The organism is Streptomyces sp. NPDC041970 (assembly GCF_055588985.1).
The window spans coordinates 1-43,904 of sequence record NZ_JBVJCD010000049.1 but is presented as its reverse complement, the minus strand read 5'-3'; the positions used below and the strand labels follow the sequence as shown (position 1 = coordinate 43,904).

Annotated in this window: 32 protein-coding genes, 1 tRNA gene, 1 pseudogene and 1 riboswitch; of the genes and pseudogenes, 25 read left to right on the top strand and 9 right to left on the bottom strand. The window is 72.5% G+C overall.

The features are described 5' to 3' along the window. Positions 1–639: 639 nt before the first annotated feature. The 4 genes from ACZ6EJ_RS21675 to ACZ6EJ_RS21660 all read left to right on the top strand — a co-directional run bounded on the left by ACZ6EJ_RS21675 (position 640) and on the right by ACZ6EJ_RS21660 (position 9,226). Positions 640–1,428 (top strand): ABC transporter ATP-binding protein, encoded by a 789-nt coding sequence (locus tag ACZ6EJ_RS21675; protein WP_469269253.1) that lies wholly within the window; start codon positions 640–642, stop codon positions 1,426–1,428. Further along, a complete protein-coding gene (locus ACZ6EJ_RS21670; protein ID WP_469269251.1) occupies positions 1,425–4,010 on the top strand; it encodes an ABC transporter permease in 2,586 nt (861 codons plus the stop codon). The genes ACZ6EJ_RS21675 and ACZ6EJ_RS21670 overlap by 4 nt, the downstream gene beginning before the upstream one ends. Before the next feature lie 618 nt (positions 4,011–4,628). After that, positions 4,629–8,162 carry a transcription-repair coupling factor gene (gene mfd, locus ACZ6EJ_RS21665; protein ID WP_469269249.1) on the top strand — a complete coding sequence of 1,178 codons (3,534 nt, stop codon included), beginning with the start codon at positions 4,629–4,631 and terminating at the stop codon, positions 8,160–8,162. Positions 8,163–8,455: 293 nt separating this feature from the next. Beyond that, positions 8,456–9,226, top strand: coding sequence for an HNH endonuclease family protein (locus tag ACZ6EJ_RS21660; protein WP_469269247.1), 771 nt, complete (start codon positions 8,456–8,458; stop codon positions 9,224–9,226). A 67-nt stretch (positions 9,227–9,293) separates the two neighbouring features. Here the strand turns inward: ACZ6EJ_RS21660 and ACZ6EJ_RS21655 are convergent, their stop codons facing one another. After that, positions 9,294–9,953 carry a hypothetical protein gene (locus ACZ6EJ_RS21655; protein WP_469269245.1) on the bottom strand — a complete coding sequence of 220 codons (660 nt, stop codon included), beginning with the start codon at positions 9,951–9,953 and terminating at the stop codon, positions 9,294–9,296. A 211-nt stretch (positions 9,954–10,164) separates the two neighbouring features. On the opposite strand from ACZ6EJ_RS21655, the gene ACZ6EJ_RS21650 reads away from it, so the two are divergent. The 15 genes from ACZ6EJ_RS21650 (at position 10,165) to ACZ6EJ_RS21580 (ending at position 27,291) form a co-directional block, all read left to right on the top strand. Next, positions 10,165–10,911 carry an N-acetyltransferase gene (locus tag ACZ6EJ_RS21650; protein WP_469269244.1) on the top strand — a complete coding sequence of 249 codons (747 nt, stop codon included), beginning with the start codon at positions 10,165–10,167 and terminating at the stop codon, positions 10,909–10,911. 443 nt (positions 10,912–11,354) lie between these two features. Beyond that, a complete protein-coding gene (locus ACZ6EJ_RS21645; RefSeq protein ID WP_469269243.1) occupies positions 11,355–11,894 on the top strand; it encodes a hypothetical protein in 540 nt (179 codons plus the stop codon). Next, positions 11,891–13,528 (top strand): serine/threonine-protein kinase, encoded by a 1,638-nt coding sequence (locus ACZ6EJ_RS21640; RefSeq protein ID WP_469269241.1) that lies wholly within the window; start codon positions 11,891–11,893, stop codon positions 13,526–13,528. Before ACZ6EJ_RS21645 ends, ACZ6EJ_RS21640 begins: the two co-directional genes overlap by 4 nt. A 139-nt stretch (positions 13,529–13,667) precedes the next feature. Further along, on the top strand, positions 13,668–14,324 hold the full coding sequence (locus ACZ6EJ_RS21635) for a SurA N-terminal domain-containing protein (protein WP_469269239.1): 657 nt from the start codon (positions 13,668–13,670) through the stop codon (positions 14,322–14,324). Between the two features lie 64 nt (positions 14,325–14,388). Then, positions 14,389–15,375: a nucleoside triphosphate pyrophosphohydrolase gene (locus tag ACZ6EJ_RS21630; RefSeq protein WP_469269237.1), complete on the top strand. Its 987-nt coding sequence runs from the start codon at positions 14,389–14,391 to the stop codon at positions 15,373–15,375. Between the two features lie 268 nt (positions 15,376–15,643). Beyond that, positions 15,644–17,227, top strand: a complete 1,584-nt coding sequence (locus ACZ6EJ_RS21625; RefSeq protein WP_469269235.1) for a cytochrome P450 family protein — start codon at positions 15,644–15,646, stop codon at positions 17,225–17,227. 174 nt (positions 17,228–17,401) lie between these two features. Next, complete coding sequence (locus ACZ6EJ_RS21620) at positions 17,402–18,469, top strand: transglycosylase family protein (RefSeq protein ID WP_469269234.1); 1,068 nt, start codon at positions 17,402–17,404, stop codon at positions 18,467–18,469. A 578-nt stretch (positions 18,470–19,047) separates the two neighbouring features. Further along, a riboswitch (cyclic di-AMP (ydaO/yuaA leader) is annotated at positions 19,048–19,229 on the top strand. Positions 19,230–19,234: 5 nt separating this feature from the next. Then, positions 19,235–19,954: a transglycosylase family protein gene (locus ACZ6EJ_RS21615; RefSeq protein ID WP_469269232.1), complete on the top strand. Its 720-nt coding sequence runs from the start codon at positions 19,235–19,237 to the stop codon at positions 19,952–19,954. Positions 19,955–20,260: 306 nt separating this feature from the next. Next, entirely contained in the window at positions 20,261–21,541 is a 1,281-nt protein-coding gene (gene eno, locus ACZ6EJ_RS21610; protein WP_469269230.1) for a phosphopyruvate hydratase, read from the top strand. A gap of 104 nt (positions 21,542–21,645) precedes the next feature. Next, positions 21,646–22,116 carry an FtsB family cell division protein gene (locus ACZ6EJ_RS21605; RefSeq protein ID WP_469269228.1) on the top strand — a complete coding sequence of 157 codons (471 nt, stop codon included), beginning with the start codon at positions 21,646–21,648 and terminating at the stop codon, positions 22,114–22,116. A gap of 71 nt (positions 22,117–22,187) precedes the next feature. Next, positions 22,188–22,778 carry a DUF501 domain-containing protein gene (locus ACZ6EJ_RS21600; protein WP_469269227.1) on the top strand — a complete coding sequence of 197 codons (591 nt, stop codon included), beginning with the start codon at positions 22,188–22,190 and terminating at the stop codon, positions 22,776–22,778. Beyond that, positions 22,775–23,719, top strand: a complete 945-nt coding sequence (locus ACZ6EJ_RS21595; RefSeq protein WP_469269225.1) for a Ppx/GppA phosphatase family protein — start codon at positions 22,775–22,777, stop codon at positions 23,717–23,719. The genes ACZ6EJ_RS21600 and ACZ6EJ_RS21595 overlap by 4 nt, the downstream gene beginning before the upstream one ends. Before the next feature lie 82 nt (positions 23,720–23,801). Beyond that, positions 23,802–24,008, top strand: coding sequence for a hypothetical protein (locus ACZ6EJ_RS21590; protein ID WP_469269223.1), 207 nt, complete (start codon positions 23,802–23,804; stop codon positions 24,006–24,008). A 319-nt stretch (positions 24,009–24,327) separates the two neighbouring features. Continuing rightward, positions 24,328–25,713, top strand: coding sequence for an NAD(P)/FAD-dependent oxidoreductase (locus ACZ6EJ_RS21585; RefSeq protein ID WP_469269221.1), 1,386 nt, complete (start codon positions 24,328–24,330; stop codon positions 25,711–25,713). A 285-nt stretch (positions 25,714–25,998) separates the two neighbouring features. Then, positions 25,999–27,291, top strand: coding sequence for a class I SAM-dependent methyltransferase (locus tag ACZ6EJ_RS21580; RefSeq protein WP_469269219.1), 1,293 nt, complete (start codon positions 25,999–26,001; stop codon positions 27,289–27,291). A gap of 109 nt (positions 27,292–27,400) precedes the next feature. Here ACZ6EJ_RS21580 and ACZ6EJ_RS21575 read toward each other — a convergent pair whose 3' ends face one another. Together ACZ6EJ_RS21575 and ACZ6EJ_RS21570 are read right to left on the bottom strand one after the other, a co-directional pair. Beyond that, positions 27,401–29,932, bottom strand: coding sequence for an ABC transporter permease (locus ACZ6EJ_RS21575; protein WP_469269218.1), 2,532 nt, complete (start codon positions 29,930–29,932; stop codon positions 27,401–27,403). A 68-nt stretch (positions 29,933–30,000) separates the two neighbouring features. After that, entirely contained in the window at positions 30,001–30,774 is a 774-nt protein-coding gene (locus tag ACZ6EJ_RS21570) for an ABC transporter ATP-binding protein (protein ID WP_469269216.1), read from the bottom strand. A gap of 559 nt (positions 30,775–31,333) precedes the next feature. Here ACZ6EJ_RS21570 and ACZ6EJ_RS21565 point away from each other — a divergent pair. After that, positions 31,334–31,416 (top strand) — tRNA-Leu (locus tag ACZ6EJ_RS21565). Positions 31,417–31,821: 405 nt separating this feature from the next. Here ACZ6EJ_RS21565 and ACZ6EJ_RS21560 read toward each other — a convergent pair. From ACZ6EJ_RS21560 to ACZ6EJ_RS21550, 3 genes are all read right to left on the bottom strand, one after another. Beyond that, positions 31,822–32,277 carry a hypothetical protein gene (locus ACZ6EJ_RS21560; RefSeq protein ID WP_469269215.1) on the bottom strand — a complete coding sequence of 152 codons (456 nt, stop codon included), beginning with the start codon at positions 32,275–32,277 and terminating at the stop codon, positions 31,822–31,824. Between the two features lie 136 nt (positions 32,278–32,413). Next, on the bottom strand, positions 32,414–33,709 hold the full coding sequence (locus ACZ6EJ_RS21555) for a DUF7224 domain-containing protein (protein ID WP_469269213.1): 1,296 nt from the start codon (positions 33,707–33,709) through the stop codon (positions 32,414–32,416). Further along, positions 33,706–34,482: an ATP-binding cassette domain-containing protein gene (locus tag ACZ6EJ_RS21550; RefSeq protein WP_469269211.1), complete on the bottom strand. Its 777-nt coding sequence runs from the start codon at positions 34,480–34,482 to the stop codon at positions 33,706–33,708. The genes ACZ6EJ_RS21555 and ACZ6EJ_RS21550 overlap by 4 nt, the downstream gene beginning before the upstream one ends. Positions 34,483–34,992: 510 nt before the next feature. On the opposite strand from ACZ6EJ_RS21550, the pseudogene ACZ6EJ_RS21545 reads away from it, so the two are divergent. The 4 genes and pseudogenes from ACZ6EJ_RS21545 to ACZ6EJ_RS21530 form a co-directional block, all read left to right on the top strand. After that, a pseudogene (locus tag ACZ6EJ_RS21545) lies at positions 34,993–35,119 on the top strand (IS110 family transposase); the annotation flags it as partial. Between the two features lie 270 nt (positions 35,120–35,389). After that, the gene (locus ACZ6EJ_RS21540; RefSeq protein ID WP_469269210.1) at positions 35,390–36,628 is read left to right on the top strand and encodes a hypothetical protein; all 1,239 of its coding nucleotides are present in this window, start codon (positions 35,390–35,392) and stop codon (positions 36,626–36,628) included. Positions 36,629–36,800: 172 nt separating this feature from the next. Further along, positions 36,801–37,688, top strand: coding sequence for a Bax inhibitor-1/YccA family protein (locus tag ACZ6EJ_RS21535; RefSeq protein WP_469269208.1), 888 nt, complete (start codon positions 36,801–36,803; stop codon positions 37,686–37,688). 146 nt (positions 37,689–37,834) lie between these two features. Beyond that, positions 37,835–38,152: a hypothetical protein gene (locus tag ACZ6EJ_RS21530; protein ID WP_469269206.1), complete on the top strand. Its 318-nt coding sequence runs from the start codon at positions 37,835–37,837 to the stop codon at positions 38,150–38,152. Positions 38,153–38,182: 30 nt separating this feature from the next. Here the strand turns inward: ACZ6EJ_RS21530 and ACZ6EJ_RS21525 are convergent, their stop codons facing one another. From ACZ6EJ_RS21525 to ACZ6EJ_RS21515, 3 genes are all read right to left on the bottom strand, one after another. Continuing rightward, a complete protein-coding gene (locus ACZ6EJ_RS21525) occupies positions 38,183–39,040 on the bottom strand; it encodes a hypothetical protein (RefSeq protein WP_469269204.1) in 858 nt (285 codons plus the stop codon). 352 nt (positions 39,041–39,392) lie between these two features. Further along, positions 39,393–40,613, bottom strand: a complete 1,221-nt coding sequence (locus ACZ6EJ_RS21520; protein WP_469269202.1) for an acetyl-CoA C-acetyltransferase — start codon at positions 40,611–40,613, stop codon at positions 39,393–39,395. A 359-nt stretch (positions 40,614–40,972) separates the two neighbouring features. After that, positions 40,973–41,965 carry an SGNH/GDSL hydrolase family protein gene (locus ACZ6EJ_RS21515; protein WP_469269254.1) on the bottom strand — a complete coding sequence of 331 codons (993 nt, stop codon included), beginning with the start codon at positions 41,963–41,965 and terminating at the stop codon, positions 40,973–40,975. Between the two features lie 173 nt (positions 41,966–42,138). On the opposite strand from ACZ6EJ_RS21515, the gene ACZ6EJ_RS21510 reads away from it, so the two are divergent. Continuing rightward, positions 42,139–43,545: a cystathionine beta-synthase gene (locus ACZ6EJ_RS21510; RefSeq protein ID WP_469269201.1), complete on the top strand. Its 1,407-nt coding sequence runs from the start codon at positions 42,139–42,141 to the stop codon at positions 43,543–43,545. Positions 43,546–43,904: the final 359 nt, after the last annotated feature.

The following is a 43,904-nucleotide window of genomic DNA, read 5'->3' as shown; positions in this document are numbered from 1 at the left end:
GGGGGGGGGGGGTGGGGGTGTGGGGGGGGGGGTGGGTGGGGTGGGGGTTGGGGGGGGGGGGGGGGGCCCCCCCCCCCCCCCCCCCCACCGCCTATGCCCCCCGTATGCCCGCCTGCCTCCCCGCCTTCCGTGTCGCTCGCGCGGTCCGTGCTCTCTGTGCCGCCCACCGGTTTCCTTCCCCGTGCACCTATCTCCGGGGGCACTCTCTCACCCGGAACGACCGGCGGGGGAGGGCGCCGAGGAGGTGCGCGGGGCCCGGAGGGGTTCGCCGACAGGGTGTGCGGCGCGTGGAACTGAGGGCGTGTCAGCGGAGAGGGGGTGCGTTGCCCGCCCCTGGCCTGAGCGCCGCCTGTCCGCCGGCCCCGACGCCCCTGACGCGTGGCGGTCCACGGGGCCGCCATCCCCTAGGGGCCACCCCCTCATGGCGACCGGGGCCCGTTCCTCCCGGCGGACGAGGTGGTCGACAGGGGTGCTTCCTTAACCTGTTCCTACGTCGCACTCGCGGCGCGCAGCGGGGGAGGGTGGGGATAACCCCACCCCAAGAGGGTGCCAGGCACCATCGCGCTGGAACGCCTCCTGAAACCAGACTTGGGCTGTAACCGGTGACGTCCAGTCATTGACCGACATAGGAGATATACCGTGACAACGGCTGTAACCATTCCCAGGCACGGGGGCACTGGAGGGCGTACGGCCGTCGCGGCGCGAGCGCGGCAGGTCGTGAAGGCGTACGGCACCGGTGAGACGCGGGTCGTCGCGCTCGACCGGGTGGACGTGGACATCGCCCGCGGGCAGTTCACCGCCATCATGGGCCCGTCCGGCTCCGGCAAGTCGACCCTGATGCACTGCCTGGCCGGGCTCGACACGGTGACCTCGGGCGAGATCTATCTCGACGAGACCGAGATAACGAAGCTCAAGGACAAGAAGCTCACCCAACTCCGGCGCGACCGCATCGGGTTCATCTTCCAGGCGTTCAACCTGCTTCCGACGCTCAACGCGATCGAGAACATCACGCTGCCGATGGACATCGCGGGCCGCAGGCCCGACGCCGCCTGGCTCCAGCAGGTCGTGGAGACCGTGGGGCTGGCCGAGCGGCTCAAGCACCGCCCCACGGAGCTCTCCGGCGGTCAGCAGCAGCGCGTCGCGGTCGCCCGGGCGCTCGCGGCCCGCCCGGAGATCATCTTCGGCGACGAGCCGACGGGGAACCTCGACTCCCGTGCCGGCGCGGAAGTCCTGTCCTTCCTCCGCAAGTCGGTCGACGAGCTGGGCCAGACCATCGTCATGGTCACCCACGATCCGGTCGCCGCCTCCTACGCGGACCGGGTGCTGTATCTCGCGGACGGCTCCATCGTCGACGAGATGTACGAGCCGACCGCCGAGCAGGTCCTCGACCGCATGAAGCACTTCGACGCGCGTGGGCGGACGTCATGACCGTGTGGAAGACCTCGATGCGCAACTTCCTGGCGCACAAGGGCCGGATGGCCCTCTCCGCCGTGGCGGTCCTGCTGTCCGTGGCGTTCGTCTGCGGCACGCTCGTGTTCACCGACACGATGAACACCACCTTCGACAAGCTCTTCGCCGTGTCGTCGCCCGACGTCACGGTCAGCCCGAAGGGGGCCGAGGAGAGCGACGAGCAGCCCGCCGACGGCAAGCCCGCCTCGCTGCCCGCCTCTCTTGTCCAGCAGGTCGCGCGGGCCGACGGGGTGAAGAGGGCGGAGGGAGCCGTCATCTCCCTCGCGGTCACCGTCGTCGACGCCGACAACAAGAACATGGGCTCCGAGACCGGAGCCCCGACCATCGCGAGCAACTGGACCGCGAACGACCTGCGGTCGATGGAGATCACCGCCGGTCACGCCCCCCGCGGCCCCACCGAGATGATGGTCGACGCCGACACCGCGGAGAAGCACGGCCTCGCCCTCGGCGACGAGCTGCGCACCATCGCCGCCACCGGTGACGTCAAGGCGAAGATCAGCGGCATCGCGTCCTTCACGGTCACCAATCCGGGCGCGGCCGTGGTCTACCTCGACACCGCCACCGCCCAGAAGACCCTCCTCGGCGCGCCCGACGTCTTCACCCAGGTCCTGGTGGCCGCCGAGGACGGCGTCAGCGACACCCGGCTCAAGCAGAACGTGGCCGCGGCCCTCGACGGCGCCGCCGCGTACAAGCTCCAGACCCAGCAGGAGGCCGCCGACGCCAACAAGGACTCCATGGGCTCCTTCCTGGACGTCATGAAGTACGCGATGCTCGGTTTCGCCGGGATCGCCTTCCTCGTCGGCATCTTCCTCATCGTCAACACCTTCTCCATGCTGGTCGCCCAGCGGACCCGCGAGATCGGCCTGATGCGGGCCATCGGCTCCAGCCGCAAGCAGGTCAACCGGTCCGTGCTGGTGGAAGCGGTCCTCCTCGGCATCGTCGGCTCCGTGCTCGGCGTCGCCGCGGGCGTCGGAATCGCGGTCGGGCTCATGAAGCTCATGGGCGCCGTGGGCATGGAGCTGTCCACCGAGGACCTCACCGTCGCCTGGACCACCCCCGTGCTCGGTCTCGCGCTCGGCGTCGTCGTCACCGTCCTCGCCGCGTACGTCCCGGCGCGCCGGGCCGGCAAGATCTCCCCGATGGCGGCGCTCCGCGACGCCGGGACCCCTGCCGACGGGCGGTCGGGCCGGGTCAGGGCGGGCATCGGCCTGGTCCTCACCGCGGCCGGCGCCGCGGCCTTGTGGGCGACGACGCAGGCCGACAAGGCGACCGAGGGCTCGACGTTCCTGGGCCTGGGCGTGCTGCTGACCCTGATCGGCTTCATCGTGATCGGCCCGCTGCTGGCCGGAGTGGTGGTGCGGGCGCTCAGCGTCGTCGTCCTGCGGCTGTTCGGCCCGGTCGGTCGGCTGGCCGAGCGCAACGCCCTGCGCAACCCCCGGCGCACGGGGGCGACCGGTGCGGCCCTGATGATCGGGCTCGCTCTCGTGGCCTGCCTGTCCGTCGTCGGGTCGTCCATGGTCGCCTCGGCCACCGAGGAGCTGGACAGGTCGGTCGGCGCTGACTACATCGTCCAGGACGGTTCCACCGGGCGGCCGATCGTGCCGCAGGCCGCCGAGGCCGTGCACGCCGCCCCCGGTATGGAGCACGTGACCGACTACGCCTTCTTCAAGGCGAAGATCACCGCCCCGGACGGCACGACGGAGGACGACGGCCTCGTCGGCGCCGACCCGACGTACCAGCAGGACGTCCGCCGTACGGTCGTCTCCGGCGACCTCGCCCAGGCGTACGGCAAGGACGCCATGTCCGTCGGCGACGCGTACGCCGAGCAGCACGGGATCAAGGTCGGGGACACCCTGACCGTCGCCTTCTCGGGGGGGAAGACCGCGAAGCTGGCGGTCGCGGCCATCACCTCCGACGACACCAACATCGACCGCGGCGCGATGTACGTCAACCTGTCCACGGCCGCCTCCTACGTCCCCGCCGAGCGGATGCCGCAGAACGTGGTGATGTTCGCCAAGGCCGAGGAGGGCAAGGAGACGGAGGCGTACGAGGCGCTCAAGAGCGCCCTGGCCGCGTACCCGGTCTACCAGGTGCAGAACCAGGCCGACTTCAAGGAGAACCTGAAGGACCAGGTCGGCCAGTTGCTGAACATCGTGTACGGGCTGCTCGCCCTGGCGATCATCGTCGCGGTGCTCGGTGTGGTGAACACCCTCGCCCTGTCGGTGGTCGAGCGGACCCGAGAGATCGGCCTGATGCGCGCCATCGGGCTCTCCCGTCGCCAGTTGCGCCGGATGATACGCCTGGAGTCCGTGGTCATCGCCCTGTTCGGCGCGCTGCTCGGGCTGGGCCTGGGGATGGGCTGGGGCACCGCCGCCCAGAAGCTCCTCGCTCTGGAGGGGCTGGAGGTCCTGGAGATCCCGTGGCCGACGATCCTGACGGTCTTCGCCTGCTCCGCGCTCGTCGGTCTGTTCGCCGCTCTCGTCCCGGCCTTCCGGGCGGGCCGGATGAACGTCCTGAACGCCATCGCGACGGACGGGTGAGGAAGGACGGCAACGGGTGAGGTGAGGGGGCCGCGCGACGACGGCGACGGCCCCCCATCACCCCCCTGGGACGACCGCGCCAGACCTCGGGTGTTCTTCCTGCCCCCGAGGCCTGACGCGCTCCCGCGACGCTTCACCGGGAGCCGGAAAACCCAGGCGGCCCCGGCCTGCCCCCGGCCGCCGATCATCCGCCTCGCTTCCGTCCTCGACCGCCGGCCGCACATCCCGCTCCAGCCCGGCCCCCTCGGGTCACACGCCCCGCCGCCCTTCAGGATGGGGGGCGCGGCGCACGCGGCGCCCGCAGCGCTCGGACGCTTACGGCACCCACCGCCCTGGGACGCTCACAGCGTCGGCCCGGAGGCGGCCGGGGCGGTGACAGCCGCCCCCGCGACCACCGCCACGGCGACGGCCCGTCCCGAGGGTGGCCCGGCACCGCCACGGCGACGGCCCGTCCCGGAGGCGGCCCGGCACCGCCCCTCGGCGGCCGGTCGCGGGGGCGGCTGTCACCGCCGGGTCGTACTCTGGAACCCCCGGCCCGTCCCACGTGTCGGGCCCTTCGCGTTGCCCCCTGGCAGCAGCCGGCTGCCAGCAACCCCTGATCACCCGGACGGAAGCCCCATGAGCCTGCACGGTCTGCTGGATGTCGTCGTTACGGACCCCGCCCTCTCCGAGGCGGTGAAGGCAGCCGGGGACGGCCACCGGAGCCACGTCGACCTGGTGGGCCCGCCCGGTGCGCGCCCGTTCGCCGTGGCCGCCCTGGCCCGGCAGACCGGCCGGACCGTGCTGGCCGTCACCGCCACCGGCCGGGAGGCCGAGGACCTGGCGGCCGCGCTGCGCACGTTGCTGCCTCCGGACACCGTGGCGGAGTTCCCGTCCTGGGAGACCCTGCCGCACGAGCGCCTCTCGCCCCGCTCGGACACCGTGGGCCGCCGCCTCGCCGTGCTGCGCCGCCTCGCCCACCCGCGCGAGGACGACCCGGAGACGGGCCCCGTCTCGGTGGTGGTCGCGCCGATCCGCTCCGTGCTCCAGCCGCAGGTCAAGGGGCTGGGCGAGCTCCAGCCGGTGGCCCTGAGCAGTGGGGGGAGCGCGGATCTGGGCGAGGTGGTGGAGGCGCTGGCGGCCGCCGCGTACACACGGGTCGAGCTGGTCGAGAAGCGCGGCGAGTTCGCCGTGCGCGGGGGGATTCTGGACGTCTTCCCGCCGACCGAGGAGCACCCCCTGCGGGTCGAGTTCTGGGGCGACGAGGTCGAGGAGATCCGCTACTTCAAGATCGCGGACCAGCGGTCCCTGGAGGTGGCCGCCCACGGGCTGTGGGCCCCGCCCTGCCGTGAGCTGCTGCTGACCGACGAGGTCCGCGAGCGGGCCGCCGCCCTCGCCGAGGCCCACCCTGAGCTGGGCGAACTGCTCGGCAAGATCGCGGAGGGCATCGCGGTCGAGGGCATGGAGTCGCTGGCCCCGGTCCTGGTCGACGAGATGGAGCTGCTGCTCGACGTCCTGCCGGAGAACGCGATGACCCTGGTCTGCGACCCGGAGCGGGTCCGTACGCGCGCCGCCGACCTGGTCGCCACCAGCCAGGAGTTCCTCCAGGCGTCGTGGGCGGCGAGCGCGGGCGGCGGCGAGGCCCCGATCGACGTGGGCGCGGCCTCGCTGCGGGGCATCGCGGACGTCCGGGAGCACGCCCGCGAGCTGGGCATGATGTGGTGGTCGCTCTCCCCGTTCGCGGCCGACGCCGCCGACGCGGACGGCGACACCCTCCAGCTCTCCATGCACGCCCCGGAGGCGTACCGGGGCGACACCGCCCGCGCGCTCGCGGACACCAAGGGCTGGCTGGCCGACGGCTGGCGCACGGTGTACGTCACCGAGGGCCAGGGCCTCGCCTCCCGCACGGTGGAGGTGCTGAGCGGCGAGGGCGTCCCGGCCCGCCTGGACCCGGACCTGGGCGAGATCTCGCCCTCCCTGGTCCACGTCTCCTGCGGGGCCATCGACCAGGGCTTCGTCGACCCGGCGCTGAAGCTCGCGGTGCTCACCGAGACCGACCTGACCGGCCAGCGCACCGCCACCAAGGACCTGGGCCGGATGCCGGCCCGCCGCCGGAAGACGATCGACCCGCTGACCCTGGAGGCCGGCGACTACATCGTCCACGAGCAGCACGGCGTCGGCCGGTACGTGGAGATGGTGCAGCGCACGGTCCAGGGCGCGACCCGCGAGTACCTGCTCGTCGAGTACGCCCCCGCCAAGCGCGGCCAGCCCGGCGACCGGCTGTACATCCCGACCGACCAGTTGGAGCAGGTCACCAAGTACGTCGGCGGCGAGGCGCCCACCCTGCACCGGCTCGGCGGCGCGGACTGGACGAAGACGAAGCAGCGGGCGAAGAAGGCGGTCAAGGAGATCGCCGCGGACCTGATCAAGCTGTACTCGGCCCGGATGGCGGCCCCCGGCCACGCCTTCGGCGCGGACACGCCCTGGCAGCGGGAGCTGGAGGACGCGTTCCCGTACGCGGAGACCCCCGACCAGTTGTCCACGATCGCCGAGGTCAAGGAGGACATGGAGAAGACGGTCCCGATGGACCGGCTCATCTGCGGCGACGTCGGCTACGGCAAGACGGAGATCGCGGTTCGCGCCGCGTTCAAGGCGGTGCAGGACGGCAAGCAGGTGGCCGTCCTCGTCCCGACCACCCTCCTCGTCCAGCAGCACTACGGCACCTTCACCGAGCGGTACTCCCAGTTCCCCGTCAACGTAAGGGCGCTGAGCCGCTTCCAGTCGGAGTCGGAGTCGAAGGCGACGCTCGAAGGGCTGAGGGACGGTTCGGTCGACCTGGTCATCGGCACGCACCGGCTGTTCTCGGCCGAGACGAAGTTCAAGGACCTGGGCCTGGTCATCGTGGACGAGGAGCAGCGCTTCGGCGTCGAGCACAAGGAGCAGTTGAAGAAGCTCCGCGCCAACGTGGACGTGCTGACGATGTCCGCGACGCCCATCCCCCGTACGTTGGAGATGGCGGTGACCGGCATCCGCGAGATGTCCACGATCACCACTCCGCCGGAGGAGCGCCACCCGGTCCTCACGTTCGTCGGGCCGTACGAGGAGAAGCAGATCGGCGCGGCCATCCGGCGCGAACTGCTCCGCGAGGGCCAGGTCTTCTACATCCACAACCGGGTCGAGTCCATCGACCGGGCCACCGCCCGCCTGCGCGAGATCGTCCCCGAGGCGCGGATCGCCACGGCGCACGGGCAGATGTCCGAACAGGCCCTGGAGCAGGTGGTGGTGGACTTCTGGGAGAAGAAGTTCGATGTCCTGGTCTCCACGACGATCGTCGAGTCCGGCATCGACATCTCCAACGCCAACACGCTGATCGTGGAGCGCGGCGACAACTTCGGCCTCTCCCAACTGCACCAGTTGCGCGGCCGGGTGGGGCGCGGCCGCGACCGGGGGTACGCCTACTTCCTGTATCCCCCCGAGAAGCCGCTCACCGAGACGGCCCACGAGCGCCTGGCGACCATCGCCCAGCACACCGAGATGGGCGCGGGCATGTACGTGGCGATGAAGGACCTGGAGATCCGCGGCGCGGGCAACCTCCTGGGCGGCGAGCAGTCCGGCCACATCGCGGGCGTCGGCTTCGACCTGTACGTCCGCATGGTCGGGGAGGCGGTCGCCGACTACCGGGCCCAGATGGAGGGCGGCGCGGAGGAGGAGCCGCCGTTGGAGGTCAAGATCGAGCTGCCGGTCGACGCCCACGTCCCGCACGACTACGCCCCCGGCGAGCGGCTGCGCCTCCAGGCGTACCGGGCGATCGCCTCGGCCGCGTCGGAGGACGACATCCGCGCGGTCCGCGAGGAGCTGACCGACCGCTACGGCCCCCTGCCCGAGCCGGTCGAGAACCTCCTCCTGGTGGCCGGGCTGCGGATGCTGGCCCGCGCCTGCGGCGTCGGCGAGATCGTGCTCCAGGGCTCCAACATCCGCTTCGCCCCGGTGGAGTTGCGCGAGTCCCAGGAGCTCCGCCTCAAGCGCCTGCACCCCAAGTCGGTCATCAAGCCGACCGCCCACCAGATCCTGGTCCCGCGCCCGACGGCGGGCAGGATCGGCGGCAAGCCGGTCATCGGCCGCGAGCTGCTGGCGTGGACGGGCGAGTTCCTGACGACGATCCTGGGCTCGTGATGTGAGCCCCGCCGCGGCGGCCCCGCCCGGTCCTCCGGCGGGGCCGCCGGGGCGGCGAGGGACGCCGGGGCCGCGACGGCACGGCCGTACCGCTGAGGGCGCGGAGCTGAGGCGGGAGGGGGCGGCCGCCCTCCCCTTCCGGGAGGGCGGCCACCGCCAGTGGGTCGGGGCCGATCCGCAGGACGGCGTCATGTCCGGGCGACCGGTGGCCCGGCGGTCATGGAAGCGGTTCGGCGGGGAAGACGCCCATAGGATTCCCGGCGTCCGGCTCTCTCCCGTCAGGATGGCTCCCTGTGATACCTCCCCGTGCGTACCGAGCGGCCCTGCCCGCGTTGAGCGTCTGCGTCGTGCTGGCCCTGGCCGGGTGCCGACCCGGCGAAGTCCCCGCGGACGGGGGCGGGTCGAGCGGTGTGCGGGGCGGCGGCGGGGGGTTCGGGGCGAGCCCGCTGGACAACCCCGACGGTACGAAGCCGGGGCTGGCGCCCCTCACCTCCGACGCGGACCGGGCAGCCGCCCGGCGCGTCATCGAGAAGGTGGCGACGAAGGGGCGCGGCCCGAAGACCGGCTACGAGCGGCGGAAGTTCGGTTACGCCTGGAAGGACGGGGTCGACGGGATCCCGCTCGCCCGGAACGGCTGCGACACGCGCAACGACCTGCTGGCCCGCGACGGTGAGGACGTCGAGCACCGGTCGGGTTCGAACTGCGTGGTCGTCGCGATGACGCTCAAGGACCCGTACACCGGTGGGACGATCTCCTGGCGCAAGAAGCGGGCGACCGAGGTGCAGATCGACCATGTGATGCCGCTGTCCTACGACTGGCAGATGGGCGCTTCCCGCTGGAACGAGGCGAAGCGGGAGCAGATCGCCAACGACCCGCTCAACCTCCTGCCGGTGGACGGCCCGGCCAACAACGCCAAGCGGGACTCGGGCCCCGCCTCCTGGCTGCCGCCGTACAAGCCCGTCCGCTGCTCGTACGCGGTGCGGTTCGCCCAGGTCTCGCTGAAGTACGAGCTGCCCGTCACCGCCGCGGACAAGCGGGCCATGCTCGCGCAGTGCGGCGGCTGACCGGGGGAGCGGGCCCGTCCGGCGGAGCCGCGAGCGCGGCCCCGCCGGAGCGTTCGCGGGCGTACGGCTAGACCTTGCCGCCGCAGATGACGTTGAACGGCCGGCCGAGTGCCATGGTCAACTGCATCGGCTCGGTGGTCGCCGCCGGGCACTGGTCCTTCGTGTCGACGAGGCCGAGCACCTTGAAGGCGTCCGACCCGGCCGAGGCGCAGGCGATCTCCTTGGCGGTCGACGTCACGCAGTCGCCGTCGACCAACTGCCCGCCGCCGGCGCCCGCGTCACCGGGGTGGTCCCCGGACAGGTTGCGGCCGCACACGGTGTTGGTGGGGATGCCGCCGCCCTTCGCGTCGTCGCCCGAGCCGAAGACCCGCGACACCTGGATGATCAGGTCGGTGCCGGCCGGGCACTGGATGGCGTTGGGCAGGATGCTCGCGCTCTTGACCTCCAGGGCCTTGAACGTCGCCCCGGACTCGTCGCAGTCGAAGGCGCGGTAGCCGTCCGGCGCGTTGTCGGGGTCGGGCCCGCCGCAGTCGCCGATCTCCCACGAACCGCCCTTGCCGTCCGAGGCGGACGTGGGCGACGAGGAGGCGGAGGAGGACGCGTCGTCATCTCCGAAGACCTTGGACGCCCCGTAGCTGAGGCCGAGGAGCAGCGCGATCACCAGCAGGCTCTGCAGACATCCCGCACCTCTCCGGGGGCGGGGCGGCGTGGTGCCTTGCGGGTTCATCAAGGGACTCCTCAAGCCGTGTTCGTTCTCGGACACGGGTGGGGACGCGGCATGAACACCTCATGGTTCCGGCCGCTGGGCACCGGTTCCGGCCGCGGCCGGCCGCTGTCCGGGCGGTGGCCGACCGGCCCGCCCACGGGCCCCCGTGCCCCGGCCCGACGGCGGGGATAATCGCTGTTCGGGGCGGTGCGGGCTCCCTAGGGTGAGCCGCATGGACCTCAAGATCACCACGCTCGCCGAGCGCCCCGACCTCGCGGACGCCCTCGACGGGATGCCGGACACCTGGCCGGAGTTCGTCCTGGAGGACATCGTCGGCTGGGCCAACTTCGCCCGTATCGCGGTCGAGTTCCCGCGGTACGTGCTGGTCGCCACCGACGCGGAGGGCACGGTGGTCGCCCGTGCCTACAGCGTCCCGTTCGCGCTGGACGCTCCCGGACGCGGGAGTCTGCCGGCCGGGGGCTGGGACCGGATGCTGCTCTGGGCCTTCTCGGACCTGCGGCGCGGGCGGGCGCCGGACACCGTGGGCGCGATCGAGATCACGGTGGCCACCGGTCACCAGGGCAAGGGCCTGTCCGGTCGGATGCTCGCCGCGCTGCGCGACAACGCGCGGCGGCTCGGCTTCCGGGAGGTCGTCGCCCCGGTGCGGCCGAGCGGCAAGCACCTGCGGGCCGAACTGCCGATGGAGGAGTACGCCCGGCTCACCCGCCCCGAGGACGGGCTGCCCGAGGACCCCTGGCTGCGGGTCCACGTCCGGGCCGGCGGGGTCGTCGACTCGGTCGCCCCGGTGTCGATGACCGTGAGCGGCACGCTCGCGCAGTGGCGGGAGTGGACCGGGCTGCCGTTCGACACCGACGGCCCGGTGCACGTGCCGGGGGCGCTCGTCCCGGTGCACTGCGCCGCCGCGCACGGGTACGCCGTCTACACCGAGCCCAACGTCTGGGTGCGCCACCGGGTGTGACACCGCCGCCGGGAGGCGTGAGGCCGTCGGGAGGTGCGCGGCCGTCGGGAGGTGCGGGTCGACTGCCCGTACGCACCGGGCCGCGCGTGGACCGGTGGCCGACACCCGCGCCGCTCCCCGGCGACGCGCCCCTCGACGCGGCAAGAGGCGACGCGGCAAGAGGCGACGCGGCAAGGGGCGGTGCGGCAAGACGCGACGCGGCAAGAGGCGGTGCGGCAAGAGGCGGTGCGGCAAGAGGCGGCGCGGCAAGGGGCGGCGCGGCAAGGGGCGGCGCGCCCCGACGAACGGCCGGTCCGCACGCGGTGCGACAGCCGCGGACCGACGGACGGCACGGCCTCACCGGCGAGCCCCACCACAACGGTTGAGCACCGCCGGGGCCGGTTCGTCGGCGCCGGTGTATACGCTCATCGCACACGTCCGCCATTCGCCTCCAGGAGCAGCACATGCACGGCTACGGACCCTCGCCGCAGCAGCAGTCGCAGCCGTCGCGGCCCCGGCCGTCCTCGGCGACGCTCGCCACCGTGCGCGTGGTCCTCGTGGCGGTGACCGTGCTGAGCTGCGGCATGTTGGGCTGGGTGGCCATGCTGCGGCTCGCGCTCGTCACCCGCAGGCCCCGCGACTGGGCCCTGCTGCTGGCCGCGGTCGTCCTCAACGCCGGGCTGTTCGCCTTCATCCTGGCCACCCCGGACGACCCCGACGCCATGTCCGACGCCCAGGCGACGGTCCTGTGCGCCTGGCTCCTCTGCATGATGGCCGCGGTGATCAGCTACTACCTGTACGCGGAGACCCGCCACTACCACGCGGTGCGCGGCCCCCTGCCCGTACACGCCGCCCCGGCCGCGTACCAGCGGTTCCCCGCCCAGCCCAACCCGTACACCGTCCAGACCCCGCCGCCGGCGCCCCCGCCCCGCCGCCTGGACCAGGTCAGGGCCGAGCTGGACGAGCTGAGCGACTACCTCCGCAAGGAGGGCGGGAGCCGGTGAGCGGCCGGACCATCGCCGACCGGTACGAGCTGGCGTCCGTCCTCGGCCAGGGCGGCATGGGCCAGGTGTGGACCGCGTACGACCGGCGCCTGGACCGCCGCGTCGCCGTGAAGCTGCTGCGCCCGGACCGGGTCGCCGGGCCCGCCGGCAGCGACGCGGCCGACGAGCTGCACCGCCGGTTCGCCCGCGAGTGCCGGGTCACCGCGCAGGTCGACCACCCCGGCCTGGTCACCGTGCACGACGCGGGCGAGGACGGCGGCGACCTCTACCTGGTCATGCAGTACGTCGAGGGCGCGGACCTCGCCGACCACCGGGCCGAGCGGGACCCCTACCCCTGGCCGTGGGCCGTCGCGGTCGCCGCCCAGCTCTGCGCCGTCCTGTGCGCGGTGCACGCCGTGCCGATCGTCCACCGCGACCTCAAGCCCCGCAACGTGATGATCCGCCCCGACGGCACCCTCACCGTCCTCGACCTGGGCGTCGCCGCCGTCCTCGACACCGACACCACCCGGCTCACGCACACCGGCACACCGATCGGCTCCCCGGCGTACATGGCCCCCGAGCAGGCGATGGGCGGCGCGGTCGGCCCGTACACCGACCTCTACGCCCTCGGCGTGCTCCTGCACGAACTGCTCAGCGGGGACGTGCCGTTCGCCGGGTCCACCGCGCTCGGCGTGCTCCACCGCCACCTGTACGAGCCGCCGGTCCCCGTCCGGCGGCTCCGTCCCGAGGTCCCCGCCCCGCTCGAAGCGCTCGTGCTGCGGCTGCTCGCCAAGGACCCGCAGGCCCGGCCCGCGTCCGCGCTGGAGGTGTACGAGGAGTTGGCCCCGCTGCTGCCCGCGCGCGGGGCCCCCGCCGGGCCGCTCGACCCGACCCGCCCGTTCCTGCGCCCGCACGCCCCGTGGCCGGACCGGGCCGCGCCCCCCGCGCCCCCGCCGTTCGCCGTCCCGGTCCCGCCGCCCTCGGCTCCGCCCACCCCGCCGCCGTACCCCGCCGCCCCGGCGGGCCGCCCGGACGCCACGCCGTACCCCGTCCTCCCGCCGCACACCCCGCCCGCGCCCGCCCGGCCGGACGTGGCCCAGGCGGTGGACGAGGTCAAGCGGCTGCTCGGGGAGGGCCGGATCACGCAGGCCGTGGACATCCTCGGCGCCACCCTCCCGGCCGCCGCGGCCGAGCACGGCGAGCACTCGCCCGTCGTCCGCATCCTGCGCAAGCAGTACGCGGCGACCCTGATGGACGACGGCCAGTACCGCCGCGCCCTGCCCGAGCTGCGCCGCCTCGCCGAGGACCGCGCCGCCGAGGCGGGACCGGCCGACGCCCAGGTCCTCCAGTTCCGCCACGACGCCGCCCAGTGCCTCGAACAGCTCGGGGAGGCCGCGGCCGCGCTCGGCGAGTACCGCGCGGTCCTGCCGTACTACGAGAACGCCTACGGGACGGCCTCCCGCGACCCCGGCCGCGCCCTCGACATCCGCCACCGCATCGGCCAACTGCTCCTCGCGGTCGGGGACCACACGGCGGGCCGGGCCCAGCTCCAGGCCGTGCTGTTCGACGCCGAGCGCGGTTACGGGCCGCACCACCCGCTCCCCCTGGAGCTGCGCCGCCTCCTGAGCCACCAGCGGGACGTCCGCGGCGGCTGACACCCCCCGTGCCCCGGCCACATCCCCAACTCCTCCCGAATCGTTGGTCGAACCAGTGGCACACGCCACATCCACTGCCTACCATCGATCACCGCAAGGCCTTGTGCACCGATGCACAAACTCTCCACGGGAGGCTCCTTTGCACCGCCGTCGTCGCACCGCGCTCTCCACCGCCGCCGCACTCCTCCTCGCCGCGCCGCTCCTCGCGGCCTGCGGCGACCAGGCCCACCCCGGCGCCGCGGCCGTCGTCGGCGGCGAGCGGATCGAGGTGTCGTCGGTCCAGGCCGACGCCGCGGCCGTCCGCAGCGCCCAGAAGGACGCCCCGCAGGGCGCCCAACTGGTCACCGCCTCGGGCCAGCTCAACCGCGCCAAGCTGCACGGGTTGATCTTCGGCCGCATCCTGGACCGGGCCGCCGAGGACGCGGGCGTCACGGTCACCCGCAAGGAGATCCAGGAGACGCGGCTGGCCAACCGCGCCGACCACGGCGGCGAGGAGCAGCTCCGGGCGATGATGCTCCGGCAGCGCTGGGTCGCACCGGACCAGATCGACGCCGACATGCGCCAGCAGGTCCAACTCTCCAAGCTCGCGAAGGCGCTCGGCGCGGACCTCGGGACCCCCGCCGGGGAGAAGGCGGTCGGCGAGGCGCTGGCGGCGGCGTCGAAGGCGCTCGCCATCGACGTCAACCCGCGCTTCGGCGCCTGGGACGACAAGGAGATGCGCCTCGGCGCGTACAAGGCCCCCTGGATCACCCAGGTCACCGAGACCACCCCGCAGGACCCCCGCGGCGGCGCCTGAACCGGCCGGGACCCGGCCGACCGCGGGCGCCCGCGCCCCTCGGGGCGCGCGGTAGGTTCCCAGGGTGAACGCCGAAGACCCCGCAGACCCCCAGAACCCCGGCCGCCTCGTCCTGCTCACCGTCAGCCACCGGGTCGCGCCCGGCCTGCTGTCCTGGCCGGCCTGGCAGGCGCTGCACACGGCCGACCGGGTCCTGTGCGCCGACCCGGACCACCCGCACCTGCCCTACCTGCGCGAGGCGGGCGTCGCCGTCGAACACGCCGCCCCCGCGGCCGGTGAGCTGGTCGACGCCTGCGCGGGCGGCCGCAGCGTCGTCGTCCTGGCCGGCGGCGAGGGTGACCGCGCCCTGACCGACGGCCTGGCCCGCCTCGGCGGCTCGGGCCGGGTGCGGATGCCGGACCTGGAGCTGCTTCCCGGCTCCTACGACCTGCCCGGCGCCCGCCTCCTGGACCTGGTCCAGGTCATGGACCGGATTCACCGCACGTGCCCGTGGACCTCGCGACAGACGCACCGGGGCCTGGCCAAGTACGCCATCGAGGAGGCGTACGAGCTGGTCGAGGCGATCGAGGACGGCGACCGGGACGAGTTGCGCGAGGAGTTGGGCGACGTCCTGCTCCAGGTCGTCCTGCACGCGCGCATCGCGGAGGACGGCCGCCCCGAGGACGGGGAGGAGCCGTTCTCCGTCGACGACGTCGCGGGCGGCCTCGTCGAGAAGCTGATCCACCGCCACCCGCACGTCTTCGGCGACGCGAGCGCCGAGACCCCGGAGGAGGTCCGCGCGCACTGGCTGCGCACCAAGGCGGTCGAGAAGCAGCGCACCTCGGTCACCGAGGGCGTCCCGCTCGGCCAGCCCGCCCTGGCCCTCGCGGCGAAGCTCGCGGGCCGCGTCCGCACCGCCGGGCTGGACGTCCCGCTGCCCGCCGGCGACACGGTCGGCCACGAACTCCTCGCCCTCGCCGCGGCCGCCGAGGCGGACGGCGCCGACCCGGAGGCCGCACTGCGCACCGCCGCCCGCGCCTACCGCGATGCGATCGTGGCGGCGGAGGGCTGAGCGGTACGGGGCCGGCGGGGGCGTCCGGCGGGCTGGTCCCGGTGACGGGCGAGCCGCGGCCGGACCGGAGCCGGGCCGCCTCCGAACCATGAGCGGGCCGAAGCCGGGCCGCCTCGCACGCGCCGGTCACCGACCGCCCGTGCGCGCGGCGGATCCGTGTCCCGTCGTTCTGGCTGGACCGGGCGGCCGGGACCGGGAGCCGGACGGCCGCGCTCCGCTCCACGCGGCTGCGGGCGGCCGGGGAGGAGCCGCCCGATACCGTCGAGGGGTGAACGACAGCCCCGCCGACACCCCCGCCACCTCCGGCACCCCCGCCGACACCCCCGCCACCTCCGGCACCCCCGCCGACCCCCCGGCCACCTCCGCCGACGCCCCGGCCATCCCCGCCGACCCCCCGGCCACCTCCGCCGACGCCCCGGCCACGCCCGGCACCTCCGCCGGGGGCCCCGGCCGCTCCGGCAGCCCCGCCGACGCCCCGGCCACGCCCGGCAGCGCAGCCGCCACCCCCGCCACCTCCGGCAGCCCCACCGAAGCCCCCGCGACCGCCGACGCCCCCGCACCCCCCGGCTGCCCCCGCGCAGCCGCCGCCCCGCCCGCCCCCGCCCTCTTCACCTGGGAGTTCGCCACCGACCCGTACCCCGCCTACGCCTGGCTGCGCGAGCACAGCCCCGTGCACCGCACCGCGTTGCCCAGCGGGGTCGAGGCCTGGCTCGTGACCCGGTACGGGGACGCCCGGCAGGCGCTCGCCGACGCCCGGCTCTCCAAGAACCCGGTGCACCACGCGGAGTCGGCGCACGCCAAGGGCAAGACGGGCATTCCGGGGGAGCGCAACGCGGAGCTGACGACCCATCTGCTCAACATCGACCCGCCGGACCACACACGGCTGCGCCGGCTCGTGTCCAAGGCGTTCACCCCGCGCCGGATCGCGGAGTTCGCGCCCCGCGTGCAGGAGCTGACGGACCGGCTCATCGACGACTTCGTGGAGCGGGGCTCGGCCGACCTCATCCACGACTTCGCCTTCCCGCTCCCCATCTACGCCATCTGTGACCTGCTCGGCGTTCCGCGCGAGGACCAGGACGACTTCCGGGACTGGGCGGGCATGATGATCCGGCACGGCGGCGGGCCGCGCGGCGGGGTCGCCCGGTCGGTGAAGAAGATGCGCGGCTACCTCGCCGAACTCATCCACCGCAAGCGGGAGAACCCCGGCGACGACCTCATCTCCGGTCTGATCCGGGCCAGCGACCACGGCGAGCACCTCACGGAGAACGAGGCCGCCGCGATGGCCTTCATCCTGCTGTTCGCCGGCTTCGAGACGACGGTGAACCTGATCGGCAACGGCGTCTACGCCCTGCTCCGCCACCCCGAGGAGCGCGCCCGGCTCCAGACCTCCCTGGACGCGGGGGAGAGCGGGCTGCTGGAGACCGGGATCGAGGAGCTGCTGCGGTTCGACGGGCCGGTGGAGCTCGCGACCTGGCGGTACGCCACCGAGCCGCTGACGCTGGGCGGCTGCCGGATCGCCGCCGGGGACCCCGTCCTGGTGGTGCTGGCGGCGGCCGACCGGGACCCGGAGCGGTTCGCGGACCCGGACGTCCTGGACCTGACCCGGCGTGACAATCAGCACCTCGGCTACGGGCACGGCATCCACTACTGCCTGGGGGCGCCGCTGGCCCGGCTGGAGGGCCAGACCGCCCTGGCGACCCTGCTGGAGCGCCTTCCGGACCTGCGGCTCGCGGGGGAACCGGCCGATCTGCGCTGGCGCGGCGGGCTCATCATGCGGGGGTTGCGCACCCTGCCGGTGACGTTCACACCGGGCAGCCGCCGCACGGAAGATGACGCGCAGTCACCACCGTGATGTGCACGTGATCTCCGCTGCATCGACTTGTGACACGCGTTCGAGTCCCGCTAGGTTCACGGTTCGACGCGTCGGTCGCTCGTCGCCCACGCGTCACCTGCGTACCGGCGCACGCCCGCAGGGGCGGAGCCCGGTGCCCAGTACCCGCTCGTCAGTCGCACGGAAGGCATACCCATGGGCTCCGCGAACGGCCGACACCGCCGCCCTCGCCAGGCACCCGCCCTCGTCGTCGCCGCAGGCGTGGCCGGATCGGCCATCGCCATCCCGCTGCTCGGCGCGAGCGGCGCGCACGCGGCGGAGGCCGCCACCTGGGACCGGGTCGCGGAGTGCGAGAGCGGCGGCATGTGGAGCGCCGACCTCGGCAACGGCCACTACGGCGGCCTCCAGTTCTCGCAGGAGACCTGGGAGGCGTACGGCGGCACGTCCTACGCGCCCCGCGCCGACCTGGCCAGCCGCTCGCAGCAGATCGCCATAGCCGAGAAGGTCCTGGCCGACCGGGGGCCCAAGGCGTGGCCCAGTTGCGCGGTCATCTCCGGCCTCGTGGCGGACGGCTCCCTGCCCGGCGTCGATCCGGGCGCGACGCCGTCCGCCGACCCCGCGGACGGGACGGACACAGCGGGTACTTCGGGCGGTTCGGGCGAGAAGGGCGCAACCGGCGGGTCCGGCGGGTCCGGTGAGTCCGGCGGGTCCGGCGGGTCCGGCGAGTCCGGCGAGTCCGGCGAGAAGAGTGGAACCGTCGAGCCCGACGAGGGCGGTACGAAGGACGAGAGACGTACGGAGCGGCGGAGCGGCACGCCCGCCCCCGCCACGACCCCCACCTCCCCGCCCGCGCCGACGGGAGCCCCCGACGCCGTGGAGCCCTCCACCGCGCCTGACGCCTCGACGGGTGACGAGCGCACCGGCGGAAAGCACCGGGGCGCCCCGGACCCGGAGGAGACCGGCCCGGCGGCCGGGCCCGACGGCGTACGGGAGTCCGGCCGGCACGCCTCGCGGGGCGAGGACGGCGCGCGGGACGGCGCGACCCCGGACGGGGCGTACACGGTGCGGGCCGGTGACAGCCTCTGGGCGATCGCCGACGCGCGCGAGCTGCCCGGCGGCTGGAGCGGCCTGTACGCGACCAACAAGGACGTCATCGGCTCCGACCCGGACCTGATCCTGCCCGGCCAGAGCCTGGACCTGGGCCTGGGTCAGCAGGCGGAGCGGGACGAGCGGGAGAGCGCCGGAGCGCCCGCCGCCGACTGACGTACCGAGGGGCCTGTGCGACCCCTGTGCGCGCCCTGTGCGGGGCCCGACGCGGTTTCCGCGCGGGCCCCGTCCGCGTATCGGCGCACCTCCGCGCGCGTGAGCCCGCGCACGCTCCCGTACGGAAGCCCGAGGGCCCCTCGTACGGGAAACCCGCGCGCCCGCGCACGCTGCAAGAGCCCCCTACGGGCGCGTGCACGCGCCCTCACGCGTGAGCCCGCGCGCGGAAGCCCGAGAGCCTCTCGTGCGGGAGCGCGCAACCGCCCCCGCCCAGCTCCCCGCGCGGGTTCCCCAGGGCGAAAAGCCGGGAAAATCCCCGGCAGTTCACCAGCCTATGTCCGCTTTTGCGTAAGTGAGACATGGATCTCTTTGCCTCAACTGGCCGATTCCGTCCGGCGGGTCCGCCCAGATCGCCTCCGACCTGCGGAAACGACCCGTCAGTGCGGGGAGCTAAGTGGCGATTGCCGTGTATGTCCATCTTTGAATGTCGGGGTTGCCTGTGTTTACGGTCGGAACCGCTCGCACCGCGGGCCCCGTCGACCGTCACGCCGAATCCTGCCGTCGGTCGAAGGGAACAGACGCGTAAAGCGCCGTAGGCAGGAGCGGGGGACCCAGGTAGGCCGCCGGGTCCGGACGCCTCGTCGAAGGACGGGGACGGACGGGACCGGCTAGGGGTGAAGACGTGCGCAAGGTCGCGCGTCCGGGCAACTCATCAGCCCGAACCCGACAGCTCACCTCGTAGGCGTCGGTGAGGAGATACGTTCCATGCTGCTGAACAGCAAGGGCAAGCACCGCCGCCCGTCCAAGGCCGTCCGCGTCGCCACTCTGGCGGGTGTCGCCGGCGCCGCCGTCGCCATGCCGCTGATGGGCGCGACCGGCGCCTCCGCCGCCTCCGTCGAGACCTGGGACGCCGTCGCCCAGTGCGAGTCCGGCGGCAACTGGTCCATCAACACCGGCAACGGCTACTACGGCGGGCTGCAGTTCTCGCAGTCGAGCTGGGCCGCCGCCGGCGGTACGCAGTACGCCTCGCGCGCCGACCTGGCCTCCAAGGACCAGCAGATCGCCACCGCCGAGAAGCTGCTCGACATGCAGGGTCCGGGCGCCTGGGCCTGCGCCGGAGCGGGCGGCCTCACCAACGACGGTGTGGACCCCGGTGTGAACGCCGGCTCCGGCCAGTCCGAGAAGTCGACCGAGCAGGCGCAGCCGCGGCAGGCGCAGCCCGAGCGCCGGGCCGAGCAGCCCACCACGCGCAGCGAGCAGCGCACCGCTCCGCGGGCCGAGAGCAAGAAGACCGTCACCACCCCGACCGGCGAGAAGGTCAAGAAGGGCGACGGCGAGTACGAGGTCAAGGCCGGCGACACCCTGAGCACCATCGCTCAGAAGGAAGGCGTCAAGGGCGGCTGGAGCAAGCTCTTCCAGCTCAACGACGACATCGTCGAGGAAGCCGACCTGATCTTCCCCGGTCAGCAGCTCCACCTGAAGTAACCGGAGTCTCTCCTCCCCGGAGGGAGGGGTCCGGCGGTCCCTCCCTCGCACGGCCCCCCGGCCCGGCGCGCTCTCCCCCGTGCGCGCCGGGCCGGGGTCGTGGTGAGGGGGCGGGCGGTCCGTTCACCTCTTGTCGTTACCGCCCGGTAGGTTCCAGGGATTCGTCCCGTCATGAGGGTCCTTGGGTGCTTTTTCGTCCCAGGAGTCGGGCGGTCGGCCGACGGAGAGGGCCGCGCCGGTTAGGCTCGTGTCGCAAGGCCACCGTGACCCTGCACAACCAGTGTCATTCCCAGAAGGAGATGCCTCGTGCCGTCCATCGACGTCGTCGTAGCCAGGGAAATCCTCGACTCACGGGGGAACCCCACGGTCGAGGTCGAGGTCGGCCTCGACGACGGCAGCACCGGTCGTGCTGCTGTTCCGTCCGGCGCCTCCACCGGTGCGTTCGAGGCCATCGAGCTTCGTGACGGCGACCCCAACCGCTACCAGGGCAAGGGCGTGGAGAAGGCCGTCCTCGCCGTCATCGAGCAGATCGGCCCGGAGCTGGTCGGGTACGACGCCACCGAGCAGCGCCTGATCGACCAGGCGATGTTCGACCTGGACGCCACCGAGAACAAGGCCTCGCTCGGCGCCAACGCCATCCTCGGCGTCTCGCTCGCCGTCGCGCACGCCGCCTCCGAGGCGTCCGACCTGCCGCTCTTCCGCTACCTCGGCGGCCCGAACGCGCACCTGCTGCCCGTTCCGATGATGAACATCCTCAACGGCGGGTCGCACGCCGACTCCAACGTGGATATCCAGGAGTTCATGATCGCGCCGATCGGCGCGGAGTCCTTCTCCGAGGCCCTGCGCTGGGGCGCGGAGATCTACCACACCCTGAAGAAGGTCCTCAAGACCAAGGGCCTGTCCACCGGACTCGGCGACGAGGGCGGCTTCGCCCCGAACCTGGAGTCCAACCGCGCCGCCCTGGACCTCATCGTCGAGGCCATCAAGGAAGCCGGCTACGTCCCCGGCCGCGATGTCGCGCTCGCGCTCGACGTGGCCGCGTCCGAGTTCTACAAGGACGGCGTCTACGAGTTCGAGGGCAAGTCCCGCTCGGCCGCCGAGATGACCGAGTACTACGAGGAGCTCGTCTCCGCCTACCCGCTGGTCTCCATCGAGGACCCGCTGTACGAGGACGACTGGGCCGGCTGGAAGGTCATCACCGACCGCCTGGGCGCCAAGGTCCAGATCGTCGGCGACGACCTCTTCGTCACCAACCCGGAGCGCCTGGCCCGCGGCATCGAGGAGGGCTCCGCCAACGCCCTGCTCGTCAAGGTCAACCAGATCGGTTCGCTGACCGAGACCCTGGACGCCGTCGAGCTGGCCCAGCGCAACGGCTTCAAGTGCATGATGTCGCACCGCTCCGGCGAGACCGAGGACGTCACCATCGCCGACCTCGCCGTCGCCGTGAACTGCGGCCAGATCAAGACCGGCGCCCCGGCCCGCTCGGACCGCGTCGCCAAGTACAACCAGCTCCTGCGCATCGAGGAGATCCTCGACGACGCCGCGGTGTACGCGGGACGCTCCGCGTTCCCGCGCTTCAAGGGCTGATCCGGGCGGCCCGTTCCGGGCCGAGGGCATAGCCTCCGTCCGTCCCCGCACTCGGTCCCGTACCGTGTGCGGGGACGGACGTGCGTAACGGGGAGGCGGGAGACATGGCCGGGAAGGACCGCGACCGGTTCTCCACCTCGACCAGGCTGCGGCTGCTCGGGGAGCAGACCGCGGCACGGGTGTACCGCTCCCAGAGCCGCCGCCAGGACCGCCGCTCCCGGCTGACCGGCCGGGCCGCGTTCCTGGCGCTGGTCGTCTGCTCCCTGGTGGTGGCGCTCGCCTACCCGATGCGGCAGTACGTCTCCCAGCGCGACGACATCGCGGAGCAGGAGCGGCTCGCGGAGCAGGCCGAGCGGCGCACCGAGGAGCTGCGGGACGAGAAGGCCCGCCTCCAGGACGACGCCTACATCATGCGCCTGGCCCGCCGCCACCTCCATTACGTGCGGCCCGGCGAGATCGGCTACACCGTGGCCGACCCCGACGCGGCCGAGGACCGCCGCGGAGAGCCGGGGGAGAACGACCGCCCCTGGCACTCGAACCTCTGGGACGGCGTCGACGGCGCCGACCGCGACTGACCCGACCGCACGTCCACCCGCACCCACCCGCACGCATCTCTCACGAGCTTTCGAGCAGAACCAAGGCAGGCATGGAAACGCCCCCTCCGCAGACCGAGTCCACCCCGCCCACCGACGCGGACATCGCCGCGTTCGAGCAGCAGCTCGGCCGGCCGCCGCGCGGACTGCGCGCCATCGCGCACCGCTGCCCCTGCGGCAACCCGGACGTGGTGGAGACCCAGCCCCGTCTGGAGGACGGCACGCCGTTCCCGACGACGTACTACCTGACCTGCCCCCGCGCGGCCTCGGCGATCGGCACGCTGGAGGCCAACGGGGTCATGAAGGAGATGACGGCCCGGCTGGAGTCCGACCCGGAGCTGGCCGCCGCCTACCGCGCCGCGCACGAGGACTACATCGCCCGCCGCGACGCCATCGAGGTCCTGGAGGGGTTCCCGAGCGCGGGCGGGATGCCGGACCGGGTGAAGTGCCTGCACGTCCTGGTCGGCCACTCGCTGGCCGCCGGGCCCGGCGTGAACCCGCTGGGCGACGAGGCCATCGCGCTGCTGCCCGAGTGGTGGGCCAAGGGCCCGTGCGTCACCCCGTGCGTACCGACGGGCGAGGACGGGGAGGGCCGCTTCGCCGCCCGCCCCCTCGACGGGTCCGCCGAGGGGGAGCAGGCGTGACGCGGGTGGCCGCCGTCGACTGCGGTACGAACTCCATCCGGCTGCTCGTCGCCGACGCGGACCCGGCCACCGGCGCCTTCACCGAGCTGGACCGGCGGATGACGATCGTCCGTCTCGGCCAGGACGTCGACCGCACCGGCCGGCTCGCCCCCGAGGCGCTGGAGCGGACGTTCGCGGCCTGCCGCGAGTACGCCGCCGCGATCGAGGAGCTGGGCGCGGAACGCGTCCGCTTCGTCGCCACCTCCGCCTCCCGCGACGCCGAGAACAGCGACGCGTTCGTCCGGGGCGTACGGGACATCCTGGGCGTCGAGCCCGAGGTGATCAGCGGCGACCAGGAGGCCCAGCTCTCCTTCGACGGCGCGACCAAGGAGCTGACCGGCGACGACGGCCTCGCGACGCCGTACCTCGTCGTCGACATCGGCGGCGGCTCCACCGAGTTCGTCCTCGGCTCCCGTACGGTCGACGCCGCCCGCTCCGTCGACGTCGGCTGCGTCCGCATGACCGAACGCCACCTGGTGGCGGACGGGGCCCCCGTGGACCCGCCCACGCCCGAGCGGATCGCCGCGATCCGCGCGGACGTGGAAGCCGCCCTCGACACCGTCGAGCAGACCGTCCCGCTCACCGGGGCGGGCAGCCTCGTCGGCCTCGCCGGCACGGTCACCACGGTCGCCGCCATCGCGTTGGACCTCGCGGAGTACGACTCCGAGGCCATCCACCACTCCCGCGTCTCCCTCGCCCAGGTCCGCGCGATCACCGACCGCCTGCTCACCTCCACCCACGAGGAGCGCGCGACGATCGGCGCGATGCACCCCGGCCGGGTCGACGTGATCGGCGCGGGGGTGCTCGTCCTGCTCGCGGTGATGGAGCGGACGGGAGCGCGGGAGGTCGTCGTGAGCGAGCACGACATCCTGGACGGCATCGCCTGGAGCGCCGCGGGCTGACCGGCCCTGACCACCGGCGGAGCGCGCGGTGGTGGACGCACGGGTGACGCCGTCGGACGCGGCGTCCCGCGGAGGGCGGAGGGTGGCTTCGGCATCCTCGGACGCGGTGCTCGCGGCCGTGGTCGGCGCGGTGGTCGACGGCACCCTGGGGCCGTTCGGATCGGCCCGCCCCCAGGCCGACCGCCCCACCCCGCTCACCCGCGTCGCCACCTGCCCTTTTGAGCTGTGCGACGGCCGCGGAGGGGGCCCGGACGCGTCCCTCCGGGGCCCGCCGCCGCAAACTTCGTGAACTTCTTCACAAGAGATTCAGCCCCGTCGGGCCCCGTCCGGGCCCTCCAGGGCCGTCCGGGTCATCCGCGAGGCCGCGTACGGCGGGCGTGGGTGTGTTCTCCGGGCACCGCTTCGCGGGGGAGCGGGATGCTGGTCCACCCGGTCCCGGCGGCCAACGACCAGCTCACAAGCGGTGAACAACGATTCCGGGGACGCCGTGGTTCCCTTCCGGGCCCATGACCTGGGTCACGTGGGCGGCGAAGTGTAGCAGAGGGTCGGCCCAACCTTGTGAAGGGGCTCACGAGCTGCCCCCTCCGGAGGGGTGGATACTCGATGGCATGAGCACCACGGAGCGTCCCAGGATTCTCGTTGTAGGCGGTGGGTACGTAGGCCTGTACGCAGCTCGTCGCATTCTGAAGAAGATGCGATACGGAGAGGCGACCGTCACGGTCGTCGACCCGCGGTCGTACATGACGTACCAGCCCTTCCTTCCCGAGGCTGCCGCAGGCAGCATCTCGCCTCGGCATGTCGTCGTCCCGTTGCGACGCGTGCTGCCCAAGGCTGAGGTTCTCACCGGTCGGGTCACGACCATCGATCAGGACCGCAAGGTCGCCACGGTCGCGCCGCTCGTCGGCGAGGCCTACGAGCTGCCCTTCGACTACCTGGTCATCGCCATGGGCGCGGTCTCCCGCACCTTCCCGATCCCCGGCCTCGCCGAGCAGGGCATCGGCATGAAGGGGATCGAGGAGGCCATCGGCCTGCGCAACCACGTGCTGGAGCAGTTGGACAAGGCCGACTCCACGACCGACGAGGACGTCCGCCGCAAGGCGCTCACCTTCGTCTTCGTGGGCGGCGGGTTCGCCGGCGCCGAGACCATCGGCGAGGTCGAGGACATGGCCCGCGACGCGGCCAAGTACTACAACAACGTGAAGCGCGAGGACATGCGCTTCATCCTCGTCGACGCCGCCGACAAGATCCTTCCCGAGGTCGGCCCGAAGCTGGGCGCCTACGGCAAGGAGCACCTGGAGAGCCGCGGCGTGGAGGTCTACCTCTCCACCTCGATGGACTCCTGCGTCGACGGCCACGTGGTGCTCAAGAACGGCCTGGAGGTCGACTCCAGCACGATCGTGTGGACCGCCGGCGTGAAGCCGAACCCGGCGCTCGCCCGCTTCGGCCTGCCGCTCGGCCCCCGCGGCCACGTGGACACCTCGGAGAAGCTCCAGGTGCAGGGCACCGACTACATCTGGGCCGCGGGCGACAACGCCCAGGTGCCGGACATGGTCGGCCGCCGCGCCGGCAACCCGAACGCCTGGTGCCCGCCCAACGCCCAGCACGCGCTGCGCCAGGCGAAGGTCCTCGGCGACAACGTGATCTCCGGTATGCGGGGCTTCCCGCAGAAGGAGTACAGCCACGCCAACAAGGGCGCGGTCGCCGGCCTCGGCCTGCACAAGGGCGTCGCCATGATCGTCATGGGCAAGATGAAGATCAAGCTCAAGGGCCGCCTCGCCTGGTACATGCACCGCGGCTACCACGGCATGGCGATGCCGACCTGGAACCGCAAGATCCGGATCTTCGCCGACTGGACGCTGGGGATGTTCCTCAAGCGCGAGGTCGTCTCGCTCGGCGCCATGGAGACCCCCCGCGAGGAGTTCTACGAGGCCGCCAAGCCCGCGCCGGCTCCGGCCGCCGCCAAGTCCGAGGGCGAGAAGGCCAAGGCCTCCTAGCCCCGGCCCGACGAGGCCCCTCCGGCCCGCCGGAGCGCTCCGTGCACGACCCCGAAGGGGCCGCCCGCCATCCGTGGTGCGGGCGGCCCCTTCGGCGTGTCCGCCCCCCTGTGCGCCGGTGTGCGCTCTCTTTGCCGATCCGTTGCCCACTGGCGGGATGACGGGGCCCACGGCGACAGTTGAGGCAGGTGAACCTCACCGTGGCACCGGGGTGTCGCGGTGGGGTCGCGGGTCCGTCCTGTGCATCGTGCTCATCGGGGAAACACCACCACGGAGGTGTGCGCCATGGCAGAAGCCGCGTCGCGGCTGACCGCTCTCGCCGAAAGGCTGCTCTCGGAACCCCTCCCGGTCCGGATACGGGCCTGGGACGGCAGCGAGTCGGGGCCGCCGGGCGCGCCGGCCCTGGTGGTCCGGCACCGCCGCGCGCTGCGCCGACTCCTGTGGAAGCCGGGCGAACTGGGCCTGGCCCGCGCCTGGGTGGCCGGGGAGATCGACGTCGAGGGCGACCTGTACGAGGTGCTCGACCGGGTCGCCGGCCTCCTGTGGGAGGCGGAGGGGGACGCCCGCTCCGTCCGGGACCCCGAGGTCCGCGCCTTCGCCCGCGGCCTGCTGGGCCTCGCCGGCCCCTGGCCGCCGCCCGCCCCGCCCGCCGAGGAGGTGCGCCGCCGCACCGGGCCGCTGCACACCAGGCGCCGCGACCAGGCGGCCGTCAGCCACCACTACGACGTCGGCAACGACTTCTACGCCCTCGTCCTCGGCCCGTCCATGGTCTACTCCTGCGCCTACTGGGAGGACGGCGGGACGCTGGAGGAGGCCCAGCACGCCAAGCTCGACCTGGTCTGCCGCAAGCTCGCCCTGAAGGAGGGCGACCGCCTCCTGGACGTCGGCTGCGGCTGGGGCGCGATGGCCGTCCACGCCGCACGCTTCCACGGGGCGCGGGTCACCGGCGTCACCCTCTCGCGGGAGCAGGCCGTCCACGCCCAGAAGCGCGTCGCGGAGGAGGGCCTGGGCGACCGGGTGGAGATCCGGGTCCAGGACTACCGGGACGTCCGCGACGGCCCGTACGACGCGATCTCCTCCATCGGCATGGCCGAACACGTCGGCTCGGTCCGCTACCGGGAGTACGCCGACGACCTCTACGCCCTCCTGAAGCCCGGCGGCCGGCTGCTGAACCACCAGATCGCCCGGCGCCCGGAGAAGGACGAGTCCGCCTACCGGCTCGACGCGTTCATCGACGCGTACGTCTTCCCCGACGGCGAACTGGCCCCGGTCGGCCGCACCCTGGCCACCCTGGAGGCGGCCGGGTTCGAGGCTCGGGACGTCGAGGCGCTCCGCGAGCACTACGCGCTGACCCTGCGCCGCTGGGTGGCCAACCTGGAGCGGCACTGGGACCAGGCGGTGCGCGCCGTGTCGCCGGGCCGGGCGAGGGTCTGGCGACTGTACATGGCCGCGTCCGCGCTCGCCTTCGAACGCAACCGGATCGGCGTCAACCAGATCCTCGCGGTGCGGCCGCTGGAGGACGGCGGCTCCCGGATGCCGCTGCGCGCCCGCGCCTGGACGGAGGAGCCCGGCGGCTGACCGTACGGGCCCGGCTCCGCCCGTACGGCTCGCCGGGACACGGGGGAGGGGCCGGTGCGCACCGCTGTCGCGGCGGCGCACCGGCCCCTCACCGTCCCGTCCCGTCCGGCTACTCGGTCTTGATCGCGGTCAGCATGTTGAGCTTCGCGGCGCTGCGGGCGGGCCACATGGCGGCCAGGACGCCCACCAGCCCGGCGAGCGCGAGGAAGAGCGCGATCCGGTCCCACGGGATGACCAGGGCGTACTCGGGGATGTCGGCGGAGAGGGTCTGGCCGATCGCCCAGCCGATGAAGACCCCGAGGCCCACCCCGACCACCGCGCCGAAGAGCGAGATGACGACGGCCTCCAGACGGACCATCCGCTTGACGCGACGGCGGTCGAGGCCGATCGCGCGGAGCATCCCGATCTCCTGCTGCCGCTCGAACACCGACATCGCGAGGGTGTTGACGACCCCGAGGACCGCGATCAGCAGCGCCATGGCGAGCAGCGCGTACATGACGTTCATCGCCGTGTTCATGGGCCCGCCGAACGCGTCCCGGATGCCCTGCTGGTCCTTGATGCTCATCGCCGGGTTGTCGCCGAGCGCGTCCACGAGGGCCTGTTCGTTGGCCTCGCTCGCGCCGCCGTCCATCGTGACCCAGATGTCCTGGAGGTACGGGCGCGAGGAGGTTTCGTGGGCGTCCGCGAGCCGCTTCGACACCAGGATGTCCGAGAGGAACTCGTTCTGCTTGAACAGGGCGCCGATCGTCAGCTCGCCCTTCTTCTCGTCGTCGAACGTCACCGTCAGGGTGTCGCCGGCCTTCCAGCCGTTCAGCTCCGCGGTCTTGGAGCCGACCGCGATCTGGTCGTCCTTCAGCGCTCCGATCGAACCGGAGACGGGCTTGAGCGCGAACAGCTTGTCCATGTCGCCGAAGGAGACGCCGGACGTCGGGTGGAACTCCTCGCCGATCTTGAAGTAGCTCGACTGCTGCGGGGAGAGCGCGGTGACGCCGTCGGCCTTGGCCAGCGCGGTGAGCGCCGAGCCGTCGAGCGCGTCGCCGCTGGCCATCGAGACCATGTAGTCGGCCCTGATGTTGTTCGTGGTCGCCCTGTTGACGGCCTGGCCGAGGGTGACGCCGACCACCGAGATCCCGGTGACGAGCGTCAGGCCGATCGCCAGAGCGGAGGCGGTGGCTCCGGTGCGCCGGGGGTTGCGGACCGCGTTGCGCGAGGCCAGCTTCCCCGCGATGCCGAACACCTTCGACAGCAGCGGCCGGGTGAGGGCGATGACCGGGCGGGAGAACAGCGGGATGAGCACGATGACGCCGATCATGATCACGCCGGCGCCCGTCGCGATCATGTACTGGCCGGCCTCGCCGCCCGTCGCGGCGCCACCGAGGATCATCGCCGCGCCGAGCAGCGCGACCACCGCGCCGATGGAGTTCCGTACGACCAGGGACTTGACGGTGGCGGCGCTGTGCACGCTGCTCATCGCGGCGACGGGAGCGATCTTCGCGGTCCGGCGGGCGGGCAGCCAGGCGGCCAGCACGGTGATCAGGATGCCGACGGCGAAGGCGGAGCCGACCGCGACCGGCGAGATGATCAGCGGGCCCCCCGGGATCTTGCCGCCGAACCGGCCCATCACGGAGCGCAGCCCGATGGCGAGGCCGATGCCCAGGGCGAAGCCGATGACGGAGGCGAGCGTTCCGACGAGGGTGGCCTCGATCAGCACGGAGCGCTTGACCTGGCGGCGGGAGGCGCCGATGGCGCGCATCAGGGCCAGCTCACGGGTGCGCTGGGCGACCAGCATCGAGAAGGTGTTGGCGATGAGGAAGACGCCGACGAACAGGGCGATCCCCGCGAAGGACAGCAGCATGGCGTTGAGGCCCTTGACGCCGCTCTCGACCATCTCCGCCTGCTCGGCCGCGAGGACGCTGCCGGTCTGCGCGGTCGCGTCCTTGGGCAGCAGCGGCTTGACCGCGTCCAGGAGCTGCTGCTCGGAGGCGCCCGCCGCGGCGGTGATGACGACGTCCTGGAAGACGCCGGGCTTGAGGTAGAGCTTCTGGGCGGTGGCGGTGTCGAACAGCACCAGGCTGCCGCCCGCGTTGACCGCGCCGTCGTCGGTGGTGAACACACCGGCGAGGGTGTACTCCTTCACCGGGCCGTTCGTGGCGACCCGCACCGGTTCGCCCACGCGGTACTCACCGCGGTCCGCGGTCTCCTTGTCGAGCGCGACCTGGTCGTTCCTCGTCGGGCCCGTGCCCTCGACGAAGGCGTACTGCGGGTCCTCGCCCTCCTTGTCGGGGGAGAAGTTGGCGCCGGTGTTGGACCAGCCGTTGCCGATCAGCTTGCCGTCCGGGTCGGCGACCCCGGCGAAGCCGTGGATGCGGCCGGTGGCGGTGGCGACGCCGTCCAGCCCCTGGATCTTCTCCAGGGTGGCGTCGTCGATGCCGGCGGCGGCGTCGTCCTGGCCGGCGTACGTCGTCACGGCGACGGCGACGTCGTCGTAGCTCTTGGCCGACTGCTTGCGGAAGGCGTTGCCGAGGGTGTCGGTCAAGACGAGGGTGCCGGAGACGAACGCTACGCCGAGCATGACGGCGAGCACGGTCATCAGCAGCCTGGCCTTGTGCGCGAGCACATTGCGCAGGGCGGTACGGAACATGTCTGGGTGTCCTGGGTGAGGGTGCCGGAAGGGGGAGGGGAGCGGTGGCGCCGGGTGGGCGGCAGGCCCTAGCTGGTGCGGCCCTTCGCGTCGAACGCCTTCATCCGGTCCAGCACCCCGTCCGCGGTGGGGCGGATCATCTGGTCGACGACCACGCCGTCCGCGAGGAAGATCACCCGGTCCGCGTAGGAGGCGGCCACCGGGTCGTGCGTCACCATCACCACGGTCTGGCCCATCTCGCGCACCGAGTTGCGCAGGAAGCCGAGGACCTCGGCGCCGGAGCGGGAGTCCAGGTTCCCGGTCGGCTCGTCACCGAAGATGATCTCGGGCTGCGAGGCCAGGGCGCGGGCCACGGCGACGCGCTGCTGCTGACCGCCGGACAGCTCGGTCGGGCGGTGCTTCAGCCGGTCCGAGAGCCCGACCATGTCGATGACCTTCTGGAGCCACGCGGCGTCCGGCTTGCGGCCCGCGATGTCCATCGGAAGGGTGATGTTCTCCAGCGCGGTGAGCGTCGGCAGCAGGTTGAACGCCTGGAAGATGAAGCCGATCTTGTCCCGGCGGAGCTGGGTGAGCTGCTTGTCCTTCAGCGTGGACAGCTCCGTGTCCCCGATGCGCACCGAACCGCTGCTGAAGCTGTCGAGGCCGGCGACGCAGTGCATCAGCGTCGACTTGCCGGAGCCGGAGGGGCCCATGATCGCCGTGAACTCGCCCTGCGGGAAGTCCACGGTCACCCGGTCCAGGGCGACGACCTGCGTCTCCCCCTCGCCGTAGACCTTCGACAGCTCCGTGGCGCGGGCGGCCACCGCGGTGGCGCGGTGTGCGGTGAAGGTGGTGGTGGTCACTGGGGAGCTCCTGGTTCGGGTGATGCGGACGCACGCGGAGTGCCGGCACGGGCGTGGACGCCCTGCCTCGGGGACTACTCCATCGTCACGTCCCGCCCCCCGCCGGGGCGTCCGTCCCGATGCCCGTTCCCGAGGCCGCCTTGAGTCGGACCACGGAGGCGGTGGCATCCTCCTCCGGTATGACGCCGACCTCCGACCGGTGGACGGCGTCCTTCCGCGCACGCGGGGGGCGACGGTCGCGCCCGACGGGGCGGAGAGGCCCCGGCGGAACGGCCGGCGGGGGCCTTCGGAGCCTCACGGGGGCCGAGGGTGGCGGACGCCCTGGCGAGGCATGGCGGGCGCCTGGCGCGTTGGGCCGTACGGGTGCGGCGACTTTCCGTCAATCCCTTGCGGGGCCTCGCCTGACCAGGAGAGGGAGGGGGTGTGTGGTCAGCCCGGCAGGCTGTACTGATGGGCCCTCAAGCGGTCAATAAAATAAGACAACATCGCGCCACTGTTCCGCTGATCGGGGGACGCCCCCCGGATAGGGTCGGTAGCCAGACGCGGAGCCGCGCGGCACGCCCGGATGGTGGAACGCAGACACGGCGAGCTTAAACCTCGCTGCCCCTCGGGGGCGTGCCGGTTCGAGTCCGGCTCCGGGCACTTCTCCTGTTGCGCGCGCTGACCGGGGGTGAGGGTCCGTTCGTGCCTGGGATGTGTGTCACCACAGGAACCCCGGCACTCGCGTGCGCGGTCGGGGCGCCGTGAAGGGACCCGGTCAGCGGTGGCCGCCCGGCTGGACCGAGGGGGCGGAATGCATCGCTCCGGAGGTCGTCGGCGCGTCGTGGTTCCCGCTGAAGGCGTACGCGCTGCGATCGAGAACCGGACCTGCAGCGCGGTCCCTTACTGAGACGCCGCCGAGGAGAAGCTGCCCCGTACGCACGTCCTGCCCTTCTTCACCCGCTCCGTGATCCGCAGCGCGGAGCACTTCCCGAGAGCCACGTTCGGGGGTGCGGGGAAGAGACCCCCTACCCCCGAGGCGGCAGTCCAAGGGGCCCATCTCCGACATCACCGCCGGGACCAGCTTTTCCAGCGCCACGGGGTCGCCGCCGTGGCGATTGCTCCGACGACCGTGACGATCACGACGATGGCCCAGGTGAAGAGGTCCGTGATCGAACTGGAGGTCCAGTCCCACCATGCCTGGGGGTACCAGATCACGAGGAACGCTGAGGCCAAGGGGAGGGCCCAACTGAGCTGTGGTCCGAGCACCCGGACCGACAGCAGCGCTAGACCGAACCAGAGCAGGAGCGAGCGGACGAAGACCGCTCCGGCCTCCACGTCCACGGCTAGCGTCTCGATGCAGAAGGAGAAGGCGCAGACGATCAGCACCAGACCGATGCAGTACTTGCGTCGGTACCGGTGCATCGCTGACGCACCCATCTCTTCGTGCGTCGACATGGCACCGCTGAGCGCTGCTGTGAGGAAGACGGCCGACAGCACGGGGAGCTCGCGCCGAAAGGGCACGCCGGTGGTGACTCCTCCGCTGCCGATGGAGGGCAACGCGATGTGGACACCGCCGAAGAGTGCCGACAGGAGGGCGACAACTCCCGTCCCGGCGAGGACGGCTACGGCCCGGTGGACTCGCGCATAACGGAAAAGGTCAGTCCGAATCATCAGGCTTGCACCAGGAGGGGTCTCGGAGGATGTGGTCGCGTTCCCGTTCCAGCCATTTCCTCTGCTCGGGCTCAGGCGCCTGGGAGATGCGGGAGGCCACACGCTGGGCCGAGGAGACACCTTCCATGTGCAGTCCTTCGTCCGCGGTGGCCGGGTCTTGACCCATGGAGCGGTACTCAAGCCAGAGATGGATGTTGTCCCTGGCTTGCCAAGCCCGCTTCTCCTCGTGTGGAACGAAGCATCGTCCCAGTGACTCGGTGATCACCTGGTCGGCCATGGCGATCGCGGCAGTGCGCACATGTCCCTCAGCGATATCGAAGCCTCTTTCACCCATATCGCTCCGCTGCAGTCCGAACTGATGGAACGTGTGCGGCGCCTTCAGCCAGGGTTGGGGACGGTCCAAGCGCTGAGCCATGCGGATCAGTTCCGGCAGGTACTTGCGGTGCTCGGGCCATACGCACACACGTGGGCTGTTGCCCTCGGCGCGCTGGCACACCGGTTCTGCCGCCGTCGCGGGGCGGTCGACGCGCATTTCACCGGCGAGAGGGATGGCAACCAGTGCCAGCAGAGAAAGGACGACTGATCCAGTGGCTACACCGCGGATATGCCAGGGCGTCCGGTGCCCCGGCATATCGCGCTCGGCGCTCCTGGGCAGCCGCGGAGCCGTCACTGCCAGCGCGGCAAGAGCGAGTGCGAACAGTAGTCTCAGGATGATGGGCGACAACCGGAGATGCTGGTCCGGGGGCCCTGCCAGGACGTTCAGCTTGAAAGGCAGCGCCAGCATAGTGATGAAGCAGCCAAGTGCGCAGGCGGCCGGGGTGAATGCGGCGGCAGGCCACCAGCGGCCGGCCAAGTGGCCCACGGACGCGAAGATCATCAAGGTCGCGGCACCGAGCAGAAGGTAGGACGGCCACAGGAAGCCAGGGCCCGCTTCGCCGAAGGAGACGGCTGCGGCAGTCAAGCATCCGATCGCATACGCCACGAACCCGAGGGTGAGGGTCGCGGCCAACCGCGCAGCTTCGATGCGCCAGGCCGGTCGGGCTGCCGCGAGCACGGTTTCAGGCATTCCCGCGCGGGAAGAACGCCCCGCTTGCCAGGCCGATACACCAGCCAGGACAGGTCCGAGGAAAAGCGTGACGACTTGGGCTGCCGCGCTGGCCTCGGGCCACACTCCGATCCAGTGCCGGGACCGGCCGAAGAGGACCACCAGGTCGACGGCGATCATCACCGGCAACACCGTCAGAAGTGGTGAGCGGCGCAGTTCGATGCGGTACGCAGTCACGTTGCGTTCCCCTCGCTCGACCGCTGACCGCTCAGCACCGTCATGTAGCCGCGCTCCAGGGCGCTGTCGCCGGGCGCGGCGACGGAGGCCGCTTCCGCTAGCTGCTGAGGTGTACTGCTGTGGCAGACCCGGCCGTTGCTCAGAATGAGGACCGTGTCGCAGGCGGCGCCCACGTCTTCGACCAGGTGGGTGCTGAGGACTACGGCGCTTCCCTCGCGTGCGAGCGAGCGGATGAGCTCGCGGAAGTCGAGGCGTTGCGCCGGGTCGAGACCGACGGTCGGCTCGTCCAGCAACAGCAGGGGAGGGGAGCCGACGATGGCAGCAGCGATGCCTGCCCGGCGGAGCATTCCGCCGGACAGGGACTTCATACGGTCTTGGGCCCGATCGGCCAGGCCGACAGCTCCCAACGCGTCCCTGGACATGATGCCGGCCTTCTTGGAAGGGACCTCGCGCAACCAAGCGCAGTATCGGACGAAATCTTCTATCGAAAAGGTCGGATAATATCCGAAGTCCTGTGGAAGGTAGCCGATACTGCGGCGGGCTTTCCGTGCCTGTCGTTCGCCGCTGATGAGCTCGCCGAACAGTTCTAGCTGCCCGCTCTGCGGCGGCGCGATCGTGGCCAGGGTGCGAAAAAGGGTGGTCTTTCCCGCCCCGTTAGGCCCAAGCAGGCCGGTGACGCCAGGCTGGATGGAAAGGTCGAGACTTTCGATAACGCTTCGCCCGCCGTACCCTTGCGAAAGGGATGCCAATCGGGCGAAAGGAGCCATCATCATTGATGCATTTCTCCAAAAGCGGGGCGGGCTCGCCGTGATGGCGAGCCCGCCGTGATGCCGTCGCTGCGGCCATTGAACTAGACGTCTGCGGTGGTCCTGTTGATCTTGAATGTGCACTCGTCGGAGTCGTGCTTGCCCGTATAGCCGTAGGACAGACTGTCGAGGTGCCGTATATCGACCTCGACGTTGCAGTCGTAGCCTGTGCTGTGCGGGAGATGGGTTAATTCGTGATCCCCCTGGGATTTTGAGGGCTGGATGCGGGGGTGTAATCCTCGATGCCCCGGCTGGGATCGTAGCGGAAGTTGGCCGCGAGTAAGCGGGAATCGCCATCGTCCCGTATGGCGCTTGATGGAATTAGTGGCGGCGACAGGCGGCTTGAACGCTCCGCGTCCGTTATGTCCAGATGAATTCTGGATATATTTGCGACTGTTGGCGACGAAACGCGCCATTTTTGGCCGTCGGCCCAGATCGGCTTGGACGCTCGACTTGTGCAATGGGGCAGTTCTCTGCGCAATGCGCCGGATCACCGGCCTCTATCCCGGCGAGGCCAAGATCGACGCGAAGGGCGCCACCGTCATCGCGGACGCGGGCCGCACCGTGCCCGCACACCCTGCGGTCCCTGGAGCTGGCCGACGACCGAAGAGCCCCGCGGCGGAACGCACACCCGAGCCCTCCTCCGCCTCGCCCGCCAACGCGTCAGCGTCCTGTTCGCCATGCTCCGCGACAGGACATGCACAAGCCGAGAAGCCCTCGAACCACTTGGCGAAGGACATGGAGCCACCCCCCTCCCGCACGCCAACGAGCGGGCCCGAAGCCTGCGGGGCCTGCGGGCGGGGCGTTGTCAGAGGGTGGGGCTACAGTCCCGACACATCGACGGCACGTCCCATGATCGTCAGGAGCACCGCACATGGAAGCCACCTTCGCCGACTTCTCGATATCCCCGCCGCTGTGCCGCAACGCCCAGGTGCGGGCCGAGGGGGAGTACGTCGGCGGGGACCACCTCAAGCTGGCCGCGGGCGGCGGCGTCACGGTGGACTTCGCGGTGGGGCCGGCCGACCCGGTCGCCGACCTGACGTTCACGGTGACGGCGCTGGCCTCCATGGCGGGCCGTTCGCCCGGCTTCGCCCCGATGGACATCGAGGTCAACGGCCGGCCCCTGGTCGAGTCCCAGACCATTCCCGGAGACGGCGGACTGCCCCGGACCATGGAGTTCGCGCTCCCCGGCGGCCTGCTGCGACCGGGGACCAACACCGTGACGGTACGCAGCTCTCCCAACGCCACCACCATGCTCTGGCTCTACCGCCTCAGCCTCGACCCGGTCGGCGAGCAGGGCCGGTCGGAGCGGGCGCGGGGCGCCGAGGCCGCCGAGCGCGCCGTCTTCACCTTCCGTACGGAGCGCCGCGCCGCCGGGGCGCCCGGCTGGACGCCCGCCGGGCTGCTGCGCCTGTACGTCGAGCGCGGCGAGCGCTCCCTGCCCGCGCAGGTCTCCTGGCGCAGCGTCGACGGGGCGGAGGGGACGGCCAGCTTCCAGTCCGCGATGACCGACTTCCTCGGCCACCACCGGGACGCGGACGGCGGGATCGCCGAGTTCCGGGGCCGGCTCGAGGAGCGCTGGGCCTTCCCCCTGGGCACCCGCTACGCGCCCCTGCACCACTTCAGGACCGAGGAGGGCTGGGGCGGCGGCTGGCACGACTCCGGCGACCTGCGCGTCCTGGTGGACCACGGCGGGGTCGCCCTGGAGCGCGTCACCTGGCGCGACCAGCGCACCAACGGCGGCTCGATCTGCCTCCACCCCGACGGCTCCGGCTTCGTCGGCATCTACCAGCGCGTCGACGAGGGCCCGATCGGCTACCGGGGGACCGCCGTACCCGGCGAGCGGCAGGGGCCGGAGGCCCCGGAACCGGCGGGGGTCGACGAGGCCCCGGATCCGGCGGAGGCCAGCGAGGCTCCGGAACCGGCGAAGGCCGAGGAGGCCAAGGAGGCCAACGAGGCCAACCAGGCCAAGGAGGCCCCCGGACCGGCGGGCCACCGGCCTTCCGCAGGGCGCGGCTCGCTGGACGAGGAGCTGCGGCGGACGGGCCGCCACCTGGAGCGCGTCGCCGCCGAGGCGCTCGGCGGGTTCAACGACTGGCTCCGGACCCGCTGACCGCCCGCGCCGCGCACCGGGCCCGGTGCCGGGCCCCCGCCCGCCCGGAAACGCGAGGTCGCGTGTACACCGTCAGGCCCCCGCAAAGATCCTCCCCTGGCACGGGGGTGATTCTTTTGCCTACCCATTACTCTTGTGGCAAGGCCACGCAGTGTGGCCATGGAGGAGTGAGATGAGGAGCAGCAACCCGGTCTTCTCGCGACGGGGGTTCAGCCGCGACAACGGCCACGCGGGCTTCAACGCGGCGCCGCAGGCCGGGGCCGCCGCGGCGGGAGCCAACCCGTACGCGCAGGGCGCCGCCGCCAACCCGTACGCCACCAACCCCTACGCACAGCAGGACGCCCAGTACGGCGCCCCGCAGGCGCCCGCGCGTTCCGACGCGATGACCATCGACGACGTGGTGACGCGTACGGCGATGACGCTGGGCACCGTGATCGTCGCCGCCGCCGTCGCCTGGTGGGCCCTGCCGGTCGACGAGTCCAACCTCAGCACCGCCTACGGCGTGGCCATCGGCGCCGCGCTCATCGGCTTCGTGCTGTCGCTGGTGAACTCGTTCAAGCGCCGGCCGTCGCCGCCGCTGATCCTGACGTACGCGGCGTTCGAGGGCGTCTTCCTCGGCATCGTCAGCAACATCGTCAGCGTGTACGTCGCCCCCGGCGCCGCGATGCAGGCGGTGCTCGGCACGATGGCGGTCTTCGCCGGCGTGCTGATCGCCTACCGCACCGGGCTGATCCGGGTCACCCGCCGCTTCTACGGCTTCGTGATGGCGGCCGCCATCGGCTTCATGCTGCTGATGACGGTCAACCTCCTGTTCGCCGTGTTCGGCGGCGGTGACGGCCTCGGCTTCCGCAGCGGCGCCCTCGGCATCGTCTTCGGCATCGTGGCCATCGTGATCGGCGCGTGCATCCTCGCCCTCAACTTCAAGCAGGTCGAGGACGGCATCGCGTTCGGCGCCCCGCGCGAGGAGGCCTGGCTGGCGGCCTTCGGCCTCACCGTGACCCTGGTGTGGATCTACATCGAGATGCTGCGCCTGGTCGCGATCCTCAGCGGCGACGACTGATCGCGCGACCACCCGCACCACCCGTGGCACCGGAACGGGCCGCAGGCATCGCGCCTGCGGGCCGTTCCGCGTACCGGCCCCCGAGGCGTCCGGCCCGAGCGGGCGGCCGCTGGCGACGGCGCCGGGCGGGCGCGTAGGGTCCAGGAGTGCTTGATACGACCCCCCTCATCCAGGCCGTGGACCGCTTCGCGGACCGGCTGCGTTCGGCCCCGCAGAGCCGTCTGCAACGCGGTGCGGCCGCCGAGGCGCTGGCGGCGGCGCGGGAGCTGGCCCTGCGGGCCCAGCGCCTGGAGAGCCCGGAGGCCCGGCCGAGGGAGCTGCCGGACGCCGGGGTGTTCGCGGTGGGCGACCAGCTCGCCGTGGTCGGGCGGGACCTGGCCGTGGCACTGGAAACGGCCCCGTCCCAGGAGCTGGACGAGGCCGTGCGCTACGTCGAGGAGGCGGCGGCGCGGGCGTTCGCGTGAGCGGCCCGCGCCCGGAGGCGGGCGGTCCGGTCAGAACGAGGCGATGACGCGGTCAGCGAGGATGTAGACGTTCTCCTCGCCGCAGGAGAACGTCAGGGCGTAGGCACCGGAGACCCCCGACCCGCCCAGCAGGACCGGCTGCCGGCCCGCCCGCAGCGCCTCCGCGAGCTGCTCGGCCGTCTCGCGGTGGCCGGGCGTCATACAGAGCGTGGTGCCGTCGGCGAAGACGTACACGTCGAGCGTGCCGAGCGGTCCGGGGCGCACGTCGGTCAGCTCGGTCGCCAGGTCGGCCAGCTCCTCCAGCCGGCTCACCGTGCGGTCGTGGTCGGTGACCACCGGCGTCTGCACGGGGACGAAGTCCGGGTGCGAGGGGTGGCGGCGGCGGGCGGCCGCCAGCTCGGGGGAGTCCTCCGAGAACTCCGGCAGCTCCGTCACCTCGCCGGCCTCGTGCTCCGCCAGGGCGCGGTCGCCCAGCTCCGCCAGCTCCTCCATCGCCTCGGCCGCTTCGAGGTCCAGCGGCTCCATGCCGGTGAAGTCGGGCTGCCGGGGCAGGAAGTACGCGGCGTCCTCGCCGAGGCCGGACAGCCCGCCCAGCAGGGACGGGGCGTCGGCGGCGTCACGGGCCTCCTGGGCGGCCCAGAACGCCCGCGCCTCGGCCAGCTCCCGCTCCCGCTCCTCGGCGAGCGCCTCGGCGACGGCCGCGCGTATCTCCTCCGGGGCAGTGGCGCCACCACGGCTCTGCGACGGTACGGCCGCACCGAGGGCGCGCCCCTCGGCCAGCTCGGCGCGCAGCCCGGTGACCTGCTTGCGCAGCCCGTGAGCGGCGTGCAGGGCGGCGGCACCGACGGCCGTGGCAGCGGCGGTGGTCAGCAACAAGGCAAGTGACATGGCGCTCACTGACATACTCCCGGTTTCTATCGATACCCCGACTTCCTACATCAGCTTGGCCGGTACCGGTACGGGCTGTCAGTGCATTACGTCACGAAACGGACAGGTCTTTCGGCCCGGCGGGATGCTTCGTACCGGCGTGACCTGGGGAAACGGGACTCCCCCAGGACGCAGATCACATCCTGGGGGAGATTCGGTCACGGTCGGGGCTCAGCGGGATTCGCGCCCCGCGCCCCGCGGGAGGAGGCCGGGTCAGCTCAGCCGCTCGTGCTGATGGTCGCGCTGGGCCTCGCCTGCGCTGCGGGCAGGTGCCGTCCTCGTACCTCGGACGACCCCTCCCCTCCGCTCCGGCTCAGCTCAGCCGCTCGATCACCATCGCCATGCCCTGGCCGCCGCCCACGCACATCGTCTCCAGGCCGAACTGCTTGTCGTGGAACTGCAGGCTGTTGATCAGCGTGCCCGTGATGCGGGCGCCGGTCATGCCGAAGGGGTGGCCGACCGCGATCGCGCCGCCGTTGACGTTGACCTTCTCCAGCGGCAGGCCGAGGTCCCGGTAGGACGGGATGACCTGGGCGGCGAACGCCTCGTTGATCTCGGCGAGGTCGATGTCGTCGATCGTCAGGCCGGCCCGCTTCAGCGCCTGCTTGCTGGCCTCGACCGGGCCGTAGCCCATGATCTCGGGCGAGAGGCCGGAGACGCCGGTGGAGACGATCCGGGCCAGCGGAGTCAGGCCCAGCTCGCGCGCCTTGGCGTCGGACATGATCACCAGGGCCGCCGCGCCGTCGTTGAGCGGGCAGCAGTTGGCCGCGGTGACCAGGCCGTCGGGGCGGAAGACCGGCTTCAGGCCCTGCACGCCCTCCAGTGTCACGCCCGCGCGCGGGCCGTCGTCCTTCGAGACCACCGTGCCGTCCGGCGTGGTGACGGGGGTGATCTCCCGCTCCCAGAACCCGTTCTTCAGGGCCTCCTCGGCGAGGTTCTGCGACCGTACGCCGAACTCGTCCATCTCCGCGCGGGTGACGCCCTTGAGCCGGGCCAGGTTCTCCGCCGTCTGCCCCATCGCGATGTACGCGTCCGGGACGAGGCCGTCCTCGCGCGGGTCGTGCCAGCTCGCGCCGGACTCCTCGGCCCTGGCGGCGGTCCGGGCCTCGGCCTCGGCGAACAGCGGGTTGTGCGTGTCCGGGAGGCTGTCGGAGTTGCCCTTGACGAAGCGGGAGACCATCTCGACGCCCGCGGAGATGAAGACGTCGCCCTCGCCCGCCTTGATCGCGTGCAGCGCCATCCGGCTGGTCTGGAGCGACGAGGAGCAGTAGCGGGTGACCGTACAGCCGGGAAGGTGGTCCATCCCCATCTGCACGGCGATGACGCGGCCCAGGTTGTTGCCCTGCTCGCCCCCGGGCAGACCGCAGCCGAGCATCAGGTCGTCGATGTCCCTCGGGTCCAGCTCGGGGACCTTGGCCAGCGCGGTCTGGATGATCGTGGCGGTCAGGTCGTCCGCGCGCAGATCCTTCAGGGACCCCTTGAAGGCGCGGCCGATCGGCGAACGGGCTGCGGAGACGATCACGGCTTCGGGCATCACGCGGCTCCATGGGAACGGGAGGGCTGTGTGGACAGGCGGAACTCCCTGGGAAGTTACCCGTACGTACCGTCGAGGTCACCCGGCAGGCCGTGTGATGCCGGACTCTTTTCTAAGCGCCCGCTCAGCTCGTACCTGTGCGCTCCCGCTCACCCCGGCCTGGCGGCGGCGCCCCGTGCCGCCTCCGTCCGTGCGACCGGCTCAGCCCGGCCTGACCGTGTGCTCCCGTGCAGGCCTCGTCCTGACCGTGCGCTCCCGCGCGACCCGTCCCGTCCGGGCGGCCCGCACAGCCCGGCCTGACGGCGCCGTCCCGCCCGTTGCGTCCCGGTCGGACGGCCGGTCCGCCCCGTCCCGCCGCGTCACGGCCGGTGGGCGGCGTCCGGGTCCGGGGCGGGCTCGGTGGCGGCGGGCAGGCGCCGCCGCCTGCGGTGCTTGAGCAGCGCCCAGGGCGCGCGGGCCCCCGTCACCTCCGTACCGGCCTCGTGGGCCGCCTGGGACGCGGCCTTCGCCACCGGCAGGATGTCCTCGCGGCGCGCGCCGTCCACCCGGTCGGACTCCGGCCACAGGCCCAGCGCCGCGCAGAGCGTGGGCAGGACCGCCATGGCCGCCGTGGCGTACCCCTCGATGGAGGGGTGGTAGTTGTCCGGGCCGAACAGTTCGCGCGGGTTCGCGGCGAACTCCGGGCCCAGCAGGTCGCCCAGCGACACCGTGCGCCCGCCCTGCTCCACCGTGCCGATGGTCTGCGCGGCCGCCAGCTGCCGGCTCACCCGCCGGGCCAGCCAGCGCAGCGGTTGGTAGACCGGCTCGATGGTGCCCAGGTCCGGGCAGGTCCCGACGACCACCTCCGCCCCGGCCGTCCGCAGCCTGCGCACCGCCGCCGTCAGGCAGCGCACCGACTGGGTGGCGGGCATCCGGTGGGTGACGTCGTTCGCCCCGATCATGATCACGCAGACGTCCGGGATCCGGGCCGGGTCCGCGAGCAGCACGGAGACCTGCCGGTCCAGATCGTCCGACCGGGCCCCCGGCAGGGCCACGTTGCGCAGGTCCACCGGCCGTTCCGCGACCGCCGCGAGCCCCGAGGCGAGCAGCGCCCCCGGTGTGTGCCCGGCCCGCCGCACCCCCTGGCCGGCGGCCGTGGAGTCCCCGAGGAGCGCGAGCCGCAGCGGCTCGGCCGGCCCGGTGAACGCCACGCCGTACCGCCCGTCCGCGCTCGGCGGGACCGGGGCCGTGCCGCCGCCCACCTGCCTCTTCGCGAGCTGGACCTCCGCCAGGAACACGCCCACGGCCGCCGCGCCGATCAGCCCGATGCCGCCCCCGCCGTAGGCCGCGCCCGCCGCGATCCGCCGTGCCACCCTCGCCGTCGACACCGTCCGGTCCACCTCTTCCTCGCCGTACAGCCCTACCCGTACCTACCTGCCCCGTGCGGGGCGCCGCGTACTCCTTCGGATACGCAGCGTCCCGTACGCGGAGCCCGTCCGGTACGCATACTCTGGGCCGGACCATCTCGGAGATCCCGGAGTACACGGTGCAATTCCACGATTCGATGATCAGTCTTGTCGGCAACACCCCGCTGGTGCGGCTGCACAGCGTCACAGCAGGCATCCGGGCGACCGTCCTCGCCAAGGTCGAGTACTTCAATCCGGGCGGGTCGGTGAAGGACCGCATCGCGCTGCGCATGATCGAGGCGGCCGAGCAGAGCGGGGCGCTGAAGCCCGGCGGCACGATCGTCGAGCCGACCAGCGGCAACACGGGCGTCGGCCTCGCCATCGTCGCCCAGCAGAAGGGCTACAAGTGCATCTTCGTCTGCCCTGACAAGGTGTCCACGGACAAGATCAACGTGCTGCGCGCGTACGGGGCCGAGGTCGTCGTCTGCCCCACGGCCGTCGACCCCGAGCACCCGGACTCGTACTACAACGTCTCCGACCGGCTGGTCACCGAGACGCCCGGCGCCTGGAAGCCGGACCAGTACTCCAATCCGAACAACCCGCGCTCGCACTACGAGACCACCGGTCCCGAGCTGTGGGAGCAGACGGAGGGGAAGATCACCCACTTCGTCGCGGGCGTCGGCACCGGCGGCACGATCAGCGGGACCGGGCGCTACCTCAAGGAGGTCAGCGGCGGCGCCGTCCAGGTCATCGGCGCGGACCCGGAGGGCTCGGTCTACTCCGGCGGCTCCGGCCGCCCGTACCTGGTCGAGGGCGTCGGCGAGGACTTCTGGCCGAGCGCGTACGACCGGTCCGTCTCCGACGAGATCGTCGCGGTGTCCGACAAGGACTCCTTCCAGATGACGCGCCGGCTCGCCAAGGAGGAGGGGCTGCTCGTCGGCGGCTCCTGCGGGATGGCGGTCGTCGGGGCCCTGGAGGTCGCCAAGCGGCTCGGCCCCGAGGACGTCGTGGTGGTGCTGCTGCCCGACAGCGGGCGCGGCTACCTGAGCAAGATCTTCAACGACGAGTGGATGGCCGACTACGGCTTCCTGGAGGACTCCGGCACGTCGGCCCGGGTCGGCGCGGTCCTGGACTTCAAGGAGGGCCCGATGCCCTCGCTCGTCCACATGCACCCGGAGGAGACGGTCGGGGAGGCCATCGAGGTGCTCCGCGAGTACGGCGTCTCCCAGATGCCGATCGTGAAGCCGGGCGCCGGGCACCCCGACGTGATGGCCGCCGAGGTCATCGGCTCCGTCGTGGAGCGGGAGCTGCTGGACGCGCTGTTCACCCAGCGCGCCTCGCTGGGCGACCCGCTGGAGAAGCACATGTCGGCCCCGCTGCCCCAGGTCGGCTCCGGCGAACCGGTCGAGGACCTGATGGCCGCGCTCAGCGGGGCCGAGGGCGCGGACGCGGCGATCGTGCTGGTCGAGGGCAAGCCCAAGGGCGTCGTGAGCCGGCAGGACCTGCTGGCCTTCCTCGCCCGTGACGCGGGCGGCGCGAAGGGCTGAGGAGCCCTCGCGGCTTCGCACAATCGGAACGAGCGCGTCACGTCCGCGCAGCACCCTCTTAACACGGCTCCGGCAGATTGACGGGTGTCGGCGGGGCGGACCCGCCGGCACCCGAAACGGCGACACGGACTACGGAGCGGCTCCCGGACCTCCGCCGTCGCCCGGACGCGGCTCCCGGCCCTGACCCGGCCCGCGTCCCTCGCGGGGACCGCCGTCGTCCCGCCCCCCGGTCCGCCGGGGGTGCGGCGGCCCCGCGATATGCGTCGCCGGGGGGGGGGGGGGGGGGGGGGGGGGGGGGGGGGGGGGGGGGGGGGGGGGGGGGGGGGGGGGGGGGGGGGGGGGGGGGGGGGGGGGGGGGG

Bases quoted from the DNA above. Each gene is read 5' to 3' on its own strand.
- ACZ6EJ_RS21645 (WP_469269243.1), top strand. From the start codon at position 11,355: ATGCACGGCTACGGACCCTCGCCGCAGCAGCAGTCGCAGCCGTCGCGG.
- ACZ6EJ_RS21605 (WP_469269228.1), top strand. From the start codon at position 21,646: ATGGCCGGGAAGGACCGCGACCGGTTCTCCACCTCGACCAGGCTGCGG.
- ACZ6EJ_RS21550 (WP_469269211.1), bottom strand. From the start codon at position 34,482: ATGATGATGGCTCCTTTCGCCCGATTGGCATCCCTTTCGCAAGGGTAC.
- ACZ6EJ_RS21520 (WP_469269202.1), bottom strand. From the start codon at position 40,613: ATGCCCGAAGCCGTGATCGTCTCCGCAGCCCGTTCGCCGATCGGCCGC.
- ACZ6EJ_RS21650 (WP_469269244.1), top strand. From the start codon at position 10,165: ATGGACCTCAAGATCACCACGCTCGCCGAGCGCCCCGACCTCGCGGAC.
- ACZ6EJ_RS21615 (WP_469269232.1), top strand. From the start codon at position 19,235: ATGCTGCTGAACAGCAAGGGCAAGCACCGCCGCCCGTCCAAGGCCGTC.
- ACZ6EJ_RS21540 (WP_469269210.1), top strand. From the start codon at position 35,390: ATGGAAGCCACCTTCGCCGACTTCTCGATATCCCCGCCGCTGTGCCGC.
- ACZ6EJ_RS21535 (WP_469269208.1), top strand. From the start codon at position 36,801: ATGAGGAGCAGCAACCCGGTCTTCTCGCGACGGGGGTTCAGCCGCGAC.
- ACZ6EJ_RS21600 (WP_469269227.1), top strand. From the start codon at position 22,188: ATGGAAACGCCCCCTCCGCAGACCGAGTCCACCCCGCCCACCGACGCG.
- ACZ6EJ_RS21525 (WP_469269204.1), bottom strand. From the start codon at position 39,040: ATGTCACTTGCCTTGTTGCTGACCACCGCCGCTGCCACGGCCGTCGGT.
- ACZ6EJ_RS21670 (WP_469269251.1), top strand. From the start codon at position 1,425: ATGACCGTGTGGAAGACCTCGATGCGCAACTTCCTGGCGCACAAGGGC.
- ACZ6EJ_RS21655 (WP_469269245.1), bottom strand. From the start codon at position 9,953: ATGAACCCGCAAGGCACCACGCCGCCCCGCCCCCGGAGAGGTGCGGGA.
- ACZ6EJ_RS21585 (WP_469269221.1), top strand. From the start codon at position 24,328: ATGAGCACCACGGAGCGTCCCAGGATTCTCGTTGTAGGCGGTGGGTAC.
- ACZ6EJ_RS21580 (WP_469269219.1), top strand. From the start codon at position 25,999: ATGGCAGAAGCCGCGTCGCGGCTGACCGCTCTCGCCGAAAGGCTGCTC.
- ACZ6EJ_RS21575 (WP_469269218.1), bottom strand. From the start codon at position 29,932: ATGTTCCGTACCGCCCTGCGCAATGTGCTCGCGCACAAGGCCAGGCTG.
- ACZ6EJ_RS21620 (WP_469269234.1), top strand. From the start codon at position 17,402: ATGGGCTCCGCGAACGGCCGACACCGCCGCCCTCGCCAGGCACCCGCC.
- mfd (WP_469269249.1), top strand. From the start codon at position 4,629: ATGAGCCTGCACGGTCTGCTGGATGTCGTCGTTACGGACCCCGCCCTC.